The sequence below is a fragment of the Vibrio sp. OPT20 genome, assembly GCF_963889365.1.
GTDB classification, from domain to species: Bacteria; Pseudomonadota; Gammaproteobacteria; order Enterobacterales; family Vibrionaceae; genus Vibrio; species Vibrio splendidus.
In genome coordinates this window covers 70,709-128,379 of record NZ_CAWPOA010000109.1, presented here as the reverse complement: position 1 = coordinate 128,379, position 57,671 = coordinate 70,709, and the positions used below count along the sequence as shown (strand labels likewise).

The window sequence follows — 57,671 nt, the reverse complement described above, 5'->3', positions numbered from 1 at the left end:
GTATTCGCGTTGCGCGTAAAATGTTGGATAGACGCGTTCTTGAGTTTATCGACCTTGGCAGCGGTTTAGCGATGACGGAAATTGTTATTGGTTCTAATTTTTTGGGTAAGAAACTTGGTGACCTTAAGCTGTGCAAAGAAAATGGTGTTGAGGTACTTGGTTTCAAGCGAGGCCCGAACCTAACTAAAGCACCTGAACTGGATGTGAGTTTAGAAATTGGGGATGTGGTGATCATCGCTGGGCCGAAAGAGACCTTATCTAGAAAGCTACGCAATTGGTAACTGGCAATCGGAAATAAGGTAACAGTATGAATTCGTTAAAACGAAAAGGTACTTTCTACACACTTAAGAGTGATAAAAAGCCACGTAAAGGCTCTGAGCCTAAGATTATCCTTACGAGTTTCCTAGGCGTACTTATCCCTTCTGCAATATTGTTGACGCTACCCGTGTTCTCTGTGACAGGTCTAAGCTTTACGGATGCACTGTTTACTGCCACGTCGGCGATCAGTGTGACAGGCTTAGGTGTTGTTGATACCGGTCAGCATTTCACCTTGGCAGGCAAAATCTTACTGATGTTCTTGATGCAAGTCGGCGGGTTAGGGCAGATGACCCTTTCTGCGGTGCTGCTCTATATGTTTGGTGTTCGTCTAAGTTTGAAACAGCAAGCATTAGCGAAAGAAGCATTGGGGCAAGATCGTAAGATTAACCTCAGAAAGTTAGTGAAGAAGATCATCATTTTTGCATTGGTGGCGGAATTTATAGGTTTCGTATTGCTCTGTTTTCGTTGGGTTCCTGAAATGGGATGGGCAACAGGGAGCTTTTACGCGTTATTTCACGCGATTTCCGCATTCAATAACGCAGGGTTTGCGTTGTTCTCAGACAGTATGGTGAGCTTTGTTGACGATCCACTGGTGATCTTTACCTTAGCTGGCTTGTTCATTTTCGGCGGATTAGGCTTTACTGTTGTGGGCGACCTATCGACTAACTGGCGGAAAGGCTTCCAACATCTGCATTTACACACCAAGATTATGCTAACGGCGACACCGACGTTATTGGCGGTGGGCACGGTGATGTTTTGGTTATTGGAGAGAAATAACTCAGCGACGATGGAGGGCTTGTCGACACAAGGGCAGTGGCTGGCGGCATTTTTCCAGTCAGCGAGTGCTCGTACTGCTGGTTTTAATAGTGTGGATTTGTCTCAGTACACTCAGCCTGCATTGTTGGTGATGATAGTACTGATGTTGATTGGTGCCGGTTCAACTTCCACTGGTGGTGGGATTAAAGTATCGACCTTTGCGGTTGCATTTGTTGCGACTTGGACATTCCTACGTCAGAAAAAGCATGTCGTGATGTTTAAACGTACTGTGACCTGGCAAGCGGTAACAAAGTCATTGGCTATTATTGTGGTAAGTGGGGCGTTATTAACCACTGCAATGTTTTTGTTAATGCTTACTGAGCAGGCCGCGTTTGACCGAGTGATGTTTGAGGTGATTTCAGCCTTTGCAACGGTTGGCTTAACAGCTGGCTTAACCGCAAACTTAACTGAACCGGGGAAATACATCATGATTGTGGTAATGGTGATTGGACGAATCGGACCTTTGACTTTGGCTTACATGTTAGCTCGCCCTGAGCCTTCGTTGTTGAAATACCCTGAAGATACGGTGCTAACGGGTTAATAAGGTTAACAGGCTAAGGTTAACCCTTCTTGTTAGTGCGTTAGAAAAACAAAGCCAGCGAATATGCTGGCTTTGTTTTTTAGAGGTTCAGAGGTTTATAGTAAGTTTCTGAATTCTTAGCCTTCGAACATTTCAATATATTCTTCGTAGCCTTCGTCTGCCAGTTTATCCGCTGGAATAAAGCGCATTGCGGCTGAGTTCATGCAGTAACGTAAACCTGTTGGCTTTGGACCATCTTTAAATACATGTCCTAGGTGAGAGTCGCCAAATTTACTGCGAACCTCTGTTCTCGGGTAAAGCAGCTTGTAGTCTGTAGTCGTTACGACATAAGCCTCGCTGATTGGCTGTGTAAAGCTTGGCCAACCTGTACCTGATTTGTATTTGTCTTTTGAAGAGAACAATGGCTCACCAGTCACGATATCGACGTAAATACCTTCTTGCTTGTTATCCCAGTATTTGTTGTCAAACGGGCGCTCTGTTGCGTCGTCTTGTGTGACATCGTATTGCAGTGAGGTTAGAGAAGCTTTGATCTCTGCATCAGACGGCTTGCTATATGTCTTAGCATTGGCTGTTGTATTCTTACCATCGATGATCTGACGGATAGTTTGCGGGTTTTCTTTTCTATCATCGCCGAAGACTTTATCTAGGTACTGATCACGACCAGAAGCGTAGCGGTAGTAGTTATAGCGAACCTTGCTCTTCTTGTAATAATCTTGGTGGTAATCTTCTGCTGGCCAGAATTTCTCAAACTTAATCAGTTCTGTTTTTAGTGGTTCACCAAAGATCTGAGCTTTGTCGATCTCCATCATGAAGTTTTGAGCGACGTCTTTCTGTTCTTGGTTATGATAGAAAATAGCAGGTCGATATTGTGGACCTCTATCTACGAAAGAGCCTTTGTCGTCGGTTGGGTCGATGTGTTGGAAGAATTGGTCAAGCACCTGTTCATAGCTGACCACATCAGGGTTATAGGTCACATTGATTACTTCGATGTGGCCAGATTTACCCGATGAAACTTGTTTGTAGGTTGGGTTTTCTGATTCACCACCAGAATACCCAGAGATAACGTCTGTCACGCCTGTCAGTTTTTCTAGATCGGATTCTGTACACCAAAAACAACCACCAGCCAGTGTCGCGATTTCAGTTTTACCTGAATTAGCCGTTTTATCCATTGTATTGGCAGTGCCAGTCTGGCTTACAAACAGCGAAATCAGTGGTAGTGCAACCACGAGTGATACCAATATTTTAGATAATTTATTCATAGATACCTCATCTTGACGTTTTTCTCATTCGATTTTGAATGTACGAATAGAGACAGGTTTTAGATGGAAAAAATTACACTATTCATGAAAAAAATATCTCAAATAGAAAATCTTGCTCATAAATGCTGCCAGTAGTAGGGTGTAGGCATTGATATAAAATACCAAATAATGATGACGTTTTCGTACATCTAAGGAACAACATGCAAGCAGAAGTTAAATGGGTCGAAGGCTTTAAATTCCTAGGTCAATCTCAATCAGGTCACTCTGTCGTTATGGATGGAAGTGGTGGTGCTACTGCGCCAAGCCCGATGGAAATGGTGCTAATGGCCGCTGGTGGTTGTAGCTCTGTTGATGTAGTGGACGGTTTGAAATCTGTGGGTCAAAGCATCACTGGTTGTAATGCAAAGCTTGAAACCAAACGTCGTGAAACAGCGCCGAAAATCTTTACTGTGATTAATATTCATTTTGAAGTGTCTGGTGACAACCTTGATCCAGAGCAGGTCGCTAAGGTGTGTGCGGATTCATTAGAAAAGTACTGTTCTGTATGTCTAATGTTGGGTGCTGGCGTAGAGATGACTCATAGTTGGGAAATCGTCTAGTCTCTGATTGTACAGCTTGGCGTTAGGCTAATCTTTACGGCTTACGGCTTACGGCTTTTAGGCATAGCCAGATAAAGAAAAGGGCGGAGCACTTTAAAGTGCTCCGCCCTTATTATTTTAGCTAAGGTAGAGTGCTATTATTCAGCAGCTTCTACGATAACTTCTTCAACTTTGACTTCTTCTTGGTATTCAAAACCAGGGATCGTTGCGTCAACACGACGGTTTTGAGCACGACCTTCAGCTGTATCGTTTGATGCAATTGGATTCTCTTCGCCTTCACCTGAAGCTGTAATACGGTCTGCTTCAATGCCTTGCTCTTCGATGTATGCCGCTACAGCTGCTGCACGCTTCTTAGAGATCATCATGTTGTATTCAGCTGCGCCTGTTGAGTCTGTGTGACCAACAACATCAACTGTTGATTGAGGGTGAGCTTTAAGTACTTCAACTAATGGCATTAATGCAATTTTGCCATCTGTAGACAGTTCAGTACTGTTAGTCGCGAACATTTCTTGAGAGTAGCTCTCTGTTTGCGCTTTAGTTACAACGACTGTCGTTTTCTCTTCAACAACAACTGCAGGCTCTGTGATTGGCTCAGATGGCGCTTGAGTCACTGCTACTGCAGAAGCTGTTGCAGCCGCCGCTGATGCTGTTGTGTTGCCAGTACCGAAGTTGTAGCTAACACCAACTGATAGTAGGTTCGAGTTCAGGTCTCGAACGTAGTTGTCGTCGAAATCATCAAAATATTGGTATTCAACACGCAATGCCCAATCAGAAGAAAGCTGCTTCTCTAGACCGATGCCAGCAGAAAGAACAACGTCATCTTCGCCACCGTGTGAAATGTAAGCAGGACCTGCTTTAAAGAATACGTCGAATTCTTGTTGTACTGCTAGGCGGTACATTGGAGTCAATGAGATGGCAATGATTGGGTCGCTGAATTGGCTTGTAGTACCATTTTTTGTAAAACTAGTTTTGTAGTCTCCAAGGAAATCAGAGCTTAATTCAATACCAAACTTGTCTGAGAAGTTATAGCCAGAGTAAATACCTGCGCCGATTGCATCATCATCACACTTCGTACCGTCAACACACGCACTGTCTAACCAGCCCATGCCCACTTTTGCGCCAACGTATGTCGTGGCAGCGATAGATGGAGCCGAAGCTAATCCCGAAGCAGCGATGACAGCACACATGATTTTTGACAGTCTTTTCATAATCTTATCCTTGGGTTTATTTTTTATTTTTGTCTGAACCTGCTTATAAAAGATAACTTACTGGTTTACGACACTGCTAAAGTAAGCAAATCAAGGCGTTGGCTCAGGTTGAAACGATTTAGAATTCATTGACGTATTGTTAATCTGATTGCGTATTGGAGTCAATGAAATTGTTAAAAATTATATATTTAAGGTGCTATTTACTGATTTGTTTGTCAATTAAATGTTGTCTTAAATGTTGGAAAACAAAGAAACCTCGTATCACGGTTAGTTGATACGAGGTTTTAAGTTTTATTCTGACGAATTATTAGGTTACATAATTGGATTTGCTTGAATTATGGACGATCACCCTCAAGCAATCGCTTTTCGATATCTGCAATCACTCCAGGTAGGTCTGCAATGGTATCGATCAGGTAGTGCGGTTTTGATTTGTTTAGCTTCACGCTTGCTTTTTCTCGCGCGGCAGCAAGTGTCGCTTCGTCGGCATCCACATATTCTTGGTAGGTTAAGCCTGCTTCGTTGCCTGATAGTACAAGGCCTACTGTCCACATACCTGCGTTGTGACCTTCATCGATCCCAGGTGCTGCATCATCCACTTTCACACATGCTGAAACGCTGGTTACGCCAAGGTCGATTACGTTTTTCAGTGCCATAAATGGAGCAGGGCGACCGCCTTGCGGTAAGTCATCAGTCGCTACTACGTTGTCAGGAAGATAACCGTAATCTGCTGCAGCTGGGATCAGTACATCCATTACTTCACGTGGGTAACCAGAACAAGAGCCTATTTTTACGTTCTTTTCTTTTAGGTTATTTACCACTTCAATAGCGTTTAAAATTGGTGCTGCGTGGTCTGCTACTTTTGCTTTCTGAAGAGGCATGAATGCCGCGTAGATCGCATCAACGTCTTCACTGGTCATCGAGCGTCCGAATTGAGCATTCCAACGAGCGTCAACAGCTGGAATTCGACCAACCGCTTGGATGTGGTCCCATTTGCCGATACCCATAGGTTCACGTGCTTCTGCTAGGTCGATATCAAAGTTAAAACCTTGTCTGAATGCTTCTACAAAAATACTGGTTGGAGCAAATGATCCAAAATCAACGATAGTGCCAGCCCAGTCAAAGATAACCGCTTGGATAGGTGATGTTGTGTTCATAATAATGTCCTATTTTTGTGTCACTGCCAGTTCAAGAGTACTGGGGGACGAATGATTGTTTTAGGTTATTGGTTGCTTGAAATTATTGCTTCAAGACATGCTTTAAAAGGTGGTTTAAAGGTATTCAAAGTCTTTGCAGACTTTGGCTATCGCTTTTTCGAATACAGACAGAGCGACTTCTAGTTCGCTGCGGCTGATGATCAATGGTGGACTCAACTGGATCACGTTACCTTGTGACACCTTGAAACTCAGGCCATCGTTTAGACACTGGTAAAGTACTGCTTCTGCTTCATCAAAAGCTCGGGTTTTGGTGATATGATCTGTGACCAATTCCACCCCCCAGAGCAGGCCGATGCCGCGAACGTCACCAATGACTGGGTACTTCTCTTTCATTTGAAGCAGCTGTTCACGCACGAATGCGCTGTCCGCTTGTACTTTTTCAAGTAGGTTTTCTTGCTCAATCACTTCCATGGTGGCGAGTGCTGCCGCGCAACCAATTGGGCTTTTTTCGTGGGTGTAGTGACCAAGAGATACTTGCGCTGCCGTGTTGTATTTGTCTTTTGTGATTATGGCTGCGATTGGTACTAAGCCGCCGCCAAAACCTTTACCGATACATAGGATGTCAGGTTCGATATCAAAAGCTTGGTGAGTGAACCATTCGCCACTGCGACCCATGCCATTAGGGATGTCATCGATGATCAACATGACGTTATGCTTATCGCAGATCTCACGGATGCGTTTCCAATAAGCTTTGCTTGGAACTTGAACATCGGTGTTACGAACCGCTTCGGCGATGAAGGCTCCAATACCGCCTTCTTTTTCAATCACGTACTCAAGGTAATCAGCATAATGCACATCACATGCGGCCTCACTTTCACCGCCTGAGTTTTGCCCGCGAAGCGAAAAAGAGTCATTGAGCGGGAAAGCACCACGATAAGAGACCGCTGGTGGAATACGTTCTACGCCTGCCATTAACGGCCCCATACCTTCACGAAAACAAGCTTCGCCACCCACTGAAATTGCATCCAGTGACGCGCCGTGGAATGAATCCCATAGCGACACTACTTTGAAGTTGTTGGTGACATGTCGAGCCAGTTTGAGTGCCATGCCGATCACCGATGTACCACCCGGAGCAAACAACACGCGATTCAAATCACCACCGCAGATCTGTGTCAGCTTTTCAGCGCACTGAACGGCTGTTTCATTGGTAAAGCGACGCGGTGAAAACGGCAATGACGCCATTTGTTGAGTCACCTTATTGATGATGTGTGGGTGACCATAACCTAGCTGGTGAACATTATTGCCGTGAAAGTCCATGTACTTCTTGCCCGTCGCATCTTGAATGTAGATGCCTTCGGCTGCTTCAAGTGTGTCTAGGCAAGGCGTTGACATCGCTTGATGAAGAAACACGTCAGCATCACGCTTTAACATCACTTGAATCGCATCATCGTTTAGCGATTCGTTCCATTTTTCGCGTGCTGGCGTGGTGTTCACATCGCCTTCGCTTCGAAAGTGTGTGGCCTTTAGAACTGGCTCTTGATTGGTCGTTGTCATTATTTGATGTCCCAGTACATAGCGTTTTTCACCGCGCCAATGAGAGCTTCAATGTCTGACGGATACACTTCACCGATGTTACCGATTCGGAAGCAGTCTGCGTTTGAAACCTTACCGGGGTAAATCACAAAACCTTGTTCTTTCAAACGATCATAGAATTCCTTGAATTGGTAATCGCTATGAGTTGGAGAATAGAAAGAGGTAATGATCGGTGAATGAAGATCATCATTAAGCAGTGGCTCAAAGCCAAGAGAGCGCATACCTGCAACCAATGTGGTTTGGTTGGTTTGGTAGCGATTATGACGAGCTTCGATGCCACCTTCTTGCTCCAATTCAAGTAGAGCTTGGTAGAAAGCACGCACTGTATGAGTTGGAGAGGTGAAGCGCCATTTACCATGGTTGCTTTCCATGCAGTGCCATTGGTCAAACAGGTCAAGGCTTAATGAACGAGCTTGGCCTTTGCATTTTTCCAGTTCCGATTGCTTCGCAATAACAAAGCCGAATCCAGGTACACCTTGAATACACTTGTTTGCCGAGCTGATCATGTAATCGATACCTAACTCAGCTATATCCATAGGGATGCCACCAAAACTCGACATCGCATCTAGAATGACGGTTTTGTTGTGCTGTTTTGCCAATTTGGCGATGTCTTCGATTGGATTCAACATACCCGTAGTGGTCTCACAGTGCACAATCGCAACGTGAGTAATGTCTGAATCCATAGCCAATGCCGTCTCCATTTCGTTCAAGTCAGGCTGTGATGTTTCACCTGGGGAAACGACATGGCATGGAATGTTTAAGTATTCTGAGATTTGAGCAATACGAGCACCATACGCACCGTTGTCAACAACAAGAAGCTTGCCGCTTTTTGAGATAACGCTACCGATTGCTGCTTCAACTGAAGCGGTGCCGCTACCTTGCATTAGTACGCTTGTATAACCCGTTTGCTTAGTCGCTAAAGTCACTAGCTTGCTACGAATCACTTCAACAACGTCTTTGTTGTATTCATCATCCCAAGTACACCAATCTTTTAGCATCGCTTGGCGAACGGTTTCAGAAGTAGATAGAGGACCCGGTGTCAGTAGTAGGTATTCGTTTCTCATGTTCAATTCTCGTTATCTGCGTTTTGGACTATACCAATATTTACGGTTACTTTAACAACCAATTTAAACGGTCGTAAATAGCCCAAACGTTATTTTCACAAAAGCTTCATATTCAAATTTGTCACTTTTGTTGAGAAATTTTCCGATCTTTAAATTGCCATTTTTTGTTCATTTAATCGTCATAAAAGCCAGTTAGCTTAATACTTGAAATCTGGTACATACCAATGAAAGGTGTGTGTTAACAACCTAAATGAATTTATGGATATAGAAGCCTCTAGATGGAGCTTCTAGCCTTAACAACTTTAACCTTGGCAATTCCTAACCTTGGCATCGGGCCTGACTGGAGAAAATGATGAAAAACCGTTTTATGAAAGGATCACTTGCAGCATTAGTTACTCTATTAGCTGGTAATGCTTATGCAGCACAGGAAGTGACGGTTTACACCGCTTTTGAAACTGACATTTTAGCGAAATACAAGAACGCATTTGAAAGTGAAAACCCAGACATCAACATCAAGTGGGTACGTGATTCCACTGGGATCATGACGGCAAAATTATTGGCCGAAAAAAACAACCCGCGTGCAGAGGTAGTTTGGGGACTTGCTGGTTCTTCAATGGCACTGCTTAAAGAAGAGGGCATCCTGAAACCTTATACGCCTCAAGGTGTAGAAGCATTACGCGCTAACCTTAACGACCCACAGTCTACTCAAGCTTGGTACGGTAATGATGCATTCTTCAATGCAGTTTGCTTTAACGAAGTGGTGGCTAAGCAATTGAACCTACCGGCACCTAAGTCTTGGGATGACCTAACGAAGCCTATCTACAAGGGCCATATTGCTATGCCAAACCCTGCGTCTTCTGGTACGGGCTACATGCAGGTTTCGGCTTGGTTACAAAACATGGGTGAAGACCAAGGTTGGAACTACATGCAGAAGCTAGACCAAAATATTGCTCACTACACGCACTCAGGTTCGAAGCCATGTGTTCAAGCCGGTATGGGTGAAGTCGCTATCGGTATTTCTATGGCGAGCCGTGGCGCTAAGCTGAAAACTCAAGGCGCTCCACTTTCAGTTATTACGCCTGAAGGCATCGGCTGGGAATCTGAAGCGGTAGGCCTTGTTAAGCCTTCTGATGCAGCAAAACGTGTTATCGATTGGTCTATTTCTAAAGCGGCAAACGAGCTTTACATCGAAATGTACCCAGTTGTTGGTCACGAAGATGTGACAGGCAAAGCAGAGAACTTCCCTAATGTAGAAAAGAACATGGCAAAAATGGACTTCGCTCGCATGGGCAGTGAACGTGCCGAGGTTCTTAAAACATGGTCTGACAAGTTTGACGCTAAATCAGAGCCAAAATCTTAATCTGACGACCTATTCAGTTACTTAACTATTTAGTTCATTAGAAGTTAGAGATCAGTAAAGGAAGGCTTCGGTCTTCCTTTTTTAGTTTTACGCCTTTAGGTTTTAAGTAAGGTACAACAAATGACAAAGCACTACTCATATTGGTTCAAGCAAGCGTTGGAACAAGAGTTTGGCAACATCAATGCGGGGTTAGATTCGGCTAAGCCGCTCCAAAAAGACGTCAACTGTGATATCGCCATTGTTGGCGGTGGCTATACGGGTTTATGGACGGCGATTTTAATCAAACAACAGCAACCCGAAAAACATGTTGTCGTGATTGAAAAAGGCCTATGTGGGAGCGGTGCTTCTGGTGCGAACGGCGGTTGCATGCTGACGTGGTCAACTAAGTATCTGACGCTGAAAAAGCTCTATGGAAAAGAACAAGCGAAATGGTTGGTTAAGGAATCGGAAAAGGTTATATACGAGATCGAAGCCTTCTGTAACGAACACAAGATTGACGCGCATCTATATCGAAGCGGTACTTACTACACGGCGACCAATGAAGCTCAAAAGGGTGGAATGGAGCCTATCGTTAATGAGCTGGTTAAGCAGGGTATCAATAGCTGGAAGAAGTGCGACAATTCTTTGGCTGATAAAGCGGGATCTGATCGCCACATTGAGGGTTACTACTCAGAAGCTGCGGGTAGTGTGCAGCCAGCGTTATTGGCGAGAGGCTTACGCCGAGTTGCGATCGAATTGGGTGTCGAAATTTACGAAAATACAGAGATGACTTCTCTTGATTACGGCTCACCAGTTCGCGTCCAAACTGAGGGTGGGACGATAACTTCCGATAAAGTGATCTTAGCGCTCAATGCGTGGATGCTCGATCACTTTAAAGAGTTCAAACGCAGCATTGTGGTTGTCTCTTCCGATATGGTGGTGACCAAGCCTATTCCTGAAAAGCTCAAGCAATTTGGCCCAGAGAAAGGGGCGGCGGTGGTGGATTCGCGTATCTTTGTCCACTACTACCGAGATACCCAGGACGGACGACTCATGTTGGGTAAAGGCGGTAATAAGTTCTCGTTTGCCAATCAAGTTGAAAGCATGTTTAACCAAACCACTAACTACCTGCCGATTCTCAATCAATCGTTCCAAAAACTGTTCCCTAAATTGGAACAAAGTGAATTCGATTACAACTGGTCTGGCGGCTCAGATCGTTCGGTCACCGGTCTGCCATTTTTCGGTAATCTAAAAGGCCAAGGCAACATCTATTATGGGCTTGGTTATTCAGGCAATGGCGTTGCTCAAACCCGTATGGGCGGAAAAATTTTGTCAGCAATGGTACTCGATATCGACAATGCATGGACACGAAGTGGTTTAACCAAAGGCCCATTAGGACACTTCCCGCCAGAGCCATTTTGTTGGGTAGGTGCGATGATGGTGCGTGATGCGGTACGAAGAAAAGAGAACGCAGAAGATTCTGGTAACACGCCATTGTGGCTAGATAAACAGTTATCCAAACTCGCAGGTGCGGCGGGCAAAGCCGACAAGGTTGAATCATAGATTAATCTAGCGTTTAAATTAGAAGTTTACATTTAGGCTCTCAGTGATTTATGGGCAAGTCACTGAGGGCTGTCAACGTTGAACTAACTGTTAATGCTGAACAAATAACAATCTTTAATGCTTATTATATCTGCAATATAACTGTCATTTAGCTACTATAAATTTGTCACTCAACTGCAATATTCTCAGTTTAAATTTGGTATATACCATATAGAGAGTGCTGTAGTATGAGCAACCAAACTTATTTGAATATTGAAAACGTTGTAAAGCAATTTGGCCAATTTACAGCGTTAAAAGACATCTCCCTATCGATAGATAAAGGCGAGTTCGTCTGCTTTCTTGGCCCGTCCGGCTGTGGAAAAACCACCTTATTACGTGCGATTGCAGGTCTAGACTTGCCAACTTCAGGTTCTATTGAGCAGAACGGTAATGATACGACCTTCTTGCCACCAGAAAAGCGCGACTTTGGCATCGTGTTCCAATCTTACGCTTTGTTTCCAAATCTCACTGTAGAAGAAAACATTGCGATTGGTCTGAAAAACCAAGGCATGTCGACCAAAGAAGCCCTTGAGACGGTTGAGTCTTGGTTAGAGACCATCGGCTTACCAACGTCTGGTCAGAAATACCCAAATCAGCTATCTGGTGGACAACAGCAGCGTGTTGCTCTGGCTCGCGCATTAGCGTTGTCTCCAGGCTTGTTGTTACTCGATGAACCGCTGTCTGCGTTGGATGCGAAGGTAAGAACACATCTGCGTGACGAGATCTGCCAACTGCAACGCAAGTTGGGTATCACCACTATCATGGTGACGCACGACCAAGATGAAGCCTTAACGATGGCAGACCGAATTGTGGTGATGAACCATGGTGTCATTGAGCAAGTAGGTGCCCCACAAGAGATCTACCAAAAACCCGTCAGTCGTTTTGTGGCTGAGTTTGTTGGCAGCATGAACTTCATTCAAGCTTCTGTCGCAGCGCAAGGCAAGATACGTATTGCTGAGTCGATGTTACCGTTGCCGGGTTTAGATAACCTCACGCCAAATCTGGGTGATGTTTTCGATATTGCCGTTCGTCCAGAGCAAATCCAGTTTGTGGATCGTTTTAGTGAGTCATTACCCGTGAGAATCGTATCAAGCGAATTCTTAGGGGCGTTTTATCGTGTTGAGTGTCAATTGCAACATGACTCCACGGCGAAAGAGATCATCGTTGATGTATCAGTCAAAGAGTTCAATCGATTGAAGCTGCGTCGCAGTGATATTCGTTATGTGGCGTTTGACCAAGAAGGCCTGAGAGCTTACCCATCGAAAAGCCTGCAAGTGATGAAAGACGAGGCGGCGTAAATAATCATGGAATCGACTCAAATGATGCAATCTAAGCTGCTAATTCAACGACGAGTACAGCCTTTTCTTGCTCGATTAAGTAAAGACAACGTAATCCTATTTGGGCTGTTGGCCTTTTTGTCTGTGTTCATGACGCTGTTTATCCTGATGCCACTGTGGGCAATGTTGAAAAAAAGCGTTCAGAATGCAGACGGAGAATTTGTAGGATTACAGAATTTCGCAACGTATTTTGCTTCTCAAAGCCTGTGGCAGTCGGTAGGCAATACGTTCACGCTTGGGTTGTTAGTGACCGTTGTCGTGGGAGTATTAGCGTTTGGCTATGCCTATGCTTTGACTCGTTCATGCATGCCTTTTAAGGGGCTTTTTCAAGTGCTAGGTTCAGCGCCTATTCTGGCTCCTTCATTGCTTCCAGCGATCAGTTTGATCTTCTTATTTGGTAATCAAGGTATCGCTAAAGAAGTCTTAGGTGGTAACTCGGTATACGGCTTGATTGGTATCTCACTGGGCCTGATATTCTGGACGTTTCCACACGCCTTAATGATTCTGACTACTTCATTGAGAACCTCTGACGCTCGTCTTTATGAGGCGGCACGTGCACTCAATACTTCATCGCTAAAAACCTTCTTCATGGTGACGTTACCTGCGGCAAAATACGGCTTGATAAGTACCTTGATCGTTGTGTTTACGCTGGTGGTTTGTGATTTTGGTGTGCCAAAGGTGATTGGTGGTAGCTACAACGTTCTGTCTACCGATATCTTTAAACAGGTAGTAGGGCAACAGAATTTCTCTATGGGCGCGGTGACTAGCATCCTATTGCTATTGCCTGCGTTGCTTGCATTTACCGTTGACCGCTGGGTTCAAAAGAAACAAAAGAGCTTGTTTGATACTCGCTCCGTCGCTTACCAACCAGAGCCAAACACTCTACGTGATGGCGTGTGTTTACTCTATTGCACCGTAATTTCAGTGGCTGTTGTTATCGTGCTAGGCATGGCGATATACGGATCTATGGTCACTTTCTGGCCTTGGAATAAAACGCTAACGCTAAATAACTATAACTTCGCAGAGATGAGTACTTATGGTTGGACGCCATTTTTCAACTCTTTAACCCTCGGCGCTTGGACTGCGATCATCGGTACCGTATTGATTTTCTTAGGCGCGTACTGCATTGAGAAGGGCAGAGCATTTGGTCCTGTTCGTCAAGCAATGCAAATGCTCAGTGTGGTACCGATGGCCGTTCCGGGTATGGTGTTGGGTTTGGGGTATATCTTCTACTTTAATGATTTGAGTAACCCACTCAACTTCTTGTATGGCACGATGGCGTTCTTGGTGATTAATACGGTGGTTCACTACTACACAGTCGGCCACATGACAGCGTTAACCGCATTAAAACAGCTGCCTGAGGAAATAGAAGCGACGGCGGCTTCGGTTAACCTACCGCAATACAAGCTGTTCTTTAAGGTGACGGTACCCGTTTGTCTGCCTGCGATTTTAGATATTGCGACATACCTGTTTATTAATGCACTTACCACGACATCTGCGGTAGTATTCTTGTATTCTACCGATACGATACCTGCGTCAGTTTCAGTACTGAATATGGATGATGCGGGACAAACGGGTGCAGCAGCTGCCATGGCGGTGATGATCATGATATCGGCAGCGAGCGCGAAGTTGATTCATATGTTAATCAACAAGTTATTCGAGAAGCGCACCCAAGCTTGGCGCAAACGCTAGCGAACCATTTTATATTGCAGTTGGCCAAGGAATGGCTGACGACAAGAACAAGAATAAAAGGAAATGAAGTGCAGTACGTAAAAATCAAAGACGTCATCGTAGAGCAGATAGAGTCGGGGATGTTAACACCACGACAGAAGCTGCCTGCGGAGCGCAAACTGGCTGAATCGTTTGATACAACACGAGTTACGTTACGTGAAGCCTTGTCTTCACTTGAAGCGGAAGGACGAATTTATCGAGAAGACCGACGTGGTTGGTTTATCTCTCCAGCGCCACTGCGCTACGATCCAACACAAACGCTGAACTTCACGAATATGGCTTTGTCGCAGAATCGTAAGCCGAAAACAGAGTTGGTGGCGGCGAAAGGCATTTTAGCGACCAAGGAAGCAACTAGGCTTCTTGAGCTGCAACCTTTTTCGGACGTTTATCGAGTAGACAGAGTTCGTTATCTTGAAGACAGGCCCGTTGTGTATGTGACCAACTACATTCGACCAGAGTTGTTCCCTAATTTGCTTGATTATGACTTGTCTAAATCGTTGACGGACATCTACCGTGAGCACTTTGGTGTGGTGTATCAGAAGATCCGTTACCGAGTGAGCACAACGTCTTTGCTTGGCGAAACCGCGCAAGCTCTGCGTGCGACTTCTGGTTCTCCTGCTATGGTGGTTGAGCGTGTTAATTACAATCAAGACGGTGATTTGATTGATTGTGATATTGAATATTGGCGTCATGACGCGATCAGCATTGAGTCGATCGCACAGCTAGAGCGCTAGTCATACGTTAGAACGCGTATATATCTGGAACTTTTTGGGCTTGCCCAATTGAATCGACCAAAGGTCTCTTACCAAGAGGCCTTTTTTATCACCCGTTTTCAGCGACGGCTTTTATAAGTCAGTTAATAAATTAGGAATGAAATGGAATTTTCTGCCATCGTCATCGTGATAATTTCGGCTCTGCTTCATGCGGGTTGGAACGTTCTAGGTAAATCTAATCAAGGCTCGGGCTCGTCTTTCTTCTTAGCCTCTGGCTTTGCCGCTGCCGCGATATTGACGCCTTACTTGATCTGGTATGTTCACAGTGTTGGACTGTCAAATATCTTACTTCCATTCTGGCAACTGGTTTTCTTGAGTGGGATCTGTCAAATCATCTATTTGATTGGGTTAGGCGCGGCCTATAAACAAGCTGATATCGGTGTGATTTACCCAATGGCACGGGCACTGCCTGTGTTGATGGTGGGTTTAGGCACGGTGTTGATAGGCTATGAGCTGTCACCTAATCAATGGTTTGGCTTCACCTTGATTACCTTGGGTTGTTTGTTTGTACCACTTAAGAAGTTTTCAGATCTTAGGTTAAAAGCGTATCTCAACCTTGGCGTACTGTGGGCGTTAATCGCGGCCATTGGTACCACGGGCTATTCCATCATTGATAAAGAAGCGCTTTTGTTACTCGATCCTTTGAGCACACCAGTTATAACTAACAAGCACACCGCGATTTTCTATCTAGGCATTCAGTTTTGGGCGATTGTGATTCCATTGAGCCTGTGGTTACTCGTGTCGAATCAAAAAATCGAATTTCATAATGCTTGGTTATTGCGTAAAAGAGCAACACTTGCTGGCATCATGATGGCTTCGACTTATGGCTTGGTGCTGTTTGCGATGACCATGACTGAAAATGTCAGCTTGGTTGTCGCTCTAAGGCAAGTAAGCATCATCTTCGGCGTAGTGATGGGGATCTACTTTTTAAAGGAAAAGTGGCACGCCACTCGCGGTGTAGGCGTCGTTTTTATCATTGCAGGTTTAGTTATCTCACTGACTTAAAAAGAAATTAAATCCTACCTCCAACCTATAATGTGACTTTTTAGTCACATTTTTCTTATTGATAGCAAACGTTTTACTAATGTTAAAGATGTGATCCTTCTCATAGACAAGGCTGTAAAGTTACCGGTAACATCCACTCCAACGTTACCGGTAACATATAATAACAAGCCGGACTCTGTGAAACTCATAAGGATACCCAAATGAAAGCTCTGACTAAAACGCTGATTGCTGCCTCCCTCACTGGTCTATTTGCTACTTCAGCAATGGCTGCAGACTTTAAACTTAAAATTCAATCTTCAGATCCTTCTGGTGACTTGAACTTCAAGGTTCAGCAGAAGTGGGCTGAGCGCGTAGAGACGATGTCTAACGGACGTATTGATATCGATCTTCTGCCTGTAGGCGCTGTGGTTAAGCACACAGAAACGCTAGGCGCGATCAAAATGGGCATCCTAGATGGTCACATCACAGCAACAGGTTACTTCTCTGGTAAAGATCCAGCATTTGGTCTTATCGGTAACATGGTTGGCGCATGGTCAGACACAACACAACTGCTTCAGTACATGAACTACGGTGGTGGTAACGAACTAATGACTGAACTGTATAAGCCTTACGGTGTTCAGTTCGTTGGTGCTTCTACTACGGGTGTTGAGTCTTTCATCTCTAAAAAGCCAATCGACGGCGTCGCGGATCTTAAAGGTCTTAAACTGCGTGCACCTGAAGGCCTAGTACAACAAGTGTTTGCAGCTGCGGGTGCGACTCCGGTAAACCTGCCGGGTTCTGAAGTATTTACTGGCCTAAGCAAAGGCGTAATTGATGCAGCGGACTACACGGTATTCTCTACCAACCAAAAAGCGGGCATGAACGACATTGCAACACATCCAGTTCAACCGGGTTTCCATTCACTACCGCTTATCGATATCTCTATTTCTCAGAAGAAATGGGACAAGATGCCAGCTGATCTACAAACAATGCTGCAAACATCAGTGCGTGACTTCTCTTACGACATGACGACTCAGCTGAAAATGGCTGACCAAGCGGCACTTAAAGAAGCTCAAGCGAACCCAGAAATCACTATCCACGACTGGTCTCAAGAAGAACGTAAAAAGTTCCGTGAAATCGCGAAAGGTCAATGGAAAGTATTTGCAGAGCGTTCTGATAACGCAGGAAAAGTTTACACCTCAGTGACTGTGTTCCTAGAAGAAAACGGCTTACTGTAATTCAAACTTAGTTTACTGACGGGGGAGGGCACTGCTCTCCCGTATTCTCCCAGGAAATTTGGCTCATGACCGATCAAATCCCCCACGCCCCAGCTGAAAACGACGAGCAACCAAGAAATGCGCTTGATCGTTTTGTTATAAAGTTCAGTAATCTCGTTAGCTGGTTGTTTATTTTTACTGTATTGATTTCATTTTATGAAGTTGTGATGCGTTACGCATTTGATGCCCCGACCACATGGGTACATGAAACAGCTTCTTTCATCGGTGGTTCTTTATTCATTATTGGTGGTATCTACGCGTTTGCTGCGAATAAGCATGTACGTGTGGTTCTTATCTACGATTCAGTGTCTAACCAAGCACGTAAGTATCTTAATCTTGTTCACCACATTGTTGGTTTGGCCTTTGCAGGCATGCTGGCTTACGCGGCTTACTTTACTGCGGAAGAAGCGTGGTTTGCACCTTGGGGTGAATTCCGTCTTGAGACATCAGGCTCAGTGTTAAACGCGCCTTATCCTGCGTTGTTGAAAGGCCTGATCTTTGTCGTTTTGTGTGTTCTTGTTGTCCAGTTTGTATTACACCTAATCCAAGAGTTGATGGGTCTAAGGAAGAATGACGATGTTTGATTTATCTTCTATTGGTATCGCATGGGGCAGCTTGCTCATGCTGGTTATGATGATTGGCTTGCTACTGACCGGTATGCAGCTAGCGTTCGTAACAGGCTTTGTCGCGATTTTCTTCACTCTATGTTGGTTTGGTCCTGATGCCCTGCCTTTGATCGCAAGCCGTACCTACAGCTTTGCTTCTGGTTATGTGTTCCTCGCAGTACCGATGTTTGTATTGATGGCCGCTTTACTAGACCGTTCGGGCATTGCTCGAGATTTGTTTGATGCAATGAAATCTGTCGGCCGTAAGGTTCGTGGTGGTGTGGCAGTTCAAACGCTATTAGTAGCGGTTCTATTGGCTTCAATGTCAGGCGTTATCGGTGGTGAAACCGTTCTTCTGGGTATTCTTGCACTGCCACAAATGCTTCGTTTAGGTTATGACCGTAAGCTTGCTATTGGTACAACCTGTGCAGGTGGCGCACTTGGTACCATGCTTCCGCCAAGTATCGTACTGATCATCTACGGTATGACAGCCAGCGTATCGATTGGCGACCTGTTCAAAGCGTCTTTCTTGCCAGCGTTTATCCTTGCGGGCTGTTACATTGGCTACGTATTGATTCGCTGTAAGCTAAACCCTTCTCTTGCACCTATTCCAAGTGATGATGAGACAGAAGAAGATATCGCCAATCAGCCAAGCTACTTCAAAGCTCTGTTCTTCCCATTGCTTTCTGTCGCAACGGTTTTGGGCAGTATCTACACAGGTATCGCATCAGTAACAGAAGCGTCTGCTTTGGGTGTGGTTGGTATCATGATCAGTGCGTTAATCCGTGGTGAACTGAACTTCAGCATGTTGAAAGAGAGTGCCATCGCAACCATGCGTACCTGCGGCATGATCATGTGGATTGGTATCGGTGCAAGCGCATTGGTTGGGATCTACAACCTGATGGGCGGCATTGATTTTGTTGAAGAAACTATTCTTGCGCTCAGTGGCGGTAACGCGACAGTAACGCTATTAATCATGATGGCTATCTTGTTGGTACTAGGCATGTTCCTTGACTGGGTAGGTGTAGCACTTCTAACAATGCCAATCTTCGTTCCAATCATCACTGGCCTTGGTTTTGACCCAGTATGGTTCGGCGTTGTGTTCTGCCTAAACATGCAGGTGTCGTTCTTGTCACCACCATTTGGTCCAGCGGCTTTCTACCTGAAATCGGTAGCACCAAAAGACATCAGCTTAGGTGAGATTTTCTCTTCACTACTGCCGTTCATTGCACTTCAAGTATTGGTGCTGGCACTGGTTATTATCTTCCCTCAGCTCGCGCTTTGGTGGCAATAACAGCAAAGGTTCCAGAGCGAATCTAATGTTCAGGAACCGATCATCAGCAACACAAGTTTAACTATTAGATTAGATTCGATTGTCAGCCCCTGTTTTGGTTGGGGCTTAGGGAAGGCTTGCCTTATGAAAAGCAAAAAAATACTCGTGATGGGCGTATCTGGATGCGGAAAAAGCCTAATTGGTAGCCGTATCGCACAGGCTTTAGAGCTTCAATTCTTTGATGGCGATGACTTCCATCCGCAAAGCAACGTAGAAAAAATGCGTCAAGGTATTCCGCTGACTGACGAAGATCGTCAAGGGTGGCTAGAAACACTCAACAAGCAATACATTGAGCAGCCAAGTGCTGTGATTGCATGCTCAGCATTGAAACCTCAATATCGCGACATTCTACGAAAGAACAATGAAGGTTTAGTTATCGTGTACCTACAAGGTAGCTTCGACACCATTTGGAACCGCCACAAAGCGCGCGAGAACCATTACTTCAATGGTCAAGAAATGTTGAAAAGCCAGTTCGCAACCTTGGTTGAACCGAATGAAGCCGATGCGTTGTTTGTTGATATCTCACAAGATGTCGAACAGGTAGTACAAAGTGCACTCAAACAAATTAAGAAGATAGGCTAAACCATGACTCAGTTAAAAAACGACATCGCGATGATTGGTTTAGGAGTGATGGGCAAAAGCTTAGCGCTCAACCTATTGGATAACGGCTTTAACGTTGCTGGCTTTGATTTGAATACAGACAACATTGAACGTGCCAGTACAGAAGCAAAGCTGCTTAATGAATCGTTTACTGGTAAAGGCCAGTTCACAAAAGGGACTAGCCTTGAGCATGTGTTGCAAGGGCTAGCTAAGCCGCGTGTAATCGCTTTGTCGGTTCCTGCTGGAAAACCTGTCGATATCGTCGTGAATAGCTTGCTTGATGCTGGCTTAGAAAATGACGACATTGTTATCGATACAGGTAACAGCTTATGGACAGATACCGAGGCACGCGAAGTGAGCTACAAAGGCAAGCTTCGTTTCTTCAGCACTGCTATTTCTGGTGGGGAAGAAGGCGCTCGCGTTGGCCCGGCGCTCATGGCGAGTGGCGACCAATCGGCTTGGCAATATGTGAAACCGATGTGGGAAGCGATTGCTGCAAAAGTGGATGCTAATGGGCTACCGGTTGCTCAGTTTGAAGCGGGTGAAGCGTGCGCGGCGTATGTTGGTCCTTCAGGCTCTGGGCATTACGTTAAGATGGTTCACAATGGCATTGAATACGCCGACATGCAGCTTATCTGCGAAGTGTATCAGTTCATGCGTGATGTACTTGAAATGCCAGCTCAAGAGATTGGCCAAGTTTTCGAGCAATGGAATACAGGCGTACTTAATAGTTACCTGATGGAAATCAGTGCCGACATTCTTCAACAAGAAGATGTGGTGACGGGTAAGCCATTCGTTGATGTTGTGCTTGATAAAGCAGGGCAGAAAGGCACGGGATTGTGGACAGCAGTTAACAGCCTTCAAGAAGGGTGTCCAACCCCAACCATTACTCAAGCGGTTTATGCACGTGCGATGAGCGGTCAGAAATCACAACGCGTTCAAGGCAGCAAGCTTCTTAAAGGCAATGTTGCCGATGCGAGTCAGTTGGATAAAACAGAAGTTATTTCTGAGCTTCATGATGCTCTATATTGCGCCAAGTTGTCTGTTTATGCACAAGGCTTTGATTTATTAAAGACAGCGTCAGACAAAGAGGGTTGGAATCTCGATTTCACTCAAATAGCTAAGATCTGGCGAGCAGGTTGTATTATTCGTGCAGCATTCTTACAAGGTATTACATCGGCTTATCAACAAAATGGTGAGCTGGCGAACCTGTTGTTTGACGAGGTTTTCATCAAACAAGTGGAAGAGCGTGAGCTTGCTTGGCGTATCGCCGTTGCTAACTCAGCTTTGTATGGTGTGCCGATGCCGGGGATCAGTTCAGCATTAAGCTACTTTGATTCTCTGCGCTGTGAAGTGTTACCAGCGAATCTATTGCAAGCGCAACGTGACTATTTTGGCTCACATACCTATTCACGAGTCGATAGAGATGAAGCTGAAAAGTTTCACGTGACTTGGAGTCAGTCTCCGAGAACTGAAGTAAAAGTAAACGCTTAAACAATCAATAACGCCCTCAACAAGAGGGCGTTTGTAATTTTGACGCTGTATCAACATTTTACTAAATTAGGCTTCAAATTCCACGTCAGTCGGATACACTGTTACCAGTAACATAACTCAAAAATAATAATTACTAATTATGTCGAATAAGAAAAAACGTCCAACATTACAAGATGTTGCCAACTTAGTTGGTGTCACCAAAATGACCGTCAGTCGCTGCCTGAGAGACTCTTCTCAAGTATCAGAAGCACTGCGAGATAAGATCAGCGCTGCAGTAGACGAGTTAGGTTATATCCCTAACCGCGCACCAGACATTCTTTCCAACGCAAAAAGCAATGCGATTGGTGTTTTGGTCCCCTCGTTAACTAACCAAGTTTTTGCTGAAGTTATTCGTGGTATTGAGCAAGTCACTGCGCCTGCGGGTTACCAAACCATGATTGCCCACTATGGCTATAGCGCTGAACTGGAAGAGCAAAGCATCGCTTCGCTGCTTTCTTACAACGTTGACGCGATTATCCTTTCAGAAAATGTGCACACTGATAGAGCGCGTAAGATGCTGCAGACTGTTTCTATCCCAGTGATTGAGATTATGGATTCGGTATCGCCAAGAATTGAACAAGCCGTCGGCTTTGATAACTTCGAAGCGGCAAGAGCGATGACCAAAACCATGCTCGACCGAGGGCGTACCAATATCGCTTACTTAGCGGCACGTATGGATGAACGTACTCGCTTAAAAATGGCAGGCTATGAGCATGCGATGCAAGAAGCCGACAAAACGCCAGTAACGCTGCAAACGGAAGACGCTTCCTCGTTTACTCTTGGTGCAAAGCTGATTGGTGAATTACTTGAGAAGCACCCTGAAGTGAATGGCATTTTTTGTACTAACGATGATTTGGCCATTGGTGCTTTTTACGAGTGTGTACGACGTGGTATTCAGGTACCAGAGCAGATGGCGATTGCAGGCTTCCACGGACACGACATCACAGTGGCGATGACGCCGCGTTTAGCGACTGTCGTAACACCTAGGGAGCAGATCGGTAAAGTCGCTGCAGAGCAAGTTGTAGCGCGTTTGCAAGGCAACAATGAATGGGTGGCGAAGTTAGATCTCGGTTACGAGATTGAAGTGGGGGAGAGTATTTAATTTTACACTTCGACTTTGATTTTCATCGGATTCAAACTAAGACGCCCTTAACGAGATGAACTTCGCTAAGGGCGTTTTCTATTTATCTAGCAAAAAGATGTATGTCGTAACAGGTTTAACCTGCTAAAGCTTGAGCATCTTGTTGCTTCAATACTTTGTGGCCATCTTCAGTGACGCCACGTTTCCAATAACTACTGATGTAGATGTTCTCTTTCGCGACTTCTTTTTCGTTGCGGAAGTACTGTCTTAGTTCGCGCATACTTTCAAATTCACACGCCGTCCAAATCGAAACCTGCCCCTCTAACCATTCTGTGTTGCGAACTGTTTGTGAAAGTGTTTCTTCAGTTGCATCTTCAATTAACCAAGTGACTTTTATACCTTGAGGTACTTCAAGTGTTTGCTTGTCTGCTGCTGAATTGATCTGAATGACAGCGTGGCCTGCTGCGTGTTCCGGAAGCGTTTTTACTTTTGCAGAGAGCGCAGGTAGCGAAGTCATATCTGCCACCAAGAAGAACCAATCCGATTCTAGATTCAGCCCTTGAATTAATCCAGGGCCTGCTACTGAAACCGTGTCACCTACTTCTGCGTTCATTGCCCATCTTGCAGCAAAGCCACATTGCAGATCTGTGGTGATGTGGCGTACGAAATCAACCTCAATCCACTTTTCGACAGGGTTGTACTGACGAATGGTGTAAGTGCGCATGGTTGGGCGCTCACCTTCGTTCAGTTGACTTAAATCTGTGGTGCCGAGTGGCGAGAACAAAAGCTTGATGTAGCCGCCGGCACATTCGGTTGGGTACTTACTTAATCCTTCACCGCTAAGCGTTATACGCTGCATATTCGGTGTAATTGTTGAGGTTTGAGTAACGGTTAATGTGATAGGGCTAGGCTTGCTCATATAAGGCTCTCTTAGATTTTGATTTCCACATCATAATCCTGAACAAGAAAACACTCAATACTAATAATTATCATTTACTTTTGTTTACACAAGCGCAACGTAACTTGAACCCGATATCAATAGAAACAAAAATATCGACAAAAAAAGCCCTTTAGAAAACTAAAGGGCTTGAAGTGTTAGAGCTATTTAACGTGGCAGAACTAGCTGTTTGCTTGCTCTAGTTCAATCGTTTCATCAGCGGCTTTCGCAGCGTCTAGCATCTTACGAATAATGAACGATGCTGCCATTGCGATACCAACCATTACTACCGCTAGGATAGTTAGTAGTTGGAAGTAATCACCGTAAACCGTTTGAACGATCTCTTGTGTGATCTCTTGGCCTTTCTCAAGTGCAATAGACGTTGAGAATACAGCACCAACAATGCCTGATAGTGCGATTGCGACAGAGAATAAGCTTACTGAGAAGTTCTCGATTTGCTTAGGTGCAACAGACAGAATGAATGCTACAACCATAGAACCAACAATAACCTCACCAAATGCTAGGAAGAAGTGGATTGCTAAGAACACTTCAGGGCGAATCAGAATATCTTCACCAACGGTTGTTACTGCCATCGTTAAGATACCGAAAGCGATCGCCGTCAGAATGAAAGAGAAACCTACTTTGGTTGCGGTAGAGAAATGAATGTTTTTCTTTTCTAGTTTAGAGAAGATGCCCGTAATGATAGGGCCTGCAACCATACACCAAAGTGGGTTCATTGCCATTGACGCTTCAGGGGCTACTGGGATGAAGCCGAATAGATCGCCACGCATTGTGTTGATTGCAACCATTGTCATCGACGTCATCATTTGGCCGTAGTACACGAAGAAACATGTCGTCAGGAATGTGATGATTAAGATCGTACCCATCTTCAGCATGTCTGACTTCTTCGATTTCATCATCAAAGAGACAAAGTAGATGATCGCTGCACCACCAATTGCGTATACGATGTTCTGGCCGATATCCATGTTAGAAAACATGAAGAATACCAAGCCAATCATTGCAGCAGAAAGGCTAAGGAATGCAGCCCAATGTTTAGTACTTACTGGTTTTTGGTCGATTTCAGCACTTGCTCCAACAAGGCCTTTGCGAACAAAGAGCATCATCAGAAGTGCAGCACCTGCTAGAGCAGCCGAAAGAAGGAAGCCACCGTGGAAACCAACAACCAGCACTAGCATCGGGAACAAGTACTGGCCTAAAAGCGCACCAATATTGTTGACTGAGTAGTTGATAGGATAGCAGTTTTCGAAATCTTCCTGAGTTTTGAACGTGCGTTTGTAAAGACTTGGGTAAGAAGGGGACATCAAACCACGCGCATAACTCGCTAAAGCAATACCACATAATGCCATTGGAACATTGGTCGCCGCGGCACCGAGTACCAGTAGAGCATAACCACTTGCGAACCCTAGAAAGGCAATGGTCAACGATCGGTATGCGCCTAAAAATTTGTCGGCGATGAAGCCACCTGCAATAGCAAATAGCGGTCCGATTGCAGAGAAAGCACCAACAACCATCATTGTGTCGGCTTCATTGTAGTTAAGATCTTCAAGGAAGAAACGAGTCAAGATCACCATGACGCCATAGAACGAAAGTCCAAACATCATTTGGCAGAACATCATTGATTTGTTTAATCTATTCCACATTATTTTATTCTCACATTAGTATTAAGATGTAGTGTAATAACCTAATTATAATACCATCACTAGCAATACATAAAATGAAACATGCATCCCAAACAGAACTTTACTCGATATACCTTTTCTTATGAGTGCATTGATATTTCTCATGAATGAAATTTGCAATGTTAGATTTTGATAATGGATGCATAACTGTGAGAAATTTAGCTACCTTCATTTGTGGCTAAGTAATGAACGGATAAAGGAAAAGTTAACATTGGTCATCTTATAAAATGTTCAAGTGAGTATCACTTTCAATTGGCTGTTGGATTTTAGCCAATAAAAAGGCCAGCTTGGTGGCTGGCCTTTGTTTGGATATCGAAAACTAAGTTTACAATAACGGTTCTGAGTGAGGTGATGCCTCGTCATGCGTGTCAGCGATGTATTGCGTTTCAACTATTCTCTGTATCTCGACTATTCATCGCATCTAGCTAGTCACCGCATCTAACTGGTCACCGCAACTAGCTATTCACACGGTGGCGCCATGTGGATCACCGCTAAACCACCTAAAGACGTTTCACGGTACTTCTTGTTCATGTCTTTACCTGTTTGGTACATGGTTGCGATAACCTTGTCTAACGAGATAAGACACTTGCTGGTGCGTTTTAGAGCCATACGTGATGCGTTGATGGCTTTCATTGCACCCATTGCGTTACGCTCGATACATGGCACCTGAACAAGCCCGCCGATCGGATCGCATGTCATGCCTAGAGAGTGCTCCATTGCGATTTCAGCTGCGATACAGATTTGCTCGTTGCTGCCACCGCGCAAAGCGGTTAAGCCAGCAGCAGCCATTGATGAAGATACGCCAACCTCACCCTGACAACCTACTTCTGCTCCAGAAATTGAAGCATTGGTTTTGTATAGGATGCCGATAGCGCCAGAGACTGCCAAGAAGTCTTTCAGCTGCTTAGTGTCGAGCTCTTTAATGAAACGGTGGTAGTACATTAATACCGCAGGAATAACGCCAGCCGCACCATTGGTTGGAGATGTTACCACTTGGCCACCCGCTGCGTTTTCTTCACTTACAGCAAAGGCAAACAGGTTAATCCAATCCATGATCTCCATTGGATCATTTTCAATCGAAGCATTCGCTTCCAATTTTTTCAAAAGAGCTGGCGCTCGACGAGTGACTTCTAGTCCACCATCAAGAATACCTTCAGTATCAAAGCCACGCTGCATACACAGAGACATCACCTTCCAGATTTGGTCGGCTTTTTGGTCAATCATGTCCATGCCTTGAAAAGACACTTCATTGCGAAGGATTAAGCCACCAAGGCTAAGCCCTTGCTGTTCTGACAATTCAAGTAATTGGTCGGCAGAAGAAAAAGGGAACTCAACTTGTGTTTCTGCTTCTTGCTTGCCGTTTTGTAGCTCATCAGCGGTTGCGATAAAGCCACCACCAATTGAGTAGTACGTTTCCATATCTAGAAGACTACCGCTTGCGTCAAAGGCTGAGATTGTCATGCCATTTTCATGAAGCGGAAGATTAGTTTTATGGAAGAGTAAGTCGCTTTCTACATCGAAGTGAATTTCATGGTTACCGCTAACCAGTAGAGATTTATCTTCAATCGCTTTACGCATTGCTTGGTTAGCACTGGTAATCTTAATAGTGTCGGGGCGATTACCGAGCAAACCTAACAAAGTTGCTCTGTCTGTGTGGTGACCAATACCCGTCAATGATAACGAGCCATATAAGTCGATTTGAATACGCTTCACTTGCTTAAGCTGAGCATCAATTTTTTGGGTAAAGTTAAACCCAGCGATCATTGGTCCATTTGTGTGGGAGCTGGACGGGCCAACCCCAATTTTGTAGATATCAAAAATAGACAGCATAGTAACTTCCTGTGAAGACGGTTCGATGAACGAACTCTGGTTAAAGTATATCTTTTGTTAACCTCACTTCTTTGAGTGAGCGTATTCTTTCAATGAGATTAATGTTAACAAGCGTGTAGTTCGATGAAATACAAGACCGTGCTATTTTTGCTTTATATAGCTGCACGTTGATTCTTGTGTACCTTAAGATGTTGCTATCAATAGTGAGCATTATTGCGAGCTACATTTAGGAATTTAAAAATACTTTTGTTAAGAACTATTGTATACATAATTCACTCCATCTAATCACTAAAACGAGACTTGAACATAAAATGAGCATTAATCACCTCCTTATTGTGCTAGGTAAGCGACTTAATGGGAATAAATTGACTGATGAAGGCATCAGTCGAGTTGATGCTTTGGTGGAGTATCTGGCGGGGCCTTTGGCAGAAGAGTCTATTCAGAAAACGGGTGTTGCATTTTGTGGTGGGGTGACAAAAGGTCAAACCACCTCTGAAGCGGATGCAATGCACCAGTATTTTCGAAGTCTGGAAAGCCAGCGAGAATATCCGTTTTCCTTGGGGGCGATTTTGCTTGAGCAGAATTCGACAAATACGGTTGAGAACATTCAGAACTTAGCTTCAGAGATGATTGAAAGTGGACTGTTTACCCGCGGGCAGAGTGTGAAGGTGACGTTCGTTTCGAATGACTACCATTTACAACGTATTTTCGAGATCCAATCACTAATGGACGAACAAGGCTTGCTTAAGATTTTGGTCGAGAAGTGCTCTGCACTTGGGGTCGAACTACAAATCGATCCTCAGCTAGAAGCTCATGTTGCTGTGCCATATCCTCATCAAAATACTCAAGGGCAATTGTTTTTGTGGATGGATGTGCTGACAACCTATCGAGTTTATCTTGAAGGTGTTTCTGCGGGCACATTCAAGCGAGATTTGGAGTTGGTTAGGAGGGAGCCTGAAAGACTGTCGTTGGAGGCACTGATAGCTGTAAAGGCGTTAGTAGAGGGGGCACCTCATTTTGACATCGTCGACAGCTTACTCCCAGTATTGGAGCGCTGTATCCAGCAGACTTCCGTGGGTACCGACATAAAAAAAGTCAGGGAATACCTAGCTCTACTAGATACTAACCTGACTTTATTGAATCGTTATTTAGACCCGGAATCGGATCACACACATCTCTGGTGGCGATAGATGTTTATTTCTTTCTCGTGATGCCAATAACGGTCTTTAAGCTCGCAAACGCAATCAGGCAGTAAGCCAAAAGTTCAGTGCCTTCTTCGGCGATGTTCTTAACCACGCGAACATAATCATCGCCCATAACATTGTGCCAAAAGCTGCCCATGCCAAATAGACGAGAGAACACCAACAGTAGCATTACGCCAGTAACGAGTAGGTTCATGTGTGGGGAAGCAAGAATAAGCGCAAGCTGATCAATGGTTCTTTTACCATTCTTAATCGCATAGAAAATTGCACTGCCAGCAACCAATAGGGCAGGGACAACCCATGCACCATGTACGATCTTGTCGAACCAAAAATCCATTTCACGAATGAACAACACTGCGAAGAATGCGCTGATAAGAAGAGCTGCGTGCTTAACTTCGCGCTTCTCTCTTGCTAAATAAGCAAAAGAGCCAGATGTCACGATAAGCAGTAACTGTTGCAGCATCTCGGTCGCCGAGACCTCACCAACATTGCCATTCAACAATACAAAATCAATTCGAAGTGCAAGGTTTGCGACAATGCCTATCGCTAAAACAACGAGAGCGGTTTGGCATCGTTTGTAGATCACTTGAGATGTCGATTGGGAAAGGGTGAACTCTGGCAGTTCAAACGACATTGGAGTTTGTTCATTGGTTTTAGATTGGCTTTTCATAATAATTCTATGTGTAAATATTTGTAACGGGCAGGCATTCTATCGGCCTCGGTTAGGCTAATGTCAGAGCTATGCCAGGAATAAAACAGTGTTCAATTGGTGTGCATATACGGTAAACCGCTGCCTTATGGCAGGCAGTTTACGTAACATAATTGAATTTTTAGGGGGAGGGTTTTAAAGCTTTGATATTGGAAACTTGTAATAGAAGTTATTACTTTTCAGTTTCTTGCTCATGGTTATTGCGGTAGTACTCCCATTGCTCGATACGTTCACCGTCATCGAATACACAGTAAGTTGTACGCTGATTGTTTTCAGTAACCGTGTTTAATTCACCGTCCTGTTGAACACAATAAACCGCTGCTGGGTTAGCGACTGAAACACGTTGGCCTTCGCTATATTCTGCATAGTCGTTTGCACAACCGCCTAATACAACGGCACATACAGCCATCAAACCAATCTTCTTCATGTCTATCTCCTATGTGATAACTCTATAATCGAATGCGTTAAGTTCTACAGAACCAAATGAGAAGCTCTATGAAATTAGTATATTTTAGATTTCAGAAAAGGTTGTCCTAATTTGGTCAAGATATTGAAATAGGTTGATATTTCGCTATTTTTAAGTGCTTTTTGAGTGTTTGATCAAGCTGACATAGCTGATGCTATTACAGGAACGGCCTCCGTCAATAAGGCGCTACTTGATGGTTGTTTTGACTCGATAGCCGTGGGCGAACAGCGATCAAAAGCAGAGGGTATGTGTTCTAGTGGGGGACGGAGAACCTCGAATCTATTGATGATTATGATATGATGCCGCCAAATTCAGTAGAGCAGTCAGAATCATGAGACACCTAAAAACCACCATCCACCCTGATATCGATCATCTAGACAATAAAACGGTATACAAGCGTAATGCTGCCCGCGCCATTGTATTAGATGGTGAAGACATTCTGATGCTCTATACAGAGCGTTATCACGACTACACTATTCCTGGTGGTGGTTTGGATGAAGGTGAAGATGTGATTGCTGGTATGGTGCGTGAACTCGAAGAAGAGACAGGCGCGAAGAATATCCATAGCATTAAGCCGTTTGGCATTTTTGAAGAGTTCCGTCCTTGGTATAAAGACGATGCGGATATGATGCACATGATCTCTTACTGCTACTCATGCAAGATTGATCGCGAGCTGGGTGAAACGGCTTACGAAGACTACGAAGTGAAAAACGGGATGAAACCGGTGTGGCTGAATATCCATGAAGCGATCGCTCACAACGAAAAAACCATGGCTGAGAGCTCTAAGAAGGGCATGAGCATTGAACGTGAAACCTTTTTGTTACATCTCATCGCAAAAGAAATGCTGTAACCCTTTTAATAAATCGAGACTGTTTAAAAGTAGAATATTTTTAAACAGTCTTGCTAACCATGAACGAACAATAATACCTACCCCTTTACTTGACCAAACACATCGTAGTTTGAGTTTTAAGCAAAACGCCTCCAGCCCTTAAACAGCTTATCCGGTTTCCAAACAGCATAGAACGTTGATGTATCTAACAGACTTTCAAATTGATTCCTATTTTGAATATATGACTCATCAGCCTCAGTTTGAAAAGTTAAAAACAAAAATTAACCTTTATTTTCATGTTCTTATCCTTATTTTTCACTTGCACGAAAACTTGGCTTCCCTTTTGCTTTATTGAATATGCAGCTTGTTTACTCGGCATCAACACTAATAGACCAGCACTTGATTCGTTCCACCATTTACTTGTTTGAATCACGTTTATTTAATCTGCCGTTTTGAGTTCAAGTACTTTTCAAGGAATTCGCCTTAGCGAAGATAAAGTAGAGGTTTATTATGAAATACAGACAGGTTATTTCCCTTATCACAGCGGCAGTCAGCGCCCCTCTCTATGCAACGTCCGTTGATCTAGACTTTTCTAACCATATTGAATCAACAAATTTGAGCACTTGGGCGGGCCCTTCTTACGATGGCACGGTCATTCATTTTTTGAATGTGGGCACACACAATGGAAAAACGATAGATGCGAAAGTGAGCAGTGAAGTTTTTGGTGATGCTACGTTTTTATTCCACACGCCCGATTATAAAGAAGGCCCGGATCAGCCAGACGGAGACATTGGTTTCCTTTATCAAACGAATTCTGCGGGCGCAGCAGGCCTTATCTATACATTCGAATTTTATGACGGAACTGACGGGTTATCTGGCACGTTTTCAGAACCTTATACCGTTCCAGAGTTCGATATGATTGGATATGACATTGATGGCGAACCCGTTCAATCAGAGCAAGTTCGTGTGTTTAAAAGTGAAGGTTTTTACAGCTATCAAACAGGTTCTGCTGGCGCGAGTTTAACCGCTGAGGAAAGCGAAGATGGAGATTCGGTTTTGTTCAGTGGGCCGGGTACAAATTACTCCGAAACCGATACTTCAGGGGCGGTTAAATTTACGTTCAAAAACACCTCGATTGTCACCCTACAATTTGAAACGGTGACGACAAGCGGTAGTAGTTTCCCAAATCCCATTTTTTCCGCGTTCGATGGCAACTGGGATCTCTCCGGATTCACCACTCCAATTGAAAGCTCCGATGAATCTGATTTCGGAGACGCTCCTGATAGTTACGGCACATTGCAGGCAAGTAATGGTGCTGAGCACGCGGTCTCTTCAATACTATATCTAGGCGCGAGTATTGATGCAGATACCGATGGACAACCCGGTGCGTCATCAAATGGCGATGATTTGGATATTGGCGGGAATGATGACGACGGTATTACCTTGTTATCTAACCTAGAGATAGGGCTGGATAGCCTAATCAACGTAAATGTTGTGGGAAGTGGTTATCTTCAAGCGTGGGCTGATTGGGACATGGATGGGGCATTCGCTGATGACGAGCAAATACTGACAAATCATGCAGTAGTGGATGGTAGTCAAGTTGTTCCGATTCGTGTTGGTGATGATGCAGTTGTTGGTGTCGTTCAAACTCGCTTCCGCCTAGCAAGTAGCCCGAACATTCCAAGTGATGGTTATGTAGGCGATGGCGAAGTAGAGGATTATGTTTTCAATGTAACTGACCCAGGAACCACTATCCAACATTCAAATTACTACACAGCGGCGTTCGAAGATAATTGGCCAGAAGTTGGTGACTTTGACTTAAATGACGTCGTGGTTTACTACCGCACTACCATTTTAAGTAAAGATGACGCAGTGCTTCGAATGGACATTACGGGAACCATAATGGCCTACGGTGCTTCTTATGGTAATGGACTAGGATGGAAGCTTGATGGCTTCGATGAGTCAGATGTTGATCTTCAAACGGCTCGAGTGCAAAAGAATGGCGCGACTCGAGTAAATATCTCGCCGTTTACAGGTGAGGACAAAAATGTTGCATCGCCAGGAGGAGACCTCGTTGTTGTCGCTTCGTTGAACCTAAAAAATGATCTTCCGATTCACGGTGAGTGCATGTTCCACCGCACTAATCCTTCTTGTAGCCCGACGTTAGAAGCTGACCAAATGACGTTCAGCATTTCTCTACCGTTTGCTTCTGGAAGCGAGCCGACAGTGAGTTCACTGATGCCATTAAGTGGCTTCGACCCATTCATCTTTGGTGCGGGAGCTGGTTATTACCACGGTGACAGTTTCTCTACATCTCCGGGTAAAGATTTAGAAATCCATACCGCAGACTTACCACCAACGTCTCGTGGCACGTTAGTGAGTGATTTCTATGGCATCGCGCAAGACGATTCAGACCCATCTAGTGATAAATACTATCGAACTACGCAAAATATGCCTTGGGGTATCTTAATTTCATCTCCTTGGAATCATCCATCAGAGTACATCGATATCAGTGAGGCATACCCAGACTTTGCTGAATGGGCGACCTCAGGAGGTTCTTCAAAACCAACCTGGTACTTGGACCCTAACGCCAACAAAACTTGGTCTACTGAAGATTAATCAAGGAGGATTTATGAATACAACTAAACTAATGCTGAGTAGTGTAACTTTGGTCTTTCTTACTGCGTGTGGCGGAGGTGGTGGTGGCGGCTCAACCACTTCAACGCCAAGTTCAGTAGCCCCTCCAAGTAGCGCTCCTGCTGGGGTCAGCAACGCGGTTACCTCTAGCGTTACACCTGTACAGCAAGCGCTGAAATCAGTAGAGCTATCCGTACCGGAAGGTTTTGACTTCTCTACCGAGAGAGAGGTTGTTGTGAGCGTTGACGTAGCAAGTTCACAAAGCTCTCGAGGCTTTATGAGTATCTACACTGATTTTAATGGTGAGGTTGTCGATTACACCTCACAAGTGTTGAGAACACCGATAAATGAGGACATTGATTTTTCTACGACACTGCTTCTTCCTAATCATGTCGATAGAGTTTGGGTAGAGGTATGGTATCCATCAGCGATGGGAAGTGAAGTGAAGCGTTTAGTGGATATTGAAAACGGGCAGGTAGACGTTATTCTTTAAAGCGAATTTTTCATATAATCAGATATTTGCCGCCATTTTTGGCGGCAAAGTTGTTTCTAGCAATGCTAAAATGTAATAGCGGTAATCAATTATTGAATATGGTTGATATTGTCAACTAAGTGTTTTTGATGTATCTTTACCTCAGTGATGACCCTATCTAGCTTAACTGCCCGGTCATATCGCTAGTTCTCGCTGTGAGCCTGCCCTAAACAAAGAATACTATGAATAAAAGACAGTTTATTGCCCATTATCTGCGCATGAATCGCACCTCGTACTTACTAGCGATTGTGTTCATTTTTCTCGTCAACTGGTTACAAGTAGAGATCCCTCGTTATATCCAATTGGCGATAGATTTGATTGATGACGCTTCTTCAACTGGCCATCAGCAACTGCAAAGCTATGTTTGGATTGTAGTCGGCATGTCTGTCGCCATGGTGGTGGTGAGAATTCTGTCTCGTATCTATGCGCTTAATCCGGGGCGAATTACAGAAGCAGCGCTCAAAAGTACACTTCTACAAAAGCTGAATCGTTTACCAAGCAGCTTTCACGAACGCTTTGCTTCGGGTCGACTGATCTCGATTATCAACAACGACCTTAGTGGGATTCGACTGCTGTTTGGCGTCGGCTTTTTGCAGTTCTTCAATGCGTTGCTTGCGTTGTCGCTGACGCCTCTTTACATGTGGCGCATATCGCCAGAACTCACACTGTATTCGATTATTCCTATCTCAATCGCTTTTGTGATTTTCCGTGTGGGCTTCAAGCGTATGAAAACGCTGCATTTAGAACACATGAAGCGCCTACAAAACCTGTCTGCCCAGTTAATGAGTTATCTGTCTGGGATTGACTTGATTAAGAGCCAGCAGATGTCACCTTGGGTGAAAGCCGAAACTGAAAAGCTGAACCAGTTATTGCTTGAATGCCGCCTTAAAATTACACGCATTCAAGTCTTCTTTATGCCGGTACTCGACTACGCCAATGACCTGATGAAAATCATCATTCTTGGGCTAGGTGGCTACATGTTAATGAGACAAGAACTCACACTTGGTGAGATTACCGCCTTTCTAACTTACTCAGTTTTGCTCGCTATGCCATTGATGCAGCTTGGCAGAATCGCGACCATTTATCAGCGTGGCATGGTAGGCATTCAAAGTGCACAAACCATTCTTAATGCCAAAGTCCCAGAGCTAGATGAAGATAAGCTTACTGAATTAGATGTTGAATCGCTGAAGGGAAAAACGTTTTCTGTTCGCAACCTCAGCTTCAGCTATTCAGGTGAAGATCGCGTGATTCTCGATGACATCAGCTTTGATATTCCAGCAGGTAAGAAAGTGGGTGTGTTAGGCGGGATCGGAGCGGGTAAAACGACATTAGTGAACTGCTTGAACCATCACTTGGATGTACCAGAAAGTTCGGTTTTTCTTGGCGAAAGAGATGTCACTAGCTTCTCACGCAGTGACTTGCGCCGTTACGTGAAAACCGTGACTCAAGACCCTTTCCTGTTTTCAGCAACCGTCGAGGACAATATCCGCTTTGGCAGCTTAGATACTGACTTGGCAAAGAGTCAGGTTGATGAAGTGTTGGAGCTCAGTCAGTTGGCCAGTGATGTGACACGTTTTGAACACGGCGATCAAACCTTAGTTGGTGAGAAAGGGATCATGTTGTCAGGCGGCCAGAAGCAGCGCTTAAGTATTGCTCGCGCTTTATTACAACCCACCGATCTGATCATCATGGACAACGTTCTATCGGCCGTCGACTATGAAACAGAACGAAAGATCTTGGAAGGCTTGTTTAAGCGCTTGGAAAGTCAATCAGTACTTGTGGTTTCACACCGTGTTAATGCCCTTGAATATATGGATGAAATCATCGTGTTGAACGAAGGTAAGGTGATCGCGAAGGGCGACCATGCAACGTTATTGAAAACGTGTGATTACTATTACGATACATGGCAGTTACAGCAGAATGAAACGGAGGCAGCAGCATGTTAAAAGGTGTTGATCTTAAGTACCTCAAGCACTTTTTTAAGTTTGCTAAGAAATACAAACGCTCTGCGATTCTAGGTATCGCTATGCTTCCGCTCTCTGTCATTACAAGCTTATTGTTTCCTTGGCTGATCATTCAAGTGATTGATGTACATCTGAGCCATGGGGATATGGATGGACTGCTCGAGTATGTCTTCTATCTAGTCGCAGTTCTGGTGGCGAGTTATGTGGTGGATACTATCTATTCATATAACCTGCGTAAAACGGGTCAATATACGATAACCGACATGCGTTCAGTGTTGTTTGCTCGCGTGCTTAAACTGCCACGTAGCTATTTTGATAACACACCGATTGGCGTAACACTTTCACGATTAACCAGTGACTTGGAAACCATCGGCGAGACATTTGTTCAGTCGGTTGTAGGGCTAGTTAAAGACAGCATCAATACCATTGCTCTGTTGGTGATGATGTTCTTCATTGATTGGCAGTTAACGATGATTGTGTTGATCATTATGCCGCCAGTGATGTATTTGACGGTGTATGTGAGAAACCGACTTCGTGCTCTCTATAAGGTGACTCGTTCTTCGCTGGCTCGCGGTATTGGCTTTTTACAAGAAGTCTTATTTGGCATGAAAACCGTTCAGATGTACCGAGCAGAAGAGCAAGTCGAGCAACGCTACCAAGGCTATACCGATGAGTTTTTAAGAGCGCAGAAGAAGATCAATAAATACGATGCGATTTTGTTCTCGTTTATCTCTGGCATCACCTCTATCACCATCGCAATTATGATCTGGTATGGCTCTGAGCAAGTGATAGAAGGGGCACTCACCTTAGGTGTGTTGATCGCATTCATCAACACTTTAGAGAAAGTGTTTGTTCCTATCCGTGACTTTACTTCGCAGATCGCTTCGATTCAGAGTTCATTTGCAGCGTTTGACCATATTGAAGAGCTGTTTGTTGAGCCGACTGAAGAGAAAGGGCGCAACTTGCTGCCATCTAACAAGGTTGAGAAACAGCTCGAACAGTTTGTGAGTCTTGAGTTTAAGAACGTGAGCTTCCGTTACAAAAACGACTCTCCCTACGTTCTAAAGAATGTCTCGTTTGTATTGGAGAAAGGGCATCAAATCGCGCTTGTCGGTTCGACGGGGTCGGGCAAGTCGACGATTCTGCGTCTGATCTCTAAAACCTACCAAGACTATGAAGGCAGCATTTTGTTGAATGGAATAGAGCTGTCGCAGATCTCAAGCGAAGACTCTGCTCATTTGTTCTCAATGATGATGCAAGACGTGCACCTGTTTGAAGAGACAATCCAATTCAATATCGCGCTGGGCAAAACGCATCTATCTAGAACGGAGGTTGAACAGGCGGCGCGCTATGTTTATGCCGATAAGTTTATTGAACAATTGCCACAAGGTTATGACTTCCACTTGGAAAAGAACGGCTCCAACTTGTCTGTGGGGCAAACGCAGCTTATTTCGTTTGCTAGAGCGGTTGCACAAGGTGGACAACTGATGATGCTTGATGAGGCGACCAGCTCGGTAGATTCAATCACCGAAGACCTCATCCAAAAAGCGATGCAGCGTCTGTTTAAGGAAAAAACCGTGATTGCGATTGCACACCGTTTGAGTACCGTTCGTCACTCGGATACGATTCTGGTATTGGAACAGGGTGAAATTGTTGAGCAAGGTAATCATCAACAGCTAGTCGCACACAATGGAATTTACGCAGGGTTATTGAAGGAATCGATTGTCGAAACGGGCGATTCTCAAGTTACGGTAGCCTGATTGCCTCAAATCAGGCTGTTGCTTTCGATGAGACGAACTGGTCTTGTCTATGCTTCACCAGTTTCTATTGTTTTCTAATATTCCCAATAGGTTAGGGAAATTAAACATATTTTTCGATTATTAATATGTTATGATCTCCCTACTACTAAAGGGGTGTCTTCGGGCATCGGGATGTATGCGAGCAAAACGTAAGTGCTTGTGTCAGTCACTTTCTGGCGAATATGGAATCGAAAATGTTGTTGGAAGAAGTTGTAGAAATTATCGAATTAACCGACTCAGACCATTTATCTCAAGCAATGGAACTGTTTAACGAGCATGGTTTTGTTGATGCTGAGTCTTTACCTTTTATGAATGTTGTTTTTGAAACAGCACCGGATCACCTTGCGAAGAAGTTGTCGCAGATTGGTTTTAAAGGTTTAGTGCAAGTCGAAAAGAATGAAGATGCATCGGGCTTCACCATTATTAATGCTGACCGTGTTCTGCTGAAAGACTCTGCTTAGCTGCAAGACTTTGTTTAGCTACAAGACTTTGCTTAGCTACAAGACTCAGCTTAACTGTAAGATTCTTCTTAATGACAAGAATAAGATTCAGCTTAGTGAAAAGACTCTATCCAGTTCAGTAACACCCGTTATGATTATTTGAGGTTAACACAGTGACAACAGCAACCGTTTCATCAACAGAGCAACACATTTCCAATGAACATGCGCTTTTAGGTGCATCGTTATTAGCGTCTCAAAAAGTTGAGTTGGCTCTGTTCAGTGTTATCTCTAAATTAGCTAAAGCACTGCCAAAGGAACAACAGCAGCCACTAGGCTTGGATTTGGATACCTTTTTAAGGGAAAAGCCAAGCGAGCAAGCCTCGACGCTGAGCCTATACGAACAGACGTTTGGTGAGCAACTTCCTTTAAAGACAAATGAAATCAGCGATTTTATTTATCACCGAAACTTGGTAACTCGTGGCTTTTGGCGTGTGACTGGGGCTGATGTTAAAGGCGGTGAGAAACTAGCGAACCCAGATCTCTATTTAAAAGAGTTCTTGGCCAAGTGTGAATACTGGCAAGTGATGCTTGATACCCAAACCAAGTAATCAAATTGAAATAAGAAAGCCATAGCGAACATGCTATGGCTTTTTTGTTTGTGTAAACCATGCTGTATTTTTTAAAGCAGATGATTACCTCGAATACTGAGAACATCACTTATATTACTTAAATATCCCTCCAAAATTTAAAGCATCATCTTCAATACATAGTTCCTAGAGACAAAGTGGTGTTTAAGTGCAGCACAAACATGAAGAACAACTAAACAGGCTAGGGCAATACAACTGGCACGATGTAAATAGAAAAAGAAGCCGTTGATTGCAGGGTCGGTAATTGGGTTATTCACGCTCACTAACCAGAATAACGAATAAGGTTCTTTTAGCATCAAGTAACCGGTGGTGAAAACCATAAACATCACTAGATACATCAGGGAGTGAGCAAGTTTAGCAACGCATTTTTGCCTTTCAGGTACAGACAGTGGCATGGTTGGCGATGACCGGAAGTAACTCCAGACATAACGAACCACGAATAATGGCGTCGCAATGGTCGCCAATGACATGTTGAGCACTGACAGAAAAGAAAACAGTTCTGGATGACTGGTGACATAGTGCATCGCATACCCTGCGACTGTTGCATAGATGATGACAGATGCCATGACCCAGTGCAGCACCCGGCTCATTAAATCGTATCGTGGATTGTTCAAATTAACCTCGCTCTGATCGTTATTAATATAAGATTCATCTCGATGCAATAAATCAACTCTTGGTATATTCGCATCGCGAATTAATTATATAGAACAGTATTACGCGGTATTTTTATAATTTAGAAATTAATGATGTTGCTTCAGGTGTTTTATAATTATCAATGATGTTTTAGAGTGTTAATTCCAATAAGGAGAAGGCAGAATTGCCGACTTTCTAGCTTGTCTTGCGATTAAGAGATACAGTTAACAAAGATAAAATATATAAGGAACGTATAAATGCTTCGAATCCTATTGATTGCAGTGTTCTCACTGGTCACGACCATGAGCTTTGCAAGCGAGGAAGTTAAATACTCAGAGAAAGAGTATGTAGACCGACCATTGATGGAACGCTATATCTTAGATGAGCTGAAGCAGTTGCGAATGGAACAGCAAGATCTGGAAAGGCGCTTGACCATTCAGATGACCGATCGTGAGCTTACAGTCGCCGATAAGTCATTGAACTATGCCAATGTCACGGTCACGTATTTCTTCTACATTATTGCGGGTGTTGCTTCTCTTATTGCATTGGTTGGTTGGCAATCACTGAAAGATCTCAAACACACCACCAAGGAAATGGCTGACCAGCGACTTAATTCGATTGCTCAAGACTACGAGAAGAAATTCAATGTTCTTGAAAGGGATCTTAAGCGTAAGACCAGAATTATCTCAGAGAACAACCGAGAAATAGAAATCATCAATGAGATTCACAATTTATGGCTCAGAGCGCAAAACGCTCAAACCGCCGAGCAGAAGATTGAAATTTACGATGAGATATTGAAGGTTCGTCCGGGTGATTTAGAAGCGTTGACCTATAAAGCGGATGCTGCGATGGATATGCAGGAATACCACTGGGCAATGAGCCTATGTAACCGCGTGTTAGAAGTGGATGACCAAAATGCCCACGCCTTGTATCAACGTGCTTGTTCGTATGCAAGGTTAGGAGCAGAAGGTCAGGCTATCGATGACTTAGAGCGTTCTATTGAAGCGAGTGGTTCAATGAGAGAGTTGCTAGCTGAAGAGCCAGACTTTGAGATGCTGCGCGGCTTAGATCGTTTTGAAGCGCTTTGTGAAGAGTAATGTCATTTAAGGTGGTGGGCTTCACACGCCCACCATATTTTGGCAACTTTTGTGGAACGGTTTCTTACATTACGTTTATTTTTTTGAATTAATTGTTATGTTATAACACTTGCCAAGTTCCTTGTTATAACCGCTAAGTATTTTATGAAGTTCCTCCCTATTGGCCTGATCGTTATCGCTATCAGTGCATTCTCGCTTTCCGTTTTGCTCCATTTTCAATCCGAAGTACCAGAAGAAATCTCAATTCAAGTCACTCCTTATAAAGATTTATTAACTCATCAAGAGGGGGCATCAAACTTATATACAGATACAGATACAGATACAGATACAGATACAGATACAAGCTCAAGAACACTGGTAAAAGTGCATTACTTCGTGAAGGTTGGAGATACGCTCAGCAACATCTTTTCGTCATGGAAACTGCCTTATGAGACAGTTCAAAAAGTGATGGAAGCGGATCTTGAGTCTTTGAAGCTCGATACAATAAAACCTGGCGATCATCTAGAGTTGCTTTTGGATAGTGACTCTAAACAGCTCGTAGAGCTGATTTTCCATGAAAGTCTCGTAGAGCAAGCTGTCTTCACTAAAAATGATGATGGAAGCTTTAATTACCAATTCCATGAAATGCCTGGCGAATGGAAAGAAAAGCTCTACAAGGGCACCGTTCATGGCAGTTTTTCAACGTCAGCATACAAAGCGGGATTAACAACCGCCCAGATAGCCAATATTACTCGAACGTTAAGAGACAAGATTAACTTCTCAAAGCAGTTAAGAGCGGGCGATGAGTTTAATGTGTTGGTCAATGAGCAATACACAGGCGACCATCTAACAGGAAAAACAGAGATCCAAGGCATATCGATTACGTTACGAGGTAAGGAAGTGGCCGCGTTTCTTGCTCCAGATGGACGCTTCTACGACAGAGAGGGTAATAGCCTTGAGCAAGCGTTCAATCGCTACCCAATAGACAAACAATTCCGAAGAATTACTTCGCCATTTAACCCGTACCGTAAGCACCCAGTGACCGGACGTATATCTCCGCATAATGGTACTGACTTCGCAACACCCGTAGGGTCGCCAGTTTATTCAACCGGTGATGGTCGAGTTATTGCTATTCGTAACCACCCGTATGCGGGGAAATACATAGTGATTGAACATAACAGTGTTTACAAAACACGCTATCTGCACTTGAGCCGATTCTTGGTTAAGAAGGGGCAACAGGTTAAGCGTGGGCAGAAAATTGCGTTGTCAGGCACGACTGGTCGCGTAACCGGGCCGCATTTGCATTTTGAAGTACTGGTGCGTGGAAGAGCTGTGGATTCGATGAAAGCGAACTTACCTTTAGCGAGTTCTATCTTACCCGAAAATAAAGGTGCATTCTTGGCGAAAGTTGCCTCGTTTGATGACATGCTCTCAGGGCAAAAGGTTGCACGAGTAACATCAAGCTAAGTATCAGCTTATAACTGTTCTAACCCTTTGGCGGCTAATCATCAAAGGGTTGGAACGAGTTTTCATTAGGCTGCCTGATTGCTCAATAGTCTAATAGATTAAGCGACGACAACCGCCGTACCACTAGCAGACACCATTAGCATGCCGTTACCTGTGCCAAGCACTTCGTAATCGATGTCGACACCCACCACCGCATTGGCACCCGCTTCAATCGCTTTTTGCTCCAACTCTTTGAATGCGTAGTTGCGTGCTTTCTCAAGTTCCTTTTCGTAGGTGCCAGAACGTCCACCCACAAAGTCACGAATTCCTGAAAACATATCTTTGAAAACGTTCACCCCTAGAATGGCTTCTCCGGCGATAACCCCTTTGTAATCGACAATGCGTTTGCCTTCAACAGATTGAGTGGTGGTAATAATCATAATGGCCTCTTGTAAGCTTGCTGAGTTGTTACTCGCTGTATGGATTGATAGTTTGGTCTTACTCTTGAATAACATCGCTCAGTGATGTCTCTGAGCGTGTGAATTTATGCCTCAACCATGTTCTCAGTTTTAGCACACTTTCTTGTTTTAATTTGTTTTTTGGGCAAACAAAATAGAAATCTTGGTGTGGGTTCGCGACGGGTTCGCCCAGCTCCACTAGCATCCCATGGCTGATGTCATCTTTCACAAACAAGCGGTGAGTGACTAAAACACCAAGCGAACGAATTGCAGCTTGCACGGCTTGAATCGAGACATCGAACGTCAAGTTACTGTGGAACGTCGGCATTGGTATTTGATAATGATCACACCACACCTGCCAGTCATGCTGTCGTCTTGGGTTAAACGCACCAATGGTTGGGTTTTGTTTCACAAGTTGCTGGACGTTTAATCCGGTCTGGTTTTTCAATAGAGCAGGGCTGCACACCAAGACCAGTTCATCGTCGCCGAGCTTTTCGCTGTAATATTGTTCCCACTCGTTTGGCTTGCCATGTACGAGGGCAATATCGACACCTTCTTGTTCGATATCGAAAGGGCCTGTTAATGTCGAAATACGGATATCAAGAGAGGGAGCAAAGGCTTGGAAGTCGGGCACTCGAGGGATCCACCAGTGCATGGCGAGTGAATTGACCATGTTGAGAGTAATGCGGTGATCGTTAGGCGTTCTGGCAAGCTCTTCTGTCGCTTCTATCACCTGTTCCAGTGCTGGCGCGACTTTACGATAATATCGCTTACCTGCGGAATTTAGAACAACACGACGGCCGACACGTTGGAACAGCGGCTTATTGACCAGTTGCTCCAATGATTTGATAGCTTGGCTTACTGCAGAATGACTGACATACAACACTCGAGCAGCGTCGGTCATGCTGCCGGTTTCAGCAACAGCAATGAAAGCATAAACGGATTTAAGCGGGACGAGTTTCTTCATTGGTAAGTTTTCCTTACAGTTATGGTTAATATTACTCGCTATTTTTCATCACGTCACGCTTCTAAAATAGGTGTCATAGGAGGTGATAATTATGTCTGATATTACCAAGGCGACGACTTTCATGTTGTTGTCGACGTTCAGTTTGTCTTTGAGTGGCTTGATGGCCAAGTATCTATCTGAAGTGATGCCAATCTCGTTACTCAGTTTTGTGCGTTTTTTGTTACCCAGTCTGTTCTTATTTTTATTCTTGATGTTTTACAAAATAACGAAACCTTCACTCGATATGTGGAAACCTTTAGTGATGCGAGCGATCTTTATGGTGGCGTGTCAGTGGTGTTTCCTTACTTCACTACAAACCTTAACGCTGGTTGAAGGTGTGGTGTTATTCAGTACGGGTCCGTTGTTTATTCCATTGTTAGAAAAATTAATATTCGGAACCAAGGTTCATACAACGACTATCGCATGTTTAGCCATTACATTTTTCGGCGTAGTGATGATGGCAGGGGATTGGTCGCAGTTTGAGTTTGGTTCGGAGTTCTTTAGACCTGCGCTATTTCTTGGACTTCTAGCGGGTGTGTTTAATTCTGGCTCGCAAGTGAGTCTGTACCGAGCATCTAAAACCAGCCTGACACCAGCAGAGCTTAACGCATGGACCTTTTTAGTCGCAGCAATACTTGTTATACCTATGCTCGTGTTGACTTCTGTTTCTGCTGTACCAGATGTCCTTAAGGGGGATAGTGTGTATGGTGCTTTAACGACTTTGCTGTCGTTTGATGACTTGCGTTGGATTGGACTTGGTGCATTTGGACTCGCACTGTTTACCATCAATACTCAAATCTTCCGCTCCAAGGCTTATAAGCTTGCAGACAGCGGTTCCCAGTTGGCACCACTGATTTTTACTAACATGCTGTTTAGCGCCTTATGGCAGGGTTTGTTCTTTGATGATGTGTTTTCTACTCAGCAGATGATTGGCATTAATCTGATTGTTGTGGCGAGCATTACCAACACTCTACTAGCTAAAAGACACAGCAAGGCAAAAACCAAGCAAACACCGCGAGTCACAGTGGCTGTAGCGACTGTAGTGGACGTTGCGGTATTGGACTCGGCAGCTAAAAGCTAACCATTGAGCTTATGAAGCTTATGGTCTTTAGTCTGAATGGTTAGCTTAGAACAATGAGCGTATGTACTCTTTGACTCGGTCGATGTGTTCGTTTGGTTCAATCTCGCAATGCTGTTTAGTCTCTAGGAATCGCTCAGCGTATTTGTCGTAGATTTTGTTTTCTAAGAACAGCAAATACAGCTTGGGATCGATATGACCGCTGGTGGCCATGTCGGTCATGATGTTGAGTGATTCGCTTAGGAGTTTGCCTTTCTTATACGGGCGATCACTAGAGGTGAGCGCTTCAAAGACATCAGCAATGGCCATCGCTCTGGACGGTAGAGGTAATTGGTCTTCGCTTAAGCCTCTTGGGTAGCCCTTACCGTCGATACGCTCGTGGTGTCCGCTGGCGATATCCGGGATATTCTGGAGGTAAGACGGATAAGGCAGTTTGTTAAGCATGGTGAAGGTTTGAATAATATGATCGTTGATCATGAAACGTTCTTCATCGTTTAACGTGCCACGGCGTACTTTCAAGTTGTGCAGTTCACCTTGGTTGTATTTGACCTCTCCTGGCTTAAGCACAAACGCTTCTTGCCATACATCAGCAGGGCTAAAGCCATTGTCCCACGGTATTTTATGCTCAGGCTTATCGGCAAGTAGCGGTTCCATCACCGGTAGTATTTGGTCTTTTCTTGCTGGCTCAGCTTCACTCTTCTCTGTCGTGTCTTGTTGCGCATTGAATCTCTCTTGTTCAGACCAAGATAACCCTAGCTGATCGTCTAGTGTTCGTTTCCATTGGCGCTTGGCTATTCGGTCTAAGCGTTCTAGTTGTTCGTCCGTCATCGACTCTCCACCAAGATTGCATTCAGCAACAAAGGCAAATTCTTCATCCAATTCTGACAAGCTTTGTTCGAGGATCTTAAGCTGGTCCTCTTGAAGCGCTCCGTTCGCTATGGCTTTCCAGTAGTCGGTTTCAGCCTGTTGTTTTAACAGTTCGAAACGCATTCGCACTTCGTGGATTCGGTCGTAAATGGTTTCAAGTTTTGTCGCTTTGTCTACGACATACTCAGGTGTGGTTACCTTGCCGCAGTCATGAAGCCAAGCGGCGAGCATTAACTCTTCCCACTGTTTACTATCCAATGAGAATTGCGGGTAATAACGGTCATCATCAATGGTTGCTTGGGTGAGCCATTTGGTCAGTTCAGGCACTCGTTGGCAGTGCCCGCCCGTGTAAGGTGATTTGGTATCAATCGCTGATGCAATCAACTCGATAAAGGCATTAAGCATGTCTTTCTGTTGCTGCATTTGGTCGATGTTGTCTTTGGCTATTTCCGCAAAACTGAGCAGTTCTCGTAAGAAGGCGTGCTTGTCTGCCTGCATCTTGGTAATCGGTCTTTCATAGCCAATTGCGACGATACCCACCAACAACTTCTCACGGTTTAATAGTGGAAACAGGTACAGATCTGAATTGAAGATCGAATCTTGGTAATAGTTGAGAACATTGTCTTCTCGGTTTAAGTGGATGGTTTCTCCAGATTTAAGCTGGCACAGCAACCAAGGGGTGTGCTTGATGAAGTCATTGATGTCGGCCTTAAAGGGAAGAATGGCGAGGTTCGCGGCCGTATCAAACACATCTTTCTCTTTTGATTGAGTGAAGAGGACGATGGTTTCTGCTTTGGTAATTAAATAGCTTTGATGAGCAATATTCTTGGCTAAGATCGAAAATTCCTGATTACCTGCCGTGTCGCGAAGTAGCGTAATAAGATCATGAAGTGTGTGTTCCATCAGCTCAATTGAGTGGGCGAGGTTAGCCACTTCTTGAATCATGCTTTTGGGATAATGAGTTCGCCTGAAGTCAAATCGTGCGATGTTGTCGGTGAGTTGCATCAGCGTATTAAGCGGCTGAGACAAACGATTGGCGACAAACCATACGATAGCGAAGCAGATGAACAACATCCCAATCGCGACGGCGACTTGCTTGTCACGCATCGAGATAAGATCAGAGAGCAACTCATTGTGTGGCGTAGCCTCTGCCAAATATAAAGTGACATTCTGAGTGAGCTCAACAGGCGTTAGTGTTAATGCCCAAGTGTTTAGGTTGTATTCAACGTTTTTTAGGTTGAGGTTTAATTTCTCCTCGTCGGAGATAAGTGGTGCTATGACGGATGCTTTCAATGCTTCCATCTGTTCACGTTTGGGCACATTAAAGAAGCTTTGGTCTTGCTCACTACCAGAGAGTTTCCCCGTCGTTTGGTTATTCGTTTTCTCAGTTTTACTTGTGTCGTTAGGCTGGGAGGTAAGCTTGGGAATCGATAGATCAAGTTGATGTTGGCCGAGAAGATTGAAATGTTGATCGAACAGAGCGAGTCGGGTTTGTGGAGAGTAGGCCAATTCACTGATCTGGGAAGAGAGAGATTTCAACGTGAAGTCGGCACCAACGACATGCTTGCCATCCAAAGAACGTCTAGAAAGCGTGATGCCATTGGTTTGCAGGAAATAGAACAGGTAGGGCTCAGAGAGTTGTATTGAGCCGTCAGGCTTTGCGTTACGAAACCAAGGTCGAGTCGTGGGGTTGAACTTACTCTCGGCTTGTCGGGTACTGATCACTTGGTGTGCGCCATCGAGAAAGGTAATAAAGTTATCACCATCTAGATTGGTGCTGCTGACCATCATGGTCGCTTTGGCGGGAGCGTTGTTGTCGGCTCTCTGTTTAATGGAACTCAGAGGACGAAAGATTCTGAAATCGCCATCTTCAGAGCCATAGAACAGAGCGACTAAATTGGTATTTTGTTTGAAGATGATATCGACCGAAGCAAGCCAAGATTCTTTTTCGACGGAGGAGGTTTGATGAGCAACAAACGGGCTCACTGCCATCACGTTTAAGGTTGTGATGACTGGGGCAATAGCTTGTTTAAATACCGATTCCAGCTTATCGCGATGTTCATTACTGACTTCGCGCACGGTGCCTAAAAGCAGTTCTTGAGAGTGCCGATAACTTATCGAAATCAGTACGGTACCGACAAGAGTGGTCAAAATTAAGAAAAGGCTAGTGATGTGGATACTCAGCGGATATCGTCTTCTTCTCATCTAACACTCCAGTTTGTAGACTGGTTTAAGTATTGACGAACTTGGGTAGGTTGCAAAAAATTGGCGTAATTACCGAGTATGTTCGATTTTACTTAGATAAGAAAAGCGTTAGTGTCGTCTGGTTAGCCACGTATTATCGTGCTGTGTAAATGAACTTACAAGAAACCCTTATGTTTAGGTGCTAATTGTCACTTTCAGCTGATAAACTGGTCGAATTGTTGCCATTAAGCATTCCTTTTCAGAAGCACTCCTTTTCAGAAAAAGGTGCGGGCACTCCTTTCCAGAAAGAGGCTCAGAGTTACTTTCTGGAAAACGTTTTTTGACTAAGCGAAGAGAGCATTGATTCATGGAACTCAAAGTAGATACCCACACCCACACATACGCAAGTGGCCATGCTTACAGCACGCTGATCGAAAACGCGAAATCGGCGAAGCAAAACGGTTTAGCCATGTTTTGTACTACTGACCATTCAGAATCAATGCCGGGCGCGCCACATTATTGGTTCTTCAGCAATCAGCGTGTGCTCCCTCGTTTTATTGAAGATGTCGCAATTATTCGAGGTGTCGAGTCAAACATCATGAACACACAGGGTGAAATCGACATTCATCCGAGTGTGGATAAGAACTTGGATTGGGTGATCGCGAGTTTTCATGAGCCAGTATTTCGCCCATCGGATGTCACTACCCATACAGAAGCATTGTTGAATGTGATTAAAGGTGGTCGAATTGATGCGCTTGGTCACTTAGGAAACCCTAATTTTGATTTCGATTTTGAAGCTGTGATTCAATGTGCGGCGGAACATAACGTAGCGATTGAAATCAACAACACCACACTCAAAGGCAATAGCCGAGTTGGCAGTGTTGACCGCTGTTATGAGATCGCAAGAATAGCTAAAGCGAAAGGTGCGTTTATTACGACAGGTAGCGATGCGCATTTCTGCGTAGATGTTGGTGGCTTGGACTTAGTCGCTGCATTGTTAGACAAAGTAGGTGTGGATTCGAATAAAGTGGTCACTCATTCGCCACAGCAGTTTTTGGCATTTTTAGCATTGCGTGGCCGCCAATCTATTGCTGAATTTTCGGTATTTGAGTGATGGAATGTCCGTTACTTTATACTTTTTAGTCATTGGTTAGCTAGCTAGTTTGCATTTCGACACAATCAATTTTTGTACCCGACGGATTTTTGTATACACTAGCCGAAAATAATAAAGTCGAAGTGCCACAATAACGATGGCGCTATCTTCAAAGACATCGCTTCACCTGGAGAAACAATGAAAACTCGCTCAATCCTTTTATCTGGCTTAATCGCTGCTTCGCTATTGTCTAGCAACGCTTTTGCTAATGTTGACCTTAAGAAAAACATGCAAGAAATGAAGCTTGCGTTCAAACAAGCGGCAGAAGCTCAAAACATTGAAGAGATGCAAAAGCCTATCGTACGTATCGACACGCTAGTTGCTGAGCTCAAAACGGGTGTTTACCCAATTGAGAAAGAAGAACACTTCATGGAAGGTTTCAAAAAGATCAGTGCATCGATTGATAGCATTGAGAAGAAGCTAGACCAAGGTGAATTTGAATCTGCACAGCAAGAGCTTCGTACTATCGATGGCCTTCGTGAAGAGTATCACGAGAAGCGTAATCCAAGCATTTGGAGCAAAATCTTCGGTTAATTTGCTAATCAATTGAGTTTGCTAGATACGTAACAAAGAGCAAAGCCTCAAGATTCGATTTCTAAAACGCTGTCTTACATTACCCTCTCTAGAGGAAGGTGTAAGGCGGCGTTTTTTATTGTCTTTTTTCTAAACAGTTTACTGCTATTTTCTAGACATGTTACTGCTAATAGGTGCGTAACATTCTTTTAGCTCTTTGGTTGTAACCAGTTTTTAACTAAAAAGAGTGTGCGTTAGCTTCAATTTTTTAACCTGATGTTAATCTTTACGTTTACCTATATAACAAGTGCCTCATAATAAGGGGAATTTATAAAGATTAGGAATAATGCGCCGAACTTCGTTCAATTTCTCCATGTTACTTGCTACAGCATTAAGCTGGGTACTAGTGACACTAATGCCTGTTATCAATGCTCATGGTAATAGTGCGGGAGTATGGGCGTCGTTATGTACGGTCAACGGCTTTGAACTGGTTCAAATTGAGGAAGGCGAGCCCAATACTCACAAAGGAAAGCCGTGTCCCTTTAGCCATTTTTCCACGTTTCACCAAGACGAACTTCCAACTACACTACTGACAACTCGACTGAGTTCTATTGTCTCAGACAGCTACGCTTTTTTGGCTCTAAGCGAACGCTACACGAGGCAAGCCCCGCGCGGCCCTCCCTTTGATATTGCTTAAACCTAACCCACTAAAATAATTAAAAAATAAAGTATTAAGTAAAGTTAAACATGCTCAGATTACTTTCTGATTTTTCAGAAGGTATGTTTGCGTGTGTCAAAGGAAATAATAATGTTGAGAAATGAATCTCAAAGCTCTGCGAAAGCACAAGCGACTTCGCAGTCTACAAGCAGTGCAACAACCGGTTCGAGAACCAATATAAAAAACAAAGACCGCAATAAAACTCTCTACTTCCTTACGTGGCGCTGGCACTTCTATGCCGGGTTATTCGTTATCCCATTTATGTTGATGTTGAGTATTACTGGTTTGGTGATGCTGTTTGACGATGAAATCGAATTGGCTTTCCACCACGAAGCCATAGAGATTGTTGCATTGGGCGACCCTATTAAGGTTTCACAACAGTTAACTGCAGTACAAAATCAATACCCACAAGGTACGGTGACACAGTTTGTACCGAGCAAAGTCCCTGATCTTGCGAACCGATTTTCTGTATCACTTGAAGATGGCACTTCCGTTTTCGCCACGGTGAATCAATACACTGGCGAAGTGGTAGGAGAAATCCCGCGCAGCGATAGTCTGTATCAACTGGCGAATGACATTCACGGCACTTTGTTGATTGGTGATTGGGGCGATTACCTAATTGAAGTCGCAATAAGCTTGTCTATTCTGTTACTCATCAGTGGTATTTACTTATGGTTACCGAGAGATAACGCGAGCCGGGCTGGTTTTCTTAAGCTTCGATTTGGTTCAGGAACGCGTGTTTTAATGCGTGATCTGCATGCGAACATCGGTGGAACACTGTCATTCATTCTTCTGTTATTTATTCTATCAGGATTATCATGGACAGGTTTTTGGGGCGGTAAGCTAGTGCAAGCATGGAGTACTTTTCCTGCTCAAATGTGGGATGACATTCCTCTGTCTAACGAAACGCATGCTTCTTTAAATCACGGGTCTGAAGAGGAAATGCCTTGGAACCTAGAACAAACGCCACTGCCTTTGTCTCAAGATAAGCCAGCAGAACACGTCCACCAAGTAGAAGAAGCGTCTGAAGCTCATGATCATTCTAAGATGGGTGAGGATCATTCTCAGCATGTATTATCTGCGAGTAATTTCTCGATTGATGATGTGATAGCAAAAGCTCAATCTCTTGGTTTTACGCAATATAAAGTCAATTTCCCGCGATCAGAAACGGGCGTTTACACCGTGGCTGCCAATACCATGGGCGGTGACATTATCGACCCAACCCAAGATCGCACGACTCACCTCGACCAATATTCAGGGCGCATTCTTGGAGAGGTGACGTGGCAAGATTACAATTTATTCGCCAAAACCTTAGCCGTCGGTATTTCTCTGCACCAAGGTGACATCAGCATCATCAACAAGCTTCTAAACGCGTTGTTCTGTTTGGCATTCATTGTGGTGTCAGTGACTGGTGGAGTAATGTGGTGGATGCGCAGACCTTCAGGCCAAAGAAAGCTGGGGGCGCCACCGAAGTTTGGTGATGCGGGCTTATGGAAAGCAGGCTTAGTGACTGTGGTTGTTATTTCGGTACTGTTTCCACTCGCGGGCGCAACGATTGTGATTGCAATGCTATTGGATTGGTTACTGTTTTCACGCGTTGAGAAATTCAAGACCGCGTTGAGTTAATTGACATGCAAACGGACTTTCTCTATTTGAGAAAGTCCGTTTTATTAATCAGATGAGCTCTTCTTCTGTGAGGAAGACTTTAGACTAGATACCGCTCTAGATTTGATAAAGCTTTAGATCTGATAAAGTTCTAGCGGCAGGCCGTCTGGGTCTGCGAAAAACGTAAATGATTTCCCCGTAAATTCATCAACTCGAATCGGTTCGACTTCAATGCCATGTTCTTCCAAATAGCTTTTGGCATGTTGAACGTCATCAACACAAAAAGCCAAATGTCTCAGCCCTTGAGCTTCCGGAAAGCTTGGTCTTTCAGGTGCGTTAGGGAAGCTGAATAATTCTATTTGAGCGCCATTAGGCAGTGCTAAGTCAAGTTTGTACGACTGGCGCGCTTCACGATAATTCTCAGCAATCACTTCAAGCTTTAAAACTTCCGTATAAAAGCGTTTAGAAACTTCGTAGTCTGAGCAAATAATGGCGGCGTGGTGTATTCCTTTCAGCATCAGTTTATTTCTCCTGCCAGTTTGTCACCCAAGTGTTCCATCGCATAATCAATGAACACACGCAATCGGGCAGGCATGTACTTGGTTTGAGCAAACTGCATCGCGATAGCGCCATGGTAATTACTCTTGATGGTCCAATCTTCCAGTACTTGCACTACAGAACCTTCAGCCAATGCATCTTGAATTACGAAGTCATGGAAAATACCCACACCAAGCCCTTCTTTAACACCTTTCAATCGCATCTGAGAGTGGTTCACAGCGTAACGTCCGCTGACGGGGACTGTGTAAAACTCATCATCTTTAAGGAAGTCCCAAATGTGGTCTTTATCTGTTTCTGCAAGGTATAAGCAGTCGTGCTCAGAAAGCTCGGTAGGGTGGTGAGGGATTCCTTTGGCATCTAAATAGTCGGGGCTCGCACATAACACGAGGTTTGTTTTTCCGAGCTCTTTCAATACCAAACTCTCGTCAGGTTTATCGGTAAGACGAAAGGCAATGTCGATGCCTTGGCGCAATATGTCGATGTCGCCATCAGCCGCTCTTAGCTTGAGTTGAATCTCTGGATACTGATTTAAAAATGGAACAACAAAAGGCTGTAGCACTGAGTTCAAGAACGCCTCAGGCGCCGCTACTGTTATAGAGCCTGCAGGTTCAGTATGGTCGGAGGTAGACAGCTCAACCGCTTGTTGCGCCGCATTAATCATGACCACGCTTTGATCGTATACCAACTGGCCTGCTTGCGTGATGATCAATGTACGAGTGGTTCGCTCGAACAGTTTTACTGAGAGTGCTTTTTCTAGACGTGTGATCAATTTACTCAACGCTGAAGGTGTAACGCCTAGCTGCTTTGCTGCGGCGGTAAAGCTACCCTCATTCACAACTAAGATAAACGAGGCGAGATCGGGAAGTAGGGCGATGAGTTTTGGGTTAATCATAAGTATCCAGTTAGACTAATTTCAACGGTGACCATAACCTTAATTGTGATTGAACTCTTCTGATTTGTGAATCAATTTCATTAATTGATACGCGCAATAGTAGCCGTGATGGAAGCCGTTCTTTTGTTGTTCCTATTTCAAATTACTCAGTTATTCAAATCTCAAGTCAATATGGCGATTCCGTTGCTTCTAATTGGTTGTTAGATGCTTTTGTTATATGAATGTAAATACTTGTAGTTACTTGTTAAATTTAATTTAAACGGTGTTAGTATCCTCCCAACTTGTGCTGAATCGAATCAGCCATATTTCATCGTTCGAAGAGAACTTTTAACTTCGAGTTCGGAAGAGCAAAACATAGTCAGAGGTAAGTATTTTGCAACGTACTGATATCACTCCAACGCAATCTCCCGCGTTAGCCGCGTTAATTAATAACGATTATGAGCTTAATTTCCAAGAGTTTATGGACCAAATACAGCTGGCGAATAAACCTATGTCTCTGGCTTCCATTCGGTTCATATTGGATAACATCGAGCTGAGTAAAGAAGAGATCAAGTCGTTGGCGAGTTTTGATAAAGAAACATACTGCCGACAAAGACTTTTCAAGAATGACCACTGCGAAGTTTTAATTTTGAGTTGGCTAAATGGGCAAAGAAGTAAAATACACGATCATTTGAATACGTCTTGTGGCGTAAAAGTTTTACACGGGCAAGCAACGGAAACCTTGTTTGAAACGGCGGCTAATGGCCATATTTTTGCTTCTCAGTCGACTCATTTCCAAGAGGGCAGTGTGACCGTCAGTAAAGATAATGATATCCATCAGATATCGAATCTACAGGCTGGAGATGAACCGCTCATTACGCTACATGTGTATTCGCCCCCTTTAAGCCAATTCCACCTCTATCAGCTAGAGAGCGGTAAGCCGGAGCTGCTCGACATACAACAAGAGTGCTGGGCCTACGAGATTTAACATTTATCTGTAGCGACCTGCCTACAAATACCAACCAAGTTCTGGGGGAGTTTTGTTTAAACGAGGTTATGCTCAATGCATCATGTCATAGTAGAGATAAGTAAACTACACTAGTTAAAAAGCTAGGTAAGTGACAGATGAATAAAGACAATTTCCCAATTGAGCTAAAACGACTTCGTGAATCAGCGTCCATTTCACAGGAAGAATTTTCAGAATTACTTTCCAATTCTCATCGAGCATTTTTTGGTGTTAATCAAGTAATGGTCAGTCAGTGGGAAAGGGCAAAGACGCTGCCTAGTTTTGTTCGTCGCCTTGGTATCGCGAGTTTCTTTCAGGCCGACTATGATTTTTCGGTAGAAGAAATGGTTCAAGTCAAAGCCGCAACAAAGAATATGGAACGTCCGTCTAATGCCGATATTGGCTACGACTATGAGGTCACAAGCGTAGAGTCATACAACATGGGTTCGCTTCCTGCGAAAAGGCTGAAGTCGATTCAAGGGATGCACCTCAAAACTTATGGCAAAGACTTTATCGAGGTTGCTCAGCATCTCGGCGTGAAAAAAGAAGATATGCAGGTGCTTTGTTTTTTTTTCGAGGGGGTCATTATTGGTCATGTGGTGTATGACGGTTTAAGTAAGATGCTCTGCAGTGTTGGCGCGGTTAGCATTGTGATTCGTCGTAAGATCTTCGATTACATGGCGGATAATTTGTCTGATACTGAGTTTCGCATTCCGACCCTTGACCCTGCTATGTGCCAGTTCTTGTATGACCTGTATTTAGAACCTTATATGAGCAAGCTCGGCATGCCGTTTTTCAAGGCAGATATCAAGAAAGTGGTGAAAAATCCTTTTTCTCAGAACATCCAAAATAAACACGATATCTACTTTAAGTACATCCGTTACCACGACCTTAAGCAGAAGAAGAAAAGTGTCGAGTTTGTTTTAAGCTAACGTTACTTGAGCTCCAACTATCTACATGACGAATCTAAGATCAGTTAAAGGCAGTGGCTTTGAGTATAGAAAGCCTTGATAGCTGTCAAAACCTAGCTGATGGATTAGTTGACGTGTATCTGTGTCTTCAACGCCTTCCGCAACGGTTTCGATTCCAGACTCTTTGCAGTACGCCAGAGTGCGCTTAACCAAGTCGGAGCATGCTGGCTCAATACTGTTCACAATCGATTTATCGAACTTCACTTCATCGACATTAAGGCCCATCACCTTATTTATGTCTGAATAGCCAATACCAAAATCGTCGATAGAGATTCTGACGCCCAGAGACTTAAAGCGCTTAATTTGCTCACAAAGCTGCTCATCCAACTGATCATTTTCACTTAGCTCAAAGGTAAGCTGTTCTGCCTTGAAAGACGCATTCCAAAGCAATTCACGAACCTTTTCTACGTTATCTGGGTTGGCGAGCACCTTATTGCTGACATTAACTGCCAAGTTTAAGTGAACAGAGAGAGATTTTATTTCTGTTAAAGACTGTTCAAGCACAGTAAAGAAGATCTCTTCTTCGTAACCCAATGCAAACGCACGATCGATAAACACGCCCGGAGCGAAAATCCCTTCTTCTGGAATATCTAAACGAAACAGCGCTTCAACCCCAGTCACTTTCTCGACACTAGGCTGAACCTTTGGCTGATAAAAGCAGGTGTGCCAGTCATTCTTGAAAGCTTCTTGTATGGTGTTGTCAGATAGGGTCATTTGCTTGGTTTCTCTTCTCATCGTGTTTCATTTGTATAGCGGCGTTGCTGGTGCGCATTCTGAGAGAAGCGGGCATTCATCACTATATCGTTCTGAGATGAAAAATTTATATTCGATATGAAAGCGAAATTAGACACGAACGGAAGGGGATTTGACGTTAAAAAGAACAGGTAAGAAGCGTTTATGTGCCCTGCGTCACTGGGATGAATTATTATTAGTGCCTGTGATTCATTAATGTTTTTCCAACTAAAGGGATAATCGAGAAGGGGATGTTCAACTAGAATAGGGGTATAAGTTTTACAGTGTAAATGATCGAATTGAAATCGTTTACATCCCCTACATAATGCGGCGCACGATGCTGCTGAATAATAATTAGGAAGGAATAGACAATGTCTTCTGCATTTTACCAACAGATTCAAACTCAAATCGAAGAAGTTAAAGAAGAAGGTCTTTACAAGTCTGAGCGCATTATCACTTCTGCACAAAAAGCAGCGGTTTCTATCTCGACTGGTGAAGAAGTACTAAACTTCTGTGCAAACAACTACTTAGGTCTTGCTAACCACCCAGCTCTTATCGAAGCAGCTAAAGATGGTATGGATCAGCACGGTTTTGGCATGGCTTCAGTACGTTTCATCTGTGGTACTCAAGACTCTCACAAAGAACTAGAGCAAAAGCTATCTACGTTCCTTGGTAAAGAAGACACTATCCTTTACACATCTTGTTTTGATGCAAACGCTGGCCTATTCGAAACTATCCTAGGCAAAGAAGACGCAATCATTTCTGATGCTCTAAACCACGCATCTATCATTGATGGTGTTCGTCTGTGTAAAGCAATGCGCTTCCGTTACTCGAACAACAACATGGAAGAGCTAGAGCAACAACTTATCGCAGCTAAAGAAGCGGGCGCTCGTCACACACTAATCGTAACTGACGGCGTGTTCTCAATGGACGGCGTAGTCGCTAACCTTCCTGCAATCTGTGACCTTGCTGACAAGTACGGCGCACTAGTTATGGTTGATGACTCTCACGCAGTAGGCTTCATGGGTGAAAACGGCGCGGGTACTCACGAGTTCCACAACGTTGTTGACCGTATCGACATCATCACAGGTACGCTTGGTAAAGCAATGGGTGGCGCTTCAGGCGGTTACACTTCTGGTAAGAAAGAAGTGATCGACTGGTTACGTCAGCGTTCTCGTCCATACCTATTCTCTAACTCTGTTGCACCAGCAATCGTATCTGCGTCTATCCGTGTTCTAGATCTTCTTGCGGAATCTGGCGACCTACGCACTCAACTATGGGAAAACTCTGCTCACTTCCGTACTCGCATGGAAGCTGCTGGTTTCACTATGGGCGGTGCTGACCACGCAATCATCCCAATCATGCTGGGTGATGCAAAAGTAGCGGCTGAATTCGCAGAGCGCGCACTAGAGAAAGGCATCTACGTAGTAGGTTTCTCATTCCCTGTAGTACCAAAAGGTCAAGCTCGTATCCGTACGCAAATGTCTGCTGCACACTCTCGTGAGCAACTAGACCGTGCAATCGATGCGTTCATCCAAGTTGGTAAAGACATGGCTATCATCTAATTTTAAAGGGGTGCCTTATGCATCCTTTGATTAGATAGAGCAACACCCAATAGAACAATAGATTTTTGATTCTCGTCTTACTGTTAGGCGAGATGAACTGGATAACATTATGAAAATTAAAGCACTTTCTAAGCTTAAGCCTGAAGAAGGCATCTGGATGACCGAGGTTGAAAAACCTGAAATGGGTCATAATGATCTTCTTATCCGTATTAAGAAAACCGCAATTTGTGGTACTGACGTACATATCTACAACTGGGATGAGTGGTCACAAAACACAATCCCAGTACCTATGGTAGTAGGTCACGAATACGTGGGTGAAGTTGTTGGCATCGGCCAAGAAGTTCGTGGTTTTGAAATCGGCGACCGCGTATCTGGCGAAGGTCACATCACATGTGGTCACTGTCGTAACTGTCGTGGCGGCCGTACTCACCTTTGTCGTAACACTACAGGTGTTGGTGTTAACCGCACTGGTGCGTTCTCTGAGTTCCTTGTGATCCCTGCGTTCAACGCATTTAAGATCCCAGCAGAAATCTCTGACGATCTAGCATCAATCTTTGACCCGTTTGGTAACGCAGTACACACAGCGCTTTCTTTCGACCTAGTAGGCGAAGACGTGCTAATCACTGGTGCTGGTCCAATCGGTATCATGGCTGCTGCTGTTGCTAAGCACGTTGGTGCTCGTCACGTTGTAATCACTGATGTAAACGAATACCGCCTAGACCTTGCTCGTCAAATGGGTGTAACTCGCGCAGTAAACGTAATGGAAGAGAAGCTTGAAGACGTAATGGCTGA

51 protein-coding genes (1 of these 51 cut by a window edge) are annotated in these 57,671 nt (G+C 44.2%); 34 read left to right on the top strand and 17 right to left on the bottom strand.

Translation table 11 applies throughout. From position 1 onward, the window contains the following. Together AACR09_RS24430 and AACR09_RS24425 are read left to right on the top strand one after the other, a co-directional pair. Nucleotides 1–281, top strand: partial view of a potassium channel family protein gene (locus tag AACR09_RS24430; RefSeq protein ID WP_017079662.1) — the 3' end only. Its footprint begins 376 nt before the window's first position; the window shows 281 of its 657 coding nt (coding positions 377–657); its start codon lies beyond the left edge, outside the window; its stop codon occupies nt 279–281. 26 nt (nt 282–307) lie between these two features. Beyond that, entirely contained in the window at nt 308–1,675 is a 1,368-nt protein-coding gene (locus AACR09_RS24425) for a TrkH family potassium uptake protein (RefSeq protein ID WP_065605760.1), read from the top strand. Between the two features lie 116 nt (nt 1,676–1,791). Here AACR09_RS24425 and msrB read toward each other — a convergent pair whose 3' ends face one another. Then, nucleotides 1,792–2,934: a peptide-methionine (R)-S-oxide reductase MsrB gene (gene msrB, locus AACR09_RS24420; protein WP_102535345.1), complete on the bottom strand. Its 1,143-nt coding sequence runs from the start codon at nt 2,932–2,934 to the stop codon at nt 1,792–1,794. A gap of 200 nt (nt 2,935–3,134) precedes the next feature. Here msrB and AACR09_RS24415 point away from each other — a divergent pair, with 200 nt between their 5' ends. Then, entirely contained in the window at nt 3,135–3,533 is a 399-nt protein-coding gene (locus AACR09_RS24415; protein ID WP_102535344.1) for an OsmC family protein, read from the top strand. Nucleotides 3,534–3,670: 137 nt separating this feature from the next. On the opposite strand, the gene AACR09_RS24410 is transcribed toward AACR09_RS24415, so the two are convergent. From AACR09_RS24410 to phnW, 4 genes are all read right to left on the bottom strand, one after another. After that, nucleotides 3,671–4,741, bottom strand: coding sequence for an OmpA family protein (locus AACR09_RS24410; protein ID WP_193834605.1), 1,071 nt, complete (start codon nt 4,739–4,741; stop codon nt 3,671–3,673). 335 nt (nt 4,742–5,076) lie between these two features. Beyond that, entirely contained in the window at nt 5,077–5,895 is an 819-nt protein-coding gene (phnX, locus tag AACR09_RS24405) for a phosphonoacetaldehyde hydrolase (protein ID WP_193834603.1), read from the bottom strand. A gap of 114 nt (nt 5,896–6,009) precedes the next feature. Beyond that, nucleotides 6,010–7,449, bottom strand: coding sequence for an aspartate aminotransferase family protein (locus AACR09_RS24400; RefSeq protein ID WP_193834601.1), 1,440 nt, complete (start codon nt 7,447–7,449; stop codon nt 6,010–6,012). Then, the gene (gene phnW, locus AACR09_RS24395) at nt 7,449–8,552 is read right to left on the bottom strand and encodes a 2-aminoethylphosphonate--pyruvate transaminase (protein WP_076645189.1); all 1,104 of its coding nucleotides are present in this window, start codon (nt 8,550–8,552) and stop codon (nt 7,449–7,451) included. Before phnW ends, AACR09_RS24400 begins: the two co-directional genes overlap by 1 nt. A 349-nt stretch (nt 8,553–8,901) precedes the next feature. On the opposite strand from phnW, the gene AACR09_RS24390 reads away from it, so the two are divergent. The 12 genes from AACR09_RS24390 (at nt 8,902) to gntR (ending at nt 22,768) form a co-directional block, all read left to right on the top strand. Continuing rightward, the gene (locus tag AACR09_RS24390; protein WP_102446799.1) at nt 8,902–9,912 is read left to right on the top strand and encodes a putative 2-aminoethylphosphonate ABC transporter substrate-binding protein; all 1,011 of its coding nucleotides are present in this window, start codon (nt 8,902–8,904) and stop codon (nt 9,910–9,912) included. Nucleotides 9,913–10,032: 120 nt separating this feature from the next. Further along, nucleotides 10,033–11,454 (top strand): FAD-dependent oxidoreductase, encoded by a 1,422-nt coding sequence (locus AACR09_RS24385; protein ID WP_193834599.1) that lies wholly within the window; start codon nt 10,033–10,035, stop codon nt 11,452–11,454. 227 nt (nt 11,455–11,681) lie between these two features. Beyond that, complete coding sequence (locus tag AACR09_RS24380; RefSeq protein ID WP_102481483.1) at nt 11,682–12,791, top strand: putative 2-aminoethylphosphonate ABC transporter ATP-binding protein; 1,110 nt, start codon at nt 11,682–11,684, stop codon at nt 12,789–12,791. Nucleotides 12,792–12,812: 21 nt separating this feature from the next. After that, nucleotides 12,813–14,522, top strand: a complete 1,710-nt coding sequence (locus tag AACR09_RS24375) for a putative 2-aminoethylphosphonate ABC transporter permease subunit (RefSeq protein WP_371704956.1) — start codon at nt 12,813–12,815, stop codon at nt 14,520–14,522. A gap of 68 nt (nt 14,523–14,590) precedes the next feature. Further along, nucleotides 14,591–15,295, top strand: coding sequence for a phosphonate utilization transcriptional regulator PhnR (gene phnR, locus AACR09_RS24370; RefSeq protein WP_017064815.1), 705 nt, complete (start codon nt 14,591–14,593; stop codon nt 15,293–15,295). Nucleotides 15,296–15,436: 141 nt separating this feature from the next. Continuing rightward, nucleotides 15,437–16,339 carry an EamA family transporter gene (locus AACR09_RS24365; protein ID WP_108086730.1) on the top strand — a complete coding sequence of 301 codons (903 nt, stop codon included), beginning with the start codon at nt 15,437–15,439 and terminating at the stop codon, nt 16,337–16,339. 200 nt (nt 16,340–16,539) lie between these two features. After that, nucleotides 16,540–17,556: a TRAP transporter substrate-binding protein gene (locus AACR09_RS24360; protein WP_009845626.1), complete on the top strand. Its 1,017-nt coding sequence runs from the start codon at nt 16,540–16,542 to the stop codon at nt 17,554–17,556. Between the two features lie 65 nt (nt 17,557–17,621). Beyond that, on the top strand, nt 17,622–18,179 hold the full coding sequence (locus AACR09_RS24355; protein ID WP_193834597.1) for a TRAP transporter small permease subunit: 558 nt from the start codon (nt 17,622–17,624) through the stop codon (nt 18,177–18,179). Continuing rightward, nucleotides 18,172–19,494 (top strand): TRAP transporter large permease, encoded by a 1,323-nt coding sequence (locus AACR09_RS24350; RefSeq protein ID WP_010428786.1) that lies wholly within the window; start codon nt 18,172–18,174, stop codon nt 19,492–19,494. Before AACR09_RS24355 ends, AACR09_RS24350 begins: the two co-directional genes overlap by 8 nt. A 123-nt stretch (nt 19,495–19,617) precedes the next feature. Next, entirely contained in the window at nt 19,618–20,115 is a 498-nt protein-coding gene (locus AACR09_RS24345; protein ID WP_102538040.1) for a gluconokinase, read from the top strand. Between the two features lie 3 nt (nt 20,116–20,118). Beyond that, a complete protein-coding gene (gndA, locus tag AACR09_RS24340) occupies nt 20,119–21,627 on the top strand; it encodes an NADP-dependent phosphogluconate dehydrogenase (RefSeq protein WP_193834595.1) in 1,509 nt (502 codons plus the stop codon). Between the two features lie 139 nt (nt 21,628–21,766). Further along, on the top strand, nt 21,767–22,768 hold the full coding sequence (gene gntR, locus AACR09_RS24335; RefSeq protein WP_017079677.1) for a gluconate operon transcriptional repressor GntR: 1,002 nt from the start codon (nt 21,767–21,769) through the stop codon (nt 22,766–22,768). Between the two features lie 115 nt (nt 22,769–22,883). Here gntR and AACR09_RS24330 read toward each other — a convergent pair whose 3' ends face one another. The 3 genes from AACR09_RS24330 to AACR09_RS24320 all read right to left on the bottom strand — a co-directional run bounded on the left by AACR09_RS24330 (nt 22,884) and on the right by AACR09_RS24320 (nt 27,214). Then, nucleotides 22,884–23,666 carry a siderophore-interacting protein gene (locus AACR09_RS24330; protein ID WP_102511610.1) on the bottom strand — a complete coding sequence of 261 codons (783 nt, stop codon included), beginning with the start codon at nt 23,664–23,666 and terminating at the stop codon, nt 22,884–22,886. Nucleotides 23,667–23,866: 200 nt separating this feature from the next. Then, the gene (locus tag AACR09_RS24325) at nt 23,867–25,345 is read right to left on the bottom strand and encodes a peptide MFS transporter (RefSeq protein ID WP_193834593.1); all 1,479 of its coding nucleotides are present in this window, start codon (nt 25,343–25,345) and stop codon (nt 23,867–23,869) included. A 498-nt stretch (nt 25,346–25,843) separates the two neighbouring features. After that, nucleotides 25,844–27,214, bottom strand: a complete 1,371-nt coding sequence (locus AACR09_RS24320; protein WP_193834592.1) for an L-serine ammonia-lyase — start codon at nt 27,212–27,214, stop codon at nt 25,844–25,846. 311 nt (nt 27,215–27,525) lie between these two features. Between AACR09_RS24320 and AACR09_RS24315 the strand changes: the two genes are divergently transcribed. Then, nucleotides 27,526–28,404, top strand: a complete 879-nt coding sequence (locus AACR09_RS24315) for a YdcF family protein (RefSeq protein WP_193834590.1) — start codon at nt 27,526–27,528, stop codon at nt 28,402–28,404. Nucleotides 28,405–28,408: 4 nt separating this feature from the next. On the opposite strand, the gene AACR09_RS24310 is transcribed toward AACR09_RS24315, so the two are convergent. After that, on the bottom strand, nt 28,409–29,086 hold the full coding sequence (locus tag AACR09_RS24310; protein WP_065205912.1) for a hypothetical protein: 678 nt from the start codon (nt 29,084–29,086) through the stop codon (nt 28,409–28,411). Between the two features lie 211 nt (nt 29,087–29,297). Next, nucleotides 29,298–29,552: a putative hemolysin gene (locus AACR09_RS24305; RefSeq protein WP_050711834.1), complete on the bottom strand. Its 255-nt coding sequence runs from the start codon at nt 29,550–29,552 to the stop codon at nt 29,298–29,300. Between the two features lie 370 nt (nt 29,553–29,922). Between AACR09_RS24305 and AACR09_RS24300 the strand changes: the two genes are divergently transcribed. The 7 genes from AACR09_RS24300 to AACR09_RS24270 all read left to right on the top strand — a co-directional run bounded on the left by AACR09_RS24300 (nt 29,923) and on the right by AACR09_RS24270 (nt 38,400). Then, nucleotides 29,923–30,441, top strand: a complete 519-nt coding sequence (locus tag AACR09_RS24300; protein ID WP_017085453.1) for an NUDIX hydrolase — start codon at nt 29,923–29,925, stop codon at nt 30,439–30,441. 489 nt (nt 30,442–30,930) lie between these two features. Then, nucleotides 30,931–33,039, top strand: a complete 2,109-nt coding sequence (locus AACR09_RS24295) for an LruC domain-containing protein (protein WP_193834589.1) — start codon at nt 30,931–30,933, stop codon at nt 33,037–33,039. A gap of 13 nt (nt 33,040–33,052) precedes the next feature. Beyond that, nucleotides 33,053–33,550, top strand: a complete 498-nt coding sequence (locus AACR09_RS24290) for a hypothetical protein (protein ID WP_004730171.1) — start codon at nt 33,053–33,055, stop codon at nt 33,548–33,550. Nucleotides 33,551–33,771: 221 nt separating this feature from the next. Beyond that, nucleotides 33,772–35,535 (top strand): ABC transporter ATP-binding protein, encoded by a 1,764-nt coding sequence (locus AACR09_RS24285; protein WP_193834587.1) that lies wholly within the window; start codon nt 33,772–33,774, stop codon nt 35,533–35,535. Beyond that, the gene (locus AACR09_RS24280; protein WP_193834585.1) at nt 35,529–37,313 is read left to right on the top strand and encodes an ABC transporter ATP-binding protein; all 1,785 of its coding nucleotides are present in this window, start codon (nt 35,529–35,531) and stop codon (nt 37,311–37,313) included. The genes AACR09_RS24285 and AACR09_RS24280 overlap by 7 nt, the downstream gene beginning before the upstream one ends. A 233-nt stretch (nt 37,314–37,546) precedes the next feature. Then, complete coding sequence (locus tag AACR09_RS24275) at nt 37,547–37,813, top strand: hypothetical protein (RefSeq protein ID WP_076645221.1); 267 nt, start codon at nt 37,547–37,549, stop codon at nt 37,811–37,813. A 152-nt stretch (nt 37,814–37,965) separates the two neighbouring features. Continuing rightward, complete coding sequence (locus AACR09_RS24270; RefSeq protein WP_102442198.1) at nt 37,966–38,400, top strand: hypothetical protein; 435 nt, start codon at nt 37,966–37,968, stop codon at nt 38,398–38,400. A gap of 137 nt (nt 38,401–38,537) precedes the next feature. Here AACR09_RS24270 and AACR09_RS24265 read toward each other — a convergent pair whose 3' ends face one another. Further along, nucleotides 38,538–39,029 carry a cytochrome b gene (locus tag AACR09_RS24265; RefSeq protein WP_193834652.1) on the bottom strand — a complete coding sequence of 164 codons (492 nt, stop codon included), beginning with the start codon at nt 39,027–39,029 and terminating at the stop codon, nt 38,538–38,540. Between the two features lie 300 nt (nt 39,030–39,329). On the opposite strand from AACR09_RS24265, the gene AACR09_RS24260 reads away from it, so the two are divergent. Then, a complete protein-coding gene (locus tag AACR09_RS24260; RefSeq protein ID WP_004730180.1) occupies nt 39,330–40,169 on the top strand; it encodes a tetratricopeptide repeat protein in 840 nt (279 codons plus the stop codon). Between the two features lie 144 nt (nt 40,170–40,313). Next, a complete protein-coding gene (locus AACR09_RS24255) occupies nt 40,314–41,615 on the top strand; it encodes a peptidoglycan DD-metalloendopeptidase family protein (protein ID WP_193834583.1) in 1,302 nt (433 codons plus the stop codon). A 98-nt stretch (nt 41,616–41,713) separates the two neighbouring features. Here AACR09_RS24255 and AACR09_RS24250 read toward each other — a convergent pair whose 3' ends face one another. Both AACR09_RS24250 and AACR09_RS24245 read right to left on the bottom strand, forming a co-directional pair. Further along, nucleotides 41,714–42,034, bottom strand: a complete 321-nt coding sequence (locus tag AACR09_RS24250) for a heavy metal-binding domain-containing protein (protein WP_004730185.1) — start codon at nt 42,032–42,034, stop codon at nt 41,714–41,716. 58 nt (nt 42,035–42,092) lie between these two features. Then, nucleotides 42,093–43,019, bottom strand: a complete 927-nt coding sequence (locus tag AACR09_RS24245) for a LysR substrate-binding domain-containing protein (RefSeq protein WP_193834581.1) — start codon at nt 43,017–43,019, stop codon at nt 42,093–42,095. A 91-nt stretch (nt 43,020–43,110) separates the two neighbouring features. Here AACR09_RS24245 and AACR09_RS24240 point away from each other — a divergent pair, with 91 nt between their 5' ends. After that, on the top strand, nt 43,111–44,139 hold the full coding sequence (locus AACR09_RS24240) for a DMT family transporter (protein WP_193834579.1): 1,029 nt from the start codon (nt 43,111–43,113) through the stop codon (nt 44,137–44,139). A 45-nt stretch (nt 44,140–44,184) separates the two neighbouring features. On the opposite strand, the gene AACR09_RS24235 is transcribed toward AACR09_RS24240, so the two are convergent. Next, nucleotides 44,185–47,208, bottom strand: coding sequence for an HD domain-containing phosphohydrolase (locus AACR09_RS24235; protein WP_193834577.1), 3,024 nt, complete (start codon nt 47,206–47,208; stop codon nt 44,185–44,187). Nucleotides 47,209–47,554: 346 nt separating this feature from the next. Between AACR09_RS24235 and AACR09_RS24230 the strand changes: the two genes are divergently transcribed. From AACR09_RS24230 to AACR09_RS24215, 4 genes are all read left to right on the top strand, one after another. After that, nucleotides 47,555–48,301 (top strand): phosphatase, encoded by a 747-nt coding sequence (locus tag AACR09_RS24230; protein ID WP_017079736.1) that lies wholly within the window; start codon nt 47,555–47,557, stop codon nt 48,299–48,301. Between the two features lie 177 nt (nt 48,302–48,478). Then, a complete protein-coding gene (locus tag AACR09_RS24225; protein WP_017082431.1) occupies nt 48,479–48,874 on the top strand; it encodes a cytochrome b562 in 396 nt (131 codons plus the stop codon). A 325-nt stretch (nt 48,875–49,199) separates the two neighbouring features. Beyond that, nucleotides 49,200–49,550, top strand: a complete 351-nt coding sequence (locus AACR09_RS24220) for a hypothetical protein (RefSeq protein WP_017082430.1) — start codon at nt 49,200–49,202, stop codon at nt 49,548–49,550. A gap of 111 nt (nt 49,551–49,661) precedes the next feature. Then, on the top strand, nt 49,662–51,197 hold the full coding sequence (locus AACR09_RS24215; RefSeq protein WP_193834576.1) for a PepSY-associated TM helix domain-containing protein: 1,536 nt from the start codon (nt 49,662–49,664) through the stop codon (nt 51,195–51,197). A gap of 113 nt (nt 51,198–51,310) precedes the next feature. Here the strand turns inward: AACR09_RS24215 and gloA2 are convergent, their stop codons facing one another. Then, on the bottom strand, nt 51,311–51,694 hold the full coding sequence (gene gloA2, locus AACR09_RS24210; RefSeq protein WP_017082428.1) for an SMU1112c/YaeR family gloxylase I-like metalloprotein: 384 nt from the start codon (nt 51,692–51,694) through the stop codon (nt 51,311–51,313). Next, a complete protein-coding gene (locus tag AACR09_RS24205; protein ID WP_004730200.1) occupies nt 51,694–52,626 on the bottom strand; it encodes a LysR family transcriptional regulator in 933 nt (310 codons plus the stop codon). The genes gloA2 and AACR09_RS24205 overlap by 1 nt, the downstream gene beginning before the upstream one ends. A gap of 373 nt (nt 52,627–52,999) precedes the next feature. Here AACR09_RS24205 and AACR09_RS24200 point away from each other — a divergent pair, with 373 nt between their 5' ends. Both AACR09_RS24200 and AACR09_RS24195 read left to right on the top strand, forming a co-directional pair. Continuing rightward, nucleotides 53,000–53,593 (top strand): cysteine dioxygenase, encoded by a 594-nt coding sequence (locus AACR09_RS24200; RefSeq protein ID WP_004730201.1) that lies wholly within the window; start codon nt 53,000–53,002, stop codon nt 53,591–53,593. A 137-nt stretch (nt 53,594–53,730) separates the two neighbouring features. Then, nucleotides 53,731–54,543 carry a helix-turn-helix domain-containing protein gene (locus tag AACR09_RS24195; RefSeq protein WP_193834574.1) on the top strand — a complete coding sequence of 271 codons (813 nt, stop codon included), beginning with the start codon at nt 53,731–53,733 and terminating at the stop codon, nt 54,541–54,543. Between the two features lie 21 nt (nt 54,544–54,564). Here the strand turns inward: AACR09_RS24195 and AACR09_RS24190 are convergent, their stop codons facing one another. Beyond that, complete coding sequence (locus tag AACR09_RS24190; protein WP_102534399.1) at nt 54,565–55,317, bottom strand: EAL domain-containing protein; 753 nt, start codon at nt 55,315–55,317, stop codon at nt 54,565–54,567. 368 nt (nt 55,318–55,685) lie between these two features. Here AACR09_RS24190 and AACR09_RS24185 point away from each other — a divergent pair, with 368 nt between their 5' ends. Both AACR09_RS24185 and tdh read left to right on the top strand, forming a co-directional pair. Next, nucleotides 55,686–56,879, top strand: a complete 1,194-nt coding sequence (locus AACR09_RS24185) for a glycine C-acetyltransferase (protein ID WP_017059545.1) — start codon at nt 55,686–55,688, stop codon at nt 56,877–56,879. Nucleotides 56,880–56,988: 109 nt separating this feature from the next. Next, nucleotides 56,989–57,671, top strand: a 683-nt coding sequence (gene tdh, locus AACR09_RS24180) for an L-threonine 3-dehydrogenase (RefSeq protein WP_228010445.1), incomplete at its 3' end; no start/stop codon positions are given.

Excerpts from the sequence above, each read along its gene's own strand:
- AACR09_RS24425 (WP_065605760.1), top strand. The coding sequence starts at position 308 with ATGAATTCGTTAAAACGAAAAGGTACTTTCTACACACTTAAGAGTGAT.
- msrB (WP_102535345.1), bottom strand. The coding sequence starts at position 2,934 with ATGAATAAATTATCTAAAATATTGGTATCACTCGTGGTTGCACTACCA.
- AACR09_RS24415 (WP_102535344.1), top strand. The coding sequence starts at position 3,135 with ATGCAAGCAGAAGTTAAATGGGTCGAAGGCTTTAAATTCCTAGGTCAA.
- AACR09_RS24410 (WP_193834605.1), bottom strand. The coding sequence starts at position 4,741 with ATGAAAAGACTGTCAAAAATCATGTGTGCTGTCATCGCTGCTTCGGGA.
- phnX (WP_193834603.1), bottom strand. The coding sequence starts at position 5,895 with ATGAACACAACATCACCTATCCAAGCGGTTATCTTTGACTGGGCTGGC.
- AACR09_RS24400 (WP_193834601.1), bottom strand. The coding sequence starts at position 7,449 with ATGACAACGACCAATCAAGAGCCAGTTCTAAAGGCCACACACTTTCGA.
- phnW (WP_076645189.1), bottom strand. The coding sequence starts at position 8,552 with ATGAGAAACGAATACCTACTACTGACACCGGGTCCTCTATCTACTTCT.
- AACR09_RS24390 (WP_102446799.1), top strand. The coding sequence starts at position 8,902 with ATGATGAAAAACCGTTTTATGAAAGGATCACTTGCAGCATTAGTTACT.
- AACR09_RS24385 (WP_193834599.1), top strand. The coding sequence starts at position 10,033 with ATGACAAAGCACTACTCATATTGGTTCAAGCAAGCGTTGGAACAAGAG.
- AACR09_RS24380 (WP_102481483.1), top strand. The coding sequence starts at position 11,682 with ATGAGCAACCAAACTTATTTGAATATTGAAAACGTTGTAAAGCAATTT.
- AACR09_RS24375 (WP_371704956.1), top strand. The coding sequence starts at position 12,813 with ATGATGCAATCTAAGCTGCTAATTCAACGACGAGTACAGCCTTTTCTT.
- AACR09_RS24365 (WP_108086730.1), top strand. The coding sequence starts at position 15,437 with ATGGAATTTTCTGCCATCGTCATCGTGATAATTTCGGCTCTGCTTCAT.
- AACR09_RS24360 (WP_009845626.1), top strand. The coding sequence starts at position 16,540 with ATGAAAGCTCTGACTAAAACGCTGATTGCTGCCTCCCTCACTGGTCTA.
- AACR09_RS24355 (WP_193834597.1), top strand. The coding sequence starts at position 17,622 with ATGACCGATCAAATCCCCCACGCCCCAGCTGAAAACGACGAGCAACCA.
- AACR09_RS24350 (WP_010428786.1), top strand. The coding sequence starts at position 18,172 with ATGTTTGATTTATCTTCTATTGGTATCGCATGGGGCAGCTTGCTCATG.
- AACR09_RS24345 (WP_102538040.1), top strand. The coding sequence starts at position 19,618 with ATGAAAAGCAAAAAAATACTCGTGATGGGCGTATCTGGATGCGGAAAA.
- gndA (WP_193834595.1), top strand. The coding sequence starts at position 20,119 with ATGACTCAGTTAAAAAACGACATCGCGATGATTGGTTTAGGAGTGATG.
- gntR (WP_017079677.1), top strand. The coding sequence starts at position 21,767 with ATGTCGAATAAGAAAAAACGTCCAACATTACAAGATGTTGCCAACTTA.
- AACR09_RS24330 (WP_102511610.1), bottom strand. The coding sequence starts at position 23,666 with ATGAGCAAGCCTAGCCCTATCACATTAACCGTTACTCAAACCTCAACA.
- AACR09_RS24325 (WP_193834593.1), bottom strand. The coding sequence starts at position 25,345 with ATGTGGAATAGATTAAACAAATCAATGATGTTCTGCCAAATGATGTTT.
- AACR09_RS24320 (WP_193834592.1), bottom strand. The coding sequence starts at position 27,214 with ATGCTGTCTATTTTTGATATCTACAAAATTGGGGTTGGCCCGTCCAGC.
- AACR09_RS24315 (WP_193834590.1), top strand. The coding sequence starts at position 27,526 with ATGAGCATTAATCACCTCCTTATTGTGCTAGGTAAGCGACTTAATGGG.
- AACR09_RS24310 (WP_065205912.1), bottom strand. The coding sequence starts at position 29,086 with ATGAAAAGCCAATCTAAAACCAATGAACAAACTCCAATGTCGTTTGAA.
- AACR09_RS24305 (WP_050711834.1), bottom strand. The coding sequence starts at position 29,552 with ATGAAGAAGATTGGTTTGATGGCTGTATGTGCCGTTGTATTAGGCGGT.
- AACR09_RS24300 (WP_017085453.1), top strand. The coding sequence starts at position 29,923 with ATGAGACACCTAAAAACCACCATCCACCCTGATATCGATCATCTAGAC.
- AACR09_RS24295 (WP_193834589.1), top strand. The coding sequence starts at position 30,931 with ATGAAATACAGACAGGTTATTTCCCTTATCACAGCGGCAGTCAGCGCC.
- AACR09_RS24290 (WP_004730171.1), top strand. The coding sequence starts at position 33,053 with ATGAATACAACTAAACTAATGCTGAGTAGTGTAACTTTGGTCTTTCTT.
- AACR09_RS24285 (WP_193834587.1), top strand. The coding sequence starts at position 33,772 with ATGAATAAAAGACAGTTTATTGCCCATTATCTGCGCATGAATCGCACC.
- AACR09_RS24280 (WP_193834585.1), top strand. The coding sequence starts at position 35,529 with ATGTTAAAAGGTGTTGATCTTAAGTACCTCAAGCACTTTTTTAAGTTT.
- AACR09_RS24275 (WP_076645221.1), top strand. The coding sequence starts at position 37,547 with ATGTTGTTGGAAGAAGTTGTAGAAATTATCGAATTAACCGACTCAGAC.
- AACR09_RS24265 (WP_193834652.1), bottom strand. The coding sequence starts at position 39,029 with ATGAGCCGGGTGCTGCACTGGGTCATGGCATCTGTCATCATCTATGCA.
- AACR09_RS24260 (WP_004730180.1), top strand. The coding sequence starts at position 39,330 with ATGCTTCGAATCCTATTGATTGCAGTGTTCTCACTGGTCACGACCATG.
- AACR09_RS24255 (WP_193834583.1), top strand. The coding sequence starts at position 40,314 with ATGAAGTTCCTCCCTATTGGCCTGATCGTTATCGCTATCAGTGCATTC.
- AACR09_RS24250 (WP_004730185.1), bottom strand. The coding sequence starts at position 42,034 with ATGATTATTACCACCACTCAATCTGTTGAAGGCAAACGCATTGTCGAT.
- AACR09_RS24245 (WP_193834581.1), bottom strand. The coding sequence starts at position 43,019 with ATGAAGAAACTCGTCCCGCTTAAATCCGTTTATGCTTTCATTGCTGTT.
- AACR09_RS24240 (WP_193834579.1), top strand. The coding sequence starts at position 43,111 with ATGTCTGATATTACCAAGGCGACGACTTTCATGTTGTTGTCGACGTTC.
- AACR09_RS24235 (WP_193834577.1), bottom strand. The coding sequence starts at position 47,208 with ATGAGAAGAAGACGATATCCGCTGAGTATCCACATCACTAGCCTTTTC.
- AACR09_RS24230 (WP_017079736.1), top strand. The coding sequence starts at position 47,555 with ATGGAACTCAAAGTAGATACCCACACCCACACATACGCAAGTGGCCAT.
- AACR09_RS24225 (WP_017082431.1), top strand. The coding sequence starts at position 48,479 with ATGAAAACTCGCTCAATCCTTTTATCTGGCTTAATCGCTGCTTCGCTA.
- AACR09_RS24220 (WP_017082430.1), top strand. The coding sequence starts at position 49,200 with ATGCGCCGAACTTCGTTCAATTTCTCCATGTTACTTGCTACAGCATTA.
- AACR09_RS24215 (WP_193834576.1), top strand. The coding sequence starts at position 49,662 with ATGTTGAGAAATGAATCTCAAAGCTCTGCGAAAGCACAAGCGACTTCG.
- gloA2 (WP_017082428.1), bottom strand. The coding sequence starts at position 51,694 with ATGCTGAAAGGAATACACCACGCCGCCATTATTTGCTCAGACTACGAA.
- AACR09_RS24205 (WP_004730200.1), bottom strand. The coding sequence starts at position 52,626 with ATGATTAACCCAAAACTCATCGCCCTACTTCCCGATCTCGCCTCGTTT.
- AACR09_RS24195 (WP_193834574.1), top strand. The coding sequence starts at position 53,731 with ATGAATAAAGACAATTTCCCAATTGAGCTAAAACGACTTCGTGAATCA.
- AACR09_RS24190 (WP_102534399.1), bottom strand. The coding sequence starts at position 55,317 with ATGAGAAGAGAAACCAAGCAAATGACCCTATCTGACAACACCATACAA.
- AACR09_RS24185 (WP_017059545.1), top strand. The coding sequence starts at position 55,686 with ATGTCTTCTGCATTTTACCAACAGATTCAAACTCAAATCGAAGAAGTT.